Source organism: Occallatibacter savannae (genome assembly GCF_003131205.1).
GTDB lineage: Bacteria > Acidobacteriota > Terriglobia > Terriglobales > Acidobacteriaceae > Telmatobacter > Telmatobacter savannae.
Window position 1 is genome coordinate 1 of the sequence record NZ_QFFY01000001.1, and the last position, 57671, is coordinate 57671.

Annotated in this window: 47 protein-coding genes, 1 tRNA gene and 1 other RNA gene (1 of these 49 running past the window's edge); 22 read left to right on the forward strand and 27 right to left on the reverse strand. The window is 60.3% G+C overall.

Annotated elements, in window-relative coordinates:
* Positions 1-27 precede the first annotated feature (27 nt).
* From DHV10_RS00005 to DHV10_RS00040, 7 genes are all read right to left on the reverse strand, one after another.
* A complete protein-coding gene (locus tag DHV10_RS00005) occupies positions 28-702 on the reverse strand; it encodes an HAD-IA family hydrolase (RefSeq protein WP_109484287.1) in 675 nt (224 codons plus the stop codon).
* Positions 703-1805: 1103 nt separating this feature from the next.
* Positions 1806-2477, reverse strand: a complete 672-nt coding sequence (locus tag DHV10_RS00015; protein WP_109484289.1) for an alpha/beta hydrolase — start codon at positions 2475-2477, stop codon at positions 1806-1808.
* Between the two features lie 100 nt (positions 2478-2577).
* Positions 2578-4005, reverse strand: coding sequence for a DUF5666 domain-containing protein (locus DHV10_RS00020; protein WP_162601077.1), 1428 nt, complete (start codon positions 4003-4005; stop codon positions 2578-2580).
* 362 nt (positions 4006-4367) lie between these two features.
* Positions 4368-5612: a competence/damage-inducible protein A gene (locus DHV10_RS00025; protein WP_109484291.1), complete on the reverse strand. Its 1245-nt coding sequence runs from the start codon at positions 5610-5612 to the stop codon at positions 4368-4370.
* Positions 5613-5734: 122 nt separating this feature from the next.
* Positions 5735-6781, reverse strand: coding sequence for an NHL repeat-containing protein (locus tag DHV10_RS00030; RefSeq protein ID WP_109484292.1), 1047 nt, complete (start codon positions 6779-6781; stop codon positions 5735-5737).
* An 11-nt stretch (positions 6782-6792) separates the two neighbouring features.
* Entirely contained in the window at positions 6793-7305 is a 513-nt protein-coding gene (locus DHV10_RS00035) for a phosphatidylglycerophosphatase A family protein (protein ID WP_109484293.1), read from the reverse strand.
* Positions 7295-7522 carry a DNA gyrase inhibitor YacG gene (locus DHV10_RS00040; protein ID WP_109484294.1) on the reverse strand — a complete coding sequence of 76 codons (228 nt, stop codon included), beginning with the start codon at positions 7520-7522 and terminating at the stop codon, positions 7295-7297. The genes DHV10_RS00035 and DHV10_RS00040 overlap by 11 nt, the downstream gene beginning before the upstream one ends.
* Before the next feature lie 229 nt (positions 7523-7751).
* Between DHV10_RS00040 and DHV10_RS00045 the strand changes: the two genes are divergently transcribed.
* Positions 7752-8228, forward strand: a complete 477-nt coding sequence (locus DHV10_RS00045) for a YybH family protein (protein WP_162601078.1) — start codon at positions 7752-7754, stop codon at positions 8226-8228.
* Between the two features lie 15 nt (positions 8229-8243).
* Here the strand turns inward: DHV10_RS00045 and DHV10_RS00050 are convergent, their stop codons facing one another.
* Positions 8244-9992 (reverse strand): MiaB/RimO family radical SAM methylthiotransferase, encoded by a 1749-nt coding sequence (locus DHV10_RS00050; RefSeq protein WP_239461223.1) that lies wholly within the window; start codon positions 9990-9992, stop codon positions 8244-8246.
* Positions 9993-10159: 167 nt separating this feature from the next.
* On the opposite strand from DHV10_RS00050, the gene parS reads away from it, so the two are divergent.
* The 5 genes from parS (at position 10160) to DHV10_RS00080 (ending at position 13979) form a co-directional block, all read left to right on the forward strand.
* Positions 10160-10579: a type II RES/Xre toxin-antitoxin system antitoxin gene (gene parS / locus DHV10_RS00055; RefSeq protein WP_109484297.1), complete on the forward strand. Its 420-nt coding sequence runs from the start codon at positions 10160-10162 to the stop codon at positions 10577-10579.
* Positions 10580-11020 carry an RES family NAD+ phosphorylase gene (locus DHV10_RS00060; protein WP_109484298.1) on the forward strand — a complete coding sequence of 147 codons (441 nt, stop codon included), beginning with the start codon at positions 10580-10582 and terminating at the stop codon, positions 11018-11020.
* A 1238-nt stretch (positions 11021-12258) separates the two neighbouring features.
* On the forward strand, positions 12259-12702 hold the full coding sequence (locus DHV10_RS00070) for a hypothetical protein (protein ID WP_162601079.1): 444 nt from the start codon (positions 12259-12261) through the stop codon (positions 12700-12702).
* Between the two features lie 83 nt (positions 12703-12785).
* An RNA gene (gene ffs / locus DHV10_RS00075) (signal recognition particle sRNA small type) lies at positions 12786-12883 on the forward strand.
* 79 nt (positions 12884-12962) lie between these two features.
* Positions 12963-13979 carry a beta-ketoacyl-ACP synthase III gene (locus DHV10_RS00080; RefSeq protein ID WP_109484301.1) on the forward strand — a complete coding sequence of 339 codons (1017 nt, stop codon included), beginning with the start codon at positions 12963-12965 and terminating at the stop codon, positions 13977-13979.
* 92 nt (positions 13980-14071) lie between these two features.
* Here the strand turns inward: DHV10_RS00080 and DHV10_RS00085 are convergent, their stop codons facing one another.
* Entirely contained in the window at positions 14072-14941 is an 870-nt protein-coding gene (locus tag DHV10_RS00085; RefSeq protein ID WP_239461224.1) for a menaquinone biosynthetic enzyme MqnA/MqnD family protein, read from the reverse strand.
* Between the two features lie 305 nt (positions 14942-15246).
* Here DHV10_RS00085 and dprA point away from each other — a divergent pair, with 305 nt between their 5' ends.
* From dprA to DHV10_RS00115, 6 genes are all read left to right on the forward strand, one after another.
* On the forward strand, positions 15247-16431 hold the full coding sequence (dprA, locus tag DHV10_RS00090) for a DNA-processing protein DprA (protein ID WP_109484302.1): 1185 nt from the start codon (positions 15247-15249) through the stop codon (positions 16429-16431).
* Positions 16432-16796: 365 nt separating this feature from the next.
* A complete protein-coding gene (gene topA / locus DHV10_RS00095) occupies positions 16797-19460 on the forward strand; it encodes a type I DNA topoisomerase (RefSeq protein WP_109485622.1) in 2664 nt (887 codons plus the stop codon).
* A gap of 121 nt (positions 19461-19581) precedes the next feature.
* Positions 19582-20043, forward strand: coding sequence for a DUF4760 domain-containing protein (locus DHV10_RS00100; protein WP_109484303.1), 462 nt, complete (start codon positions 19582-19584; stop codon positions 20041-20043).
* 104 nt (positions 20044-20147) lie between these two features.
* Positions 20148-20471: a hypothetical protein gene (locus DHV10_RS00105; protein ID WP_162601080.1), complete on the forward strand. Its 324-nt coding sequence runs from the start codon at positions 20148-20150 to the stop codon at positions 20469-20471.
* A gap of 235 nt (positions 20472-20706) precedes the next feature.
* Entirely contained in the window at positions 20707-20991 is a 285-nt protein-coding gene (locus DHV10_RS00110; protein WP_109485623.1) for a DUF427 domain-containing protein, read from the forward strand.
* A gap of 28 nt (positions 20992-21019) precedes the next feature.
* The gene (locus DHV10_RS00115; RefSeq protein ID WP_109484305.1) at positions 21020-21484 is read left to right on the forward strand and encodes a DUF3574 domain-containing protein; all 465 of its coding nucleotides are present in this window, start codon (positions 21020-21022) and stop codon (positions 21482-21484) included.
* Between the two features lie 44 nt (positions 21485-21528).
* Here DHV10_RS00115 and DHV10_RS00120 read toward each other — a convergent pair whose 3' ends face one another.
* From DHV10_RS00120 to DHV10_RS00145, 5 genes are all read right to left on the reverse strand, one after another.
* Entirely contained in the window at positions 21529-23199 is a 1671-nt protein-coding gene (locus DHV10_RS00120; protein ID WP_109484306.1) for a M3 family metallopeptidase, read from the reverse strand.
* Positions 23200-23644: 445 nt separating this feature from the next.
* Positions 23645-25177, reverse strand: coding sequence for a tetratricopeptide repeat protein (locus DHV10_RS00130; protein ID WP_204101288.1), 1533 nt, complete (start codon positions 25175-25177; stop codon positions 23645-23647).
* A gap of 128 nt (positions 25178-25305) precedes the next feature.
* Positions 25306-26166, reverse strand: a complete 861-nt coding sequence (locus DHV10_RS00135) for a class I SAM-dependent methyltransferase (RefSeq protein ID WP_109484308.1) — start codon at positions 26164-26166, stop codon at positions 25306-25308.
* Between the two features lie 10 nt (positions 26167-26176).
* On the reverse strand, positions 26177-26578 hold the full coding sequence (locus DHV10_RS00140) for a VOC family protein (RefSeq protein WP_109484309.1): 402 nt from the start codon (positions 26576-26578) through the stop codon (positions 26177-26179).
* A 179-nt stretch (positions 26579-26757) separates the two neighbouring features.
* The gene (locus DHV10_RS00145; protein WP_109484310.1) at positions 26758-28203 is read right to left on the reverse strand and encodes a sensor histidine kinase; all 1446 of its coding nucleotides are present in this window, start codon (positions 28201-28203) and stop codon (positions 26758-26760) included.
* A gap of 183 nt (positions 28204-28386) precedes the next feature.
* Here DHV10_RS00145 and DHV10_RS00150 point away from each other — a divergent pair, with 183 nt between their 5' ends.
* Entirely contained in the window at positions 28387-30612 is a 2226-nt protein-coding gene (locus tag DHV10_RS00150) for an alpha-galactosidase (protein ID WP_109485624.1), read from the forward strand.
* A gap of 221 nt (positions 30613-30833) precedes the next feature.
* Here the strand turns inward: DHV10_RS00150 and DHV10_RS00155 are convergent, their stop codons facing one another.
* The 5 genes from DHV10_RS00155 to DHV10_RS00175 all read right to left on the reverse strand — a co-directional run bounded on the left by DHV10_RS00155 (position 30834) and on the right by DHV10_RS00175 (position 35385).
* Positions 30834-31976 (reverse strand): alpha/beta hydrolase, encoded by a 1143-nt coding sequence (locus DHV10_RS00155; RefSeq protein ID WP_109484311.1) that lies wholly within the window; start codon positions 31974-31976, stop codon positions 30834-30836.
* 25 nt (positions 31977-32001) lie between these two features.
* On the reverse strand, positions 32002-32529 hold the full coding sequence (locus DHV10_RS00160; protein ID WP_109484312.1) for a DinB family protein: 528 nt from the start codon (positions 32527-32529) through the stop codon (positions 32002-32004).
* Positions 32530-32623: 94 nt separating this feature from the next.
* Positions 32624-33700: an FUSC family protein gene (locus DHV10_RS00165; RefSeq protein WP_109484313.1), complete on the reverse strand. Its 1077-nt coding sequence runs from the start codon at positions 33698-33700 to the stop codon at positions 32624-32626.
* 31 nt (positions 33701-33731) lie between these two features.
* Entirely contained in the window at positions 33732-34754 is a 1023-nt protein-coding gene (locus DHV10_RS00170; protein WP_109484314.1) for an inorganic phosphate transporter, read from the reverse strand.
* Between the two features lie 4 nt (positions 34755-34758).
* The gene (locus DHV10_RS00175) at positions 34759-35385 is read right to left on the reverse strand and encodes a DUF47 domain-containing protein (RefSeq protein WP_109484315.1); all 627 of its coding nucleotides are present in this window, start codon (positions 35383-35385) and stop codon (positions 34759-34761) included.
* Between the two features lie 187 nt (positions 35386-35572).
* On the opposite strand from DHV10_RS00175, the gene DHV10_RS00180 reads away from it, so the two are divergent.
* Entirely contained in the window at positions 35573-36340 is a 768-nt protein-coding gene (locus DHV10_RS00180) for a hypothetical protein (RefSeq protein WP_109484316.1), read from the forward strand.
* A 203-nt stretch (positions 36341-36543) separates the two neighbouring features.
* On the opposite strand, the gene DHV10_RS00185 is transcribed toward DHV10_RS00180, so the two are convergent.
* Positions 36544-37896 (reverse strand): tryptophanase, encoded by a 1353-nt coding sequence (locus DHV10_RS00185; RefSeq protein WP_109484317.1) that lies wholly within the window; start codon positions 37894-37896, stop codon positions 36544-36546.
* 87 nt (positions 37897-37983) lie between these two features.
* Positions 37984-38574 (reverse strand): YdeI/OmpD-associated family protein, encoded by a 591-nt coding sequence (locus tag DHV10_RS00190; RefSeq protein ID WP_109485625.1) that lies wholly within the window; start codon positions 38572-38574, stop codon positions 37984-37986.
* A gap of 358 nt (positions 38575-38932) precedes the next feature.
* On the opposite strand from DHV10_RS00190, the gene DHV10_RS00195 reads away from it, so the two are divergent.
* The 3 genes from DHV10_RS00195 to DHV10_RS00205 all read left to right on the forward strand — a co-directional run bounded on the left by DHV10_RS00195 (position 38933) and on the right by DHV10_RS00205 (position 42619).
* Complete coding sequence (locus DHV10_RS00195; protein WP_109484318.1) at positions 38933-40657, forward strand: GMC family oxidoreductase; 1725 nt, start codon at positions 38933-38935, stop codon at positions 40655-40657.
* A gap of 2 nt (positions 40658-40659) precedes the next feature.
* Entirely contained in the window at positions 40660-41253 is a 594-nt protein-coding gene (locus DHV10_RS00200) for a gluconate 2-dehydrogenase subunit 3 family protein (protein WP_109484319.1), read from the forward strand.
* Between the two features lie 139 nt (positions 41254-41392).
* Positions 41393-42619 (forward strand): MFS transporter, encoded by a 1227-nt coding sequence (locus tag DHV10_RS00205; protein ID WP_109484320.1) that lies wholly within the window; start codon positions 41393-41395, stop codon positions 42617-42619.
* On the opposite strand, the gene DHV10_RS00210 is transcribed toward DHV10_RS00205, so the two are convergent.
* Positions 42611-44563: a winged helix-turn-helix domain-containing protein gene (locus DHV10_RS00210; protein ID WP_109484321.1), complete on the reverse strand. Its 1953-nt coding sequence runs from the start codon at positions 44561-44563 to the stop codon at positions 42611-42613. The genes DHV10_RS00205 and DHV10_RS00210 overlap by 9 nt on opposite strands.
* Before the next feature lie 191 nt (positions 44564-44754).
* Here DHV10_RS00210 and DHV10_RS00215 point away from each other — a divergent pair, with 191 nt between their 5' ends.
* The 4 genes from DHV10_RS00215 to DHV10_RS00230 are packed head-to-tail and all read left to right on the forward strand — an operon-like array spanning position 44755 to position 50924.
* The gene (locus tag DHV10_RS00215; protein ID WP_162601081.1) at positions 44755-46848 is read left to right on the forward strand and encodes a PD40 domain-containing protein; all 2094 of its coding nucleotides are present in this window, start codon (positions 44755-44757) and stop codon (positions 46846-46848) included.
* A 35-nt stretch (positions 46849-46883) separates the two neighbouring features.
* A complete protein-coding gene (locus tag DHV10_RS00220; protein WP_109484323.1) occupies positions 46884-47198 on the forward strand; it encodes a hypothetical protein in 315 nt (104 codons plus the stop codon).
* Positions 47199-47231: 33 nt separating this feature from the next.
* Positions 47232-48833: a hypothetical protein gene (locus DHV10_RS00225; protein WP_162601082.1), complete on the forward strand. Its 1602-nt coding sequence runs from the start codon at positions 47232-47234 to the stop codon at positions 48831-48833.
* Positions 48834-48869: 36 nt separating this feature from the next.
* On the forward strand, positions 48870-50924 hold the full coding sequence (locus DHV10_RS00230; RefSeq protein ID WP_109484325.1) for a hypothetical protein: 2055 nt from the start codon (positions 48870-48872) through the stop codon (positions 50922-50924).
* A gap of 22 nt (positions 50925-50946) precedes the next feature.
* Here DHV10_RS00230 and nrfD read toward each other — a convergent pair whose 3' ends face one another.
* The 5 genes from nrfD to DHV10_RS00255 form a co-directional block, all read right to left on the reverse strand.
* On the reverse strand, positions 50947-52023 hold the full coding sequence (nrfD, locus tag DHV10_RS00235; RefSeq protein ID WP_109484326.1) for an NrfD/PsrC family molybdoenzyme membrane anchor subunit: 1077 nt from the start codon (positions 52021-52023) through the stop codon (positions 50947-50949).
* 4 nt (positions 52024-52027) lie between these two features.
* Positions 52028-52849 (reverse strand): 4Fe-4S dicluster domain-containing protein, encoded by an 822-nt coding sequence (locus tag DHV10_RS00240; protein ID WP_109484327.1) that lies wholly within the window; start codon positions 52847-52849, stop codon positions 52028-52030.
* Positions 52846-55461 carry a molybdopterin-dependent oxidoreductase gene (locus tag DHV10_RS00245; protein WP_109484328.1) on the reverse strand — a complete coding sequence of 872 codons (2616 nt, stop codon included), beginning with the start codon at positions 55459-55461 and terminating at the stop codon, positions 52846-52848. The genes DHV10_RS00240 and DHV10_RS00245 overlap by 4 nt, the downstream gene beginning before the upstream one ends.
* 12 nt (positions 55462-55473) lie before the next feature.
* Positions 55474-56034, reverse strand: coding sequence for a molybdopterin-binding domain-containing protein (locus tag DHV10_RS28465; protein ID WP_109484329.1), 561 nt, complete (start codon positions 56032-56034; stop codon positions 55474-55476).
* Between the two features lie 165 nt (positions 56035-56199).
* Positions 56200-56289 (reverse strand) — tRNA-Ser (locus DHV10_RS00255).
* A 255-nt stretch (positions 56290-56544) separates the two neighbouring features.
* Between DHV10_RS00255 and galA the strand changes: the two genes are divergently transcribed.
* Positions 56545-57671 carry the beginning of a beta-galactosidase GalA gene (gene galA / locus DHV10_RS00260; RefSeq protein WP_109485626.1) on the forward strand. It continues 1381 nt past the right edge of the window, so only the first 1127 of its 2508 coding nucleotides appear in the window; its start codon is at positions 56545-56547; the stop codon falls past the right edge of the window.

Here is a 57671-nt window from a genome sequence, read left to right on the forward strand (position 1 = left end):
GTCTGTATCAGATTCGGAAAGCTCTGTTCAAGAGTCGATGTTGTCTGGGCCGCGTGCGAGTTGGATGTTGAGGAAGTCTCCTTCAGGTTGAATGCGGACGTCGCGGAAGTCGCGGATCATCGGACTGTGGTTCAATTGCGCCGGTGGGCAGGTGGTGAGGAGCGCGATGACCTGCATGCCGGCGCGGAGGCCGGCATCGATGCCGGGCCGGGTGTCTTCAAAGACGACGCAGTCCTGTGGAGCTACGCCGAGTTGAGAGGCGGCGTGGAGGAAGCCTTCGGGGTCTGGCTTGCCGTTCTGAATTTCATCGATTGGTACGATGACGGTGGGCAGAGGCAGACCGGCGGCGAGGACGCGGGTCTCGGCAAGTTTGCGCCAGGCTGAGGTGACGAGAGCCCAGGGATGATTCTGCTTTTGCATGACGTCGAGAATTTCGGCGGCGCCGGGGACGGCGAGGATACCGCCGGTTTCGGTTTCTTCGAAGCGTGCGAGTTCTTCGAGGTCGGAGGTGTGGTCGTGGCCGGGGCGGAACTGCTCAAGCGTAGAGAGGGTGGGGCGGCCGTGCGAGAAGGCGAGAATGTCGGGGAGCGAGAGATTGTGACGCGCTGCCCAACTGGCCCAGGCGCGCTCGACGATCGCTGTGGAGTCGACGAGGGTTCCATCCATGTCGAAGAGGATGGCTCTGCAACGGATTTCGAGCATGACTCTATGGTCGCATCATGGGGTGGTAAGGCGACCGAAGGCGGTCAGGTGGACGACAGAGGCTGCGGAACCCATCCCCTATTTTGGTTTTTATTTCTGCGTACTCTTTCTGTCATATTCCTCTGCGGGAGAGGGTTAGGTGGGGATCGAAAGGGTTTTTGATCCGGATGTTTGCTTTTATTCCCGCCTACGCCAAGGCTTCGGCGCGACAGGCCGCCTGTGCCAAGGCTTCCGCCTTCGTTAAGGCTTCGGCGTGACAAGCCGACTTCGCTAAACTTTCCGCCTGCGCTAAAGCTTCGGCGTGACAAGCGGCGTGACAAGGGGCGGGACAAGGCGGTTCGTGAAGGTCGAAGTTGGACCATGAGATTAGTGTGCGCTTTTGTCTGCAATTAGACTGCAGAACGGACAGTAGGAATTTGCGGAGTGGAATGAGAGGGTTAGAGGTTTCGCGAGGAGAGTAGGGTTGACTCTTTGTAGAGCGGGAGATGCGTTGAGGTTCACGTTGCGAGCGCACTCGCCAGCCAGCTTCATTCGCAGGTCTCAGAATCGAGAGACTCTTGGATTAAGATCCTTCTGTGAAGACGTCTGCGAGCACTAGCAAGTTCAAAGTCGGAGCGTGGACAGCAGCAGCATGGATAGCCGTCGTTCTGTCCTTATACTCAGTTTTCGTGATTCTCAACACTTGGTTCCTCGTCCCATACGATTCCGCCGTCCTCACACCTTCGCAGCTCGTAAAGTTCAAAGCAGAGATAATTGCAGTCGCAGTCTCCGCGCTAGTTGCGCTCGTTCTTTTCGCAAGTGGGCCTTTCGGAGGCCCAACGATGATCGAGATTCCCAGTGACTACCTATCGTTTCTTGGCCCGTGTCCGTCTGGCCCGATGACCGCCGTCTCGAGCATGACTCGAAGATGCCTCAGGGGCTAAAGCCCACGTCTTTTTTGGCGTTTTTCGGCACGACTGAAGTCGTGCCCTGACGCTTCTTGCTTCGGCGATGATTTGTTCGGCAATGATCTGTTCGGCGATGATCTGTTGCGATTGAAGTTTTGCCCTTTCAGACGACGCGATCTCGGATTTGTTTGCAAGCTATAAGTTAAGCGCGGAGATTCAAGGCGCTGACAGGAATCGCAGGATCTCTTGCATCACGCGGGCGCTCTGGTCTGTTTGGAAGAGGAACTGAGCATGGGCAGAACCCGCGAGCACGATCAACTTCTTTGGCTGAGGGGCCTTTCGGTATTGAGCCTCGATGCCCGGCAGCCTTGGGCCACTCGCGTTGCTGTCGTCGCGCGCGACGATGAACAGTGCGCGTGATTTGAGTCCATCGGCGGGGAGATTTGGCGCTGCGCCGAGAAAGACGACCCGATCGATTTCGCCTGGATTCGATTTGATGGAGGCGTCGCCTGCCGCACCGCCGCCGAAACTTCCTCCGATTACGGACGCTGTTTTTGCGCCGGCGGTTTTGAGGTAGCGGACGGCCGCGAGTACGTCTTTGTCGAAGGGAGCGTTGTCAAAGTCCTCCTGGCCCGGACCTTTGGAACACCCGATGCCTCTGAAGTCGATGGCGAGGACTTCGAACCCGGCTGACTCGAGTTGCACTGCCTGGTCTCGCCAGCTTTCTTTCGTGAACCTGCCGCCGTGGGCAAGCACGACAGCTTTAACGGAGTGGCCATACAGGTCGGCACAGACGCGGCCTCCATCGTCCGTTGCAAACGAGACTGCCTGCTGTGCCGGAGCGACGGTGCAGAGTGCAAGGACGATCAAGATGGGCAGTACTCGCATGCGCGGATTATACGGCTGGATGGTCGAAGCACTCTTGCGGAGGTTTGGGCAATGCCGGAGCGCGGTTGGGAGCCGCGCTCCGGCACTGGTTGGGAGGGAATTATTTGTCGATGCGGCGCGCAATCATCGATGCTGCGGGGCCGTTGAAGAAGACGAGGCCGCGGACCCTGATGGTGTCTCCGTTGCTGACCGAAGTGAGACCGTGCAGGTCAGTCGACGGCTGCCAGACGATCTGCAGCGAGGTGCTTCCCGAGAGCTGGGAGAAGGCCGCGTCTGAAGGAAGCGAGAGGGTGAAGGTAGCCGGTCCGGATGAGGTGGCTCCGGTGAGTCCTGAGACGATGCCAACAAGGGCCTGCTGTTGGAGACGCACTCGTTCTGCGCTGAGGGTGGTGCCGGTCATTGCGTCATGGCTGTCGATTTCGACGCGCTGGCCCGCATGCACCGAGGCTGAGTCGAACGGGAATTCTGACGAGGGCAGGGTGCCGAGGCCTTTGGTGTCGATGTCACCGGTCTTGACCTCAAACCGCGCGCCGGATACGTTGACTGTCGCCGATGCTCCGATCTTCGAATCGTCAACCCCGGAACCGGTTCCGTGATCTGCGACGAGTGTCAGGCTGGTTGCAGGTGAGCCCGCAACGACGGTTATCGTGCCCTCGAGTTCTGCTCCGGTTTCGTTTTCCAGGCCTTCCACTTTTCGCGCATACAGAGAGCCGTCGGCGCGCGTGGCGCCCTCGACGGTCACGATCGAGTTCACTACCAGGCTTGCAAGGCTTGCGCCATCTTCGAACTCTGTCTTGCTGTCTGTGGCGAAGGTCAGCTGAGCCCCGGTATCTGCAACCGTAAGGTTGAAGGAGCTTCCGCTGACGGCTGTTACTACGCCGGTTGTGTCTTCTAACTCGCCGTCGTCATGCCCTTGTTTGTCTTCCGCTGCTACTGCGGCTGTGCTGACGGTGAATGATGATGCGGAGATGTTAACTCCTGTGACGTTCCCCGATGCATCGAAGGTGAGAGACTTCGAGACGTCGAAGTCGATGTTGATTACCGCAGATGCGCCGCTGATTGAGAGAGATGGGCTGAAGGGGATGTTGACATTCTGATTGAATGAGGGCTCGATGTGCTGCGGCTGGCCCGCGGAGTTTATGAATGTCACTTCAGGATTGGAGATTGTGAGGGAAGCTGCTTTGTATGTTCCCTGGGTGATCTTCAGCAAGCTAAGCGGTAGATTGGTGCCGGAGAGGTGGCTGAGTTCAATGCGCTGCGCCTTCGCGAGAACCGTGGAGGTGTTCCCGGCGTCGTCGGTGAGGGAGACGGGTCCCACAGCCACTTCGAAGGAGATGACGCGCGCTGCGGGAGCGTCGCCGATCTTGACCTGTGTGGTGACCTTTGAAGTTGCTGCAGTGCTCGGGGCGGTTGATGTTCCCGAAGTGTAGCTGCCGCAACCTGAAGTGACGATTGCGAGACCGAGCATGCATGGCAACAGCAAGAATTCGCCTGCTCTTTTTGTGCTGCGAGAACGAACCTCTGACATCATCTTTCTCCTTTAGCTTCGGTGCGGGATCTTTGCGGAGGTCGTTGCACGCACCGGAAGACAATTGGGGAATCTTGATGGGGATGCTAGAGGCGGGTGTTGCGCGAGATGTCACCAGAGTGTCAGCACCGCGTCATTCTTTGCTCGCGTGGTGCGCGTGCGGTACGAAAGGGAAGTGGGAGCGCGAACTGGGGTAATTGGGGAGCGACAGAGTTGATGGCGGTTGCTTCACTGTAGGAGGGTGAATTGCAAAAGCGGGTCCTTCGCTTACCACCCCCGAACTGAAAGACGTTCGGGGCCCCTTGCGCTCAGGATGACAGCTTCCTGGTGGAGAACTTTTTTCTTGAAGGTGTTCGAGGCTGCTACATCAATTTGCGGCGAACGAGGTCGAGGGCTTGCTGGCTGGCCCACTCGCGGACGCGGTTTCGGTCGCCGCGGAAGTTGCGCTCGAAGGACTCGTTGGTGGTGGCGTCGCTGACGGCGATGTAGACGCGACCGACGGGTTTGGATTCTGTGCCGCCGCCTGGTCCGGCTACGCCGGTGATGCCGAGGCCGAGAGTGGCGCCGGTTTTCTTGCGAATGCCTTCGGCGAGGGCCTGGGCGACTTCAGATGAGACGGCGCCGTGCTTTTCGATGAGATCGGCGGGTACGTCGGCGAACTGCGTTTTCAGTTCGTTGGAGTAGACGATGACGCTGCCGAGGAACGAGCGTGAGCTGCCGGGGACGGAGGTGATGCGCTGCGCGATCATGCCGCCGGTGCAGCTTTCAGCTACGGCGAGCGTGGCCTGGCGGAGTCCCAGGTAGTAGAGGACGATCTGCTCGAGGGATTCGCCTTCAGCGGAGTACATCCAGTCGTCGAGCGCTTCTTCAAGTTTCGTGGCGAGTTCTTCGACGCGCTTCTCGGCGAGTTCTTTGTTGCGGTGGGTGCAGATGAGGGTGAGCTGGATGTCGCCGGCGTGGGCGAGGATGGTGGTTTCGACGTCGGTGTAGGTGGTGTAGATGGGCGAGAGGAGCTTGTCGGCCTGCGACTCGGGGATCATCGCGGCTTTGAGTGTGCGCTTAGCCATGTAGCGCGCGGGGAGGATCTCGCGCAGGCGCGGGAGGCATTCGGTTTCGAAGAGGGGCTTGCACTCATGCGGCGGCCCGGGAACGAGAACGAGAATTTTGCGGAAGCCGGAGTAGGTGGTTTCGAGCCACTGGCCGGGGGCGCTGCCGTTGGGGTTGTTGAGGAACTGCGCGCCTTCAATGAGGTCGGCCTGCTTGAGATTGTTTTCGGGCATGGAGATGCGCCATGCGGCGGCACGGGTGTGGAGAGCGGCGACCTGTTGCGCGTCGCGCTTGAGGCGAAGGGAGAGAGCTTCGGCGACGCACTCGCGGGTGAGGTCGTCTTCCGTGGGGCCGAGACCGCCCATGAGAATGAGGATGTCGGTGCGGCTTAGGGCGGTTTTGATCACGCCGACGAGGTCTTTGCGGCGGTCGCCGACGATGGTTTTGAAGGCGACTGTTACGCCGAGCTCATTGAGCTTTTCGGTGATGTATAGGGAATTAGTGTCCTGGCGGAACGGGGTCAGCATCTCGGAGCCGACAGCAATGATTTCAGATTTCATGAAAAACAGCCTTTAGCTTTTAGCCTTTAGCTTTTAGCTTGATGATGACACGATGACGTGGTTTTGAAGCGAGACGCTTGCGCATCGATGCGATGGCAGAATGCGGGCACATCGGCCCAGAACTAGAAGGCGACCATGCCTTCTACTCCCAAATCCACATCATAAACTGCGTCGCCGTCGGCGAGGATTGTGGAACCGAGGGGCGAGAACGCAATGCCGACGAGGTTGGGAGCGGCGACGACGAGGGTGGCTTCGCCGGAGGGCGCGATGCGAACGAGGCCGCGACGGCCGTGGAGGCTGGCGGTGACGTAGATGTCTCCGTTGGAGGCGAGGGCGAGTCCCTGAGGGCGGCCGAGTCCGCGATACCAGGCGCGTGCTTCACCGTGGGTGTTGATGGCCCAGATGGCGTCGTTGGAGGAGAGCGTGGGGCCGGTGACGTAGAGGGTGCCCTCTGTGTCGACAGCGAGGTGATAGGCGGAGACGCTGGGCTCGAGGGTGGCGTAGACGAAGATCTTGCGGTCCTTGTCGATTTTGAAGATGGTGCCGCTGCGGTCGCCGACGAAGAGATTGCCTTGCGCGTCGAAGGCGCAGCCGGTGGCGACGCCCATGCCTTCGGAGTAAAGGGTGGATTCTCCGGCGCCGTCGATGCGGTAGACATTCCCCTCGGCGCGCGAGGTGACGAAGAGGTCGCCATCGGGGCTGAAGGCGAGGCCGGTGGCGTTGAGGATTCCCGTGACGAAGGGAGTGCCGCGACCGTCGGGGCTGACGCGGACGACGGAGACGGGAGTCTGCTTGCCGCGCTGGCCGGAGATGGTGGCGTAGATCATGCCGGAGCGGCTGACGGCGGGGCTGGTGACGGGGTGGAGTCCGCTGGAAAGTTCGCGCGCGATTTTGAGCTGGGCTCCGTTGCTGACGCCGGAGGGCGTGCGAACTTCGACGAGGGCGGTGGTGGCGGAGTCGGGAACGCGGAAGGCGACGCGACCGGGTCGGCTCATGAGGACCATGGCGTGATGCGTGCCGAGTACGACGATGGGTGGGCCGTTCGGGGTGGGGCCGAGGTTCTCGCCGTGGAGTTCGACTTCACCTTTGGGCAGAGCTGCGGAGGGTACGACTTCGTCGATGCGCGGTGTCATTGCTTCCCGGTCGGATTGGATGCTGGCGGTCGGCATCTGTTTTCCTCTCAGATCCAGAGGCGCAGCAGCGATGCTACACCCAAAGCATACAGCCCGGCTGCGACGTCGTCGAAGACGATGCCCCAGCCTTCGGGGAGGCGTTCGAGACGGCGGACGGGGAAGGGCTTGGTGATGTCGAAGACACGAAAGAGGACCAGGGCGATGAGGCCGTGACGCCAGTCGGCGGGGCTGAAGAGGAGCGTGATCCACTGGCCGGCTACTTCGTCGATCACGACGAAGCCGGGGTCGTGGCGGCCGCTCTCTCGGGCGGCGATGGTAGCGGCGGGGACACCTAAAGCGATGGATAGGAAGGTTCCAGTAAAAAGCAGAATCAAAAGGAGTTGTGGGCCGGCGTGAAAGCCGATTCCGGCAAGAGCCCAGAGGAGCATTGCGGCGACGGAGCCGTAGGTTCCAGGACCGGGCTTGCCGAGACCTGCGCCGAAAAAGGTGGCGATGGCCCAGGCCCAGACGGTGCGCGTTTTGGGCTGCGGCGCCGGGATGGTTGCGGGGCTATTCGTCATCGCGATTTGTGGGGCGGCGGACGGATTCGCCCAAGTCTTCGAGGACCTCGGGGTCGAGTACGGGTGAGCTGATTTTGTAGACACCCATCGCCCATTTGCCGAGGTCGATTTTGCGGCAGCGATCGGAGCAGAAGGGAAAGTCTTCGTCTTTAGCGGTGACGATCATGCCGCAGGTTGGGCACTTGAGGACTTTGGCGGATTTTTTCTTTGGGGCCATGGACAGATGTGTGGGCGCACAGGCGAAGCCGCCTAGGTTAATCGTACTCGTTTTGGGGGATGGTTGCGTTCCGTCGCCCCTACGGGGCTCGGATCGTTTTTTCTGGTCTTACCCAGGACTGCGCCGCTACGCGGCTTGTCCTGGGCTAACGTCCGTTGCCCCTGCGGGGCTCGGTTGATGTCGTTATACTGCCGGAGATTCTACGGTGGTTAGATTCGAGGAGGTTGAGTTGCGATTCTTGCGGTTCATCAGTGCTGGTCTTCTGTTCACGATGTATCTGACGGTGGCGTCGAGTGCTCAGCAGAAGCCGCTCTCGCCCGAGCAAGCGAAGGTTGTGGAGACGGTGAAGGGGATCTTTGTCGCGGCCAAGGCGGATGACGCAGCGAAGTTCGACCAGCTGGTTCTGCCGGGGTTTTACATGTACGACGTGGGCAAGCGGTTCGATGGCGATGCGATCATCGGGCTGATTCGCGAGTATCACGCGAAGGGAATGAAGTTCGAGTGGAACGTGACGGAGCCGGATGTCCACATCACGGGGAACACTGCGTGGATCGCGTATGTGAACCGGGGAAGGATCACTGATCCGCAGGGCAAAGCGACGGAGCAGAGCTGGCTCGAGTCGGCATTTCTGGAGAAGCGTGGGGGAGCTTGGAAGATCGCATTCTTCCACAGCACGCGGGTTCCTGCTGAGCAGGAAGCGCATTAGCAAAGATCCGAGCAGCTAGCGCTGGCCGACGGCGAGGGGGCCGGAGGTGATGCGGGCGACGAGGTCGTAGTCGTGTGCCTCGGTGATCTGGGCGCGGTAGAATTTGCCGGCTTCGAGAGTGGCGAGGTCGCCGAAGTCATTGATGTAGACCTTGCCGTCGATTTCGGGGGCGTGGAACTCGGTGCGGCCTTCCCAGAGGAGTTCGGTTTCGGAGCTTTCGCCTTCGGCGAGGATGACGAGTTCGCGGCCGATCCACTGCTGCTTGGCCTGCTTTGAAATCTTCTGCTGAAGCTTCATGAGGCGGCGCTTGCGGGCTTCAATGGTGCGCTTGTTGAGTTTGGCATCGAGGTCGTGGGCTTTGGAGCCTTCTTCATCGGAGTAATTGAAGACGCCGAGCCAGTCGAATTTCGCCTGGCCAATGAACTCCTCCAAGAGTTCAAAGTCGCGGGGCGACTCGCCGGGGAAGCCGACGATGAAGGAGGTGCGGAGGGCGATGCCTGGGACGGCGGCGCGGACTTTTTCGACGGTCTTGAGGAAGATGTCGGCGCCGGCGCCGCGCTTCATGCGCTTGAGGACTTCGGGCGAGGCGTGCTGGAGAGGGACGTCGAGGTACTTGCAGATGTTGTCGTGACGCGCGATGGTTTCGAGGAGCTTGCCGGTAATGCGGTTCGGATACGCGTAGAGGAAGCGCAGCCAGCGCAGGCCTTCGATGCGTGCGAGGGCGTCGAGGAGCGTCGCGAGGCCGTCTTTGATGCCGAGATCTTCGCCGTAGCAGGTGGTGTCCTGGCCGATGAGGGTGATCTCCTGCACGCCGGAGGCGACGAGGCGCTGGGCTTCGGCGACGACGGACTCGAAGCGGCGGGAGCGGAATTTTCCGCGGAGATTCGGGATGACGCAGAAGGTGCAGGGATGATCGCAGCCTTCGGCGATTTTGATGTAGGCGGAGGTGCGGCCAGTGGAGATGAGGCGCGGTGTGTCCTCGGTGTAGAGGTAGGTGGGGAGGTGGTGGGTTGCGCCGTACCAGTCTTCGCGGCTGAAGCGGCCCTGGCGTTCGCGGTGATCGCCTTCGGGCCGTCCACCCCAACGACCAAGACCCGTCGTTGGGGACCCCGGTTGGAAGGTTGGGGCAGGAGCTAAAGCCCCACTCTCAATGGCGGCGGTTTCGGCACGACTAAAGTCGTGCCCTGACGCTTCTTGCTCTGAGCTGGCGAGGTCGTGCCCTGACGCTTCTTGCTTTGCGCTGAGTTCAGAGTGAATTGGGGAAGAGGTATTTGAGCCGGCTTGGCCGTGACCTGATGCTTTGTGGGTGCCGGAGAGGGATTCCTGGCCGGAGCGGATTTCGGTGGTGGCGGCGAGGATGGTGAAGGGCGAGGGGGCGGTTGCGGCGGGGCGGGCGATGCCGGCGGCGTCGAGGATGGACTCGAGTTCGCCGGTGCCGACGACGGCGTCGACTTCAGGGATGCTCTTGCGGATCTCGTCGCGGTAGCGCTCGACGAGGCAGCCGGCAACGATGAGCTTTTTGGCGTGGCCCTCGGTTTTGAAGCGGGCCATCTCAAGGATGGTGTCGACGGACTCCTGCTTGGCGGTGTCGATGAAGGAGCAGGTGTTGACGACGAGGATTTCGGCGTCCTCGGGGCGGGAGGTCAGGCGCGCGCCACCGCGGTCGAGGAGGCCCATCATGACCTCGGAGTCGACCAGGTTTTTGGGGCAGCCTAACGAAACAAAGCCCACGGTGGGAGCCGTGGGTTGGGAAGATTTGCTCACATGTCTATTGTACCGGGAATGTGATTTCGGAGCGAGATGGAGACGGTATGGCTGACGCGGCGGCAGTGCGACGGACAGGGGGCGCTTAGTGGCTGAATCGGGGCAGTTTAGGTATACTACACTTTGCCAATGTAAATGTGGCATAATGTAGGAAGAGGGTTTGGCTCATGAGCGCGGCGCATGCACAGATCGGAAACTGGCTGGGATTTCAAGTTCCGGCGGGCGACAGGGACTTGCTTTCCGTTGTGGAGAACCGGTTTTCGCCCGAGGTGATCAATCGGCTGCTGAAGCTGGGGCTGGTGCGCGCGGAGGTGGACAAGGTGGTGATCGCGACGAGGACCTTGCAGCACCGGCGGTCAAGAAAAGAAAAACTCAGCGTGGAGGAGTCGGATCGCGTGCTGCGCATTGCGCGGGTGCTGGCGGCGGCGGAGGCGACGTACGGCAGCAGGGAGCGCGCGCTGGAGTGGCTGCGCACGCCGATTGCGCGGCTGGGAGAGCGCAGCCCGCTGTCGCTGCTGACGACGGAGACGGGCGCGCGGATTGTGGAAGAGACGCTGACGCAGATCGACGAAGGAATGTTTGTCTAGATGATTCTGTGGCGGGTGAGCCGCTTTCGCGATCTGAAGGGGACCGGCGGGCTGCGGGCGAGCGGGCGTTGGCATACGGCCGGACGCCCGATCGTCTATCTGGCCGAAAGCGCGGCGGGCGCCATTCTGGAAGTGTGCGCGCATACGGCGTCGAACAACGTTCCGCCGGCGATCGTGATGCTGGAGATTGAGGGACCGGAGATGACTGTTCCGGCGGTGGAGCAGAAAGAGTTGAAGGGGGATTGGGTCGGGGAGATCGAGACCACGCGCGCTATCGGGGACAGGTGGCTTGCGGCGGGGAAGTCGGCGCTGCTAAGGGTTCCCAGCGTGATTGCGCCAAGCACGTTCAATGTTCTGTTTAATCCGGTGCATCCTAAAGCGCGGGAGTTTGAGATACGACAAGTGTATGTGTATCCGTTTGATCCGAGGTTGAAGAAGTGAAGGGGCGGTGAATATGCGAATGGGTGGGAATCCATAAATGATCTGTTCGAAGTTGCTCGCAGAAGCGATAGAGGGTCTTTACACTGCCTTCTCGAGTTATCCACTGCCTACTGACACGCGGCCCTGTCCATGTTGCCATTCAACTGATGTGAACGCTCTACTTCATGCTGCGCCTCTGCGGGAGCTTCAGTGGCAGCATCTCGGCGGGTATTCGACTGAGGCCGTAATGGTTTGGGGAGACACGGATTGTTATAAGCATTTTCTGCCGAGAATTTTCGAACTACTAATCATCGATGGGGAGCGATTCAGATCGCCGGATCCTGAACTAGCTTTTGGCATTCTGCGTCACGGCGAGTGGCGGACATGGCCACAAGCGGAACAGCGTGCAGTGAAGTCTTTCCTGCGGGAAGTCTGGGACGGTGCTTTGAAGCACTCTCCGCTCGATGAGAGATACCGCAGACATCGAGAGCTGGATATGTGCAATCGGCCAAGCCGAGGATGATCTCGCGCCATACCTCAAGCAATGGGAGAGGGACAGATCGCAACCCGCGTGTCTGGCCCTAGCTGGATTTCTTCTCGGTAGCGCAATTACGCGCTCAAAGAAACAAGGTCGCAATGAATTCTGGGCCGATCGGGATACTCAATATGCTCAATTACAAAATTGGGTGAAATCCGCGGTAGTGCTGGAGAAACTCACGCAGGCCTCGGAGAAGTGGCCGGAGACAGAGGAGTTCAAGGCGGCGATTTCGATCGTTCAATAGGCTTCCGCCGGAGTTTCTCTTGCCTGAGGACGTTTCTTGTCGAGAACAACCGCGGATCCTTCGACTCACCACCCCCGAGCTGAAGAAAACGCTCGGGGCCCCGTTCGCTCAGGATGACAGCCGTCTTGAGGAAGTTGGGCTGAGTGACAGCCGATCGGGACGTTGATCGCCTCATTGCTTGCGCAATGAGGCGTCACACGCGATGGTGTTTTGGGTCACTGCATTTTGTGGCGGGAGCGATTTCAATGTGCGGCGCAGTGAGAGTGCGCTGATGCGGCGCATTCAGCTTCCCTGAGCAGGTCACTGCGATGTATGCGTGAATCGCAGATTCCCTGGTGGCGATTCCCAACAATTTCGGCCACACAACTCGAGATGCCGAAGCGGCGGCGCGGACCCTCGTGTGAATGAGGAGCCCGGGATGCTGTGTTCGGCGAGCGGTTCGTGCTGAGAGATGCGCGAACCGGGAAGGAGAAATCTATGCCTCCGATTACCAAGGAAGAGTTCAGAGCACCGGCACACATCATGGAGAAGGAAATTGAGCGGCTGGCGATCCCGAAACCGAAGCTTCCCATTTTGCTGCAGCCCGATCTGCTGGTGGGGACGTGGGTGAATGTCGATCCGCAGACGCGGGATCTGGTTCGCCTGGAAATCAAGCAGAAGGGGAACGAGATCACGGTGCATGGGTTTGGCGCTTGCCATCCGAATCCCTGCGACTGGGGCGTTGTCGAGGGCCGGATCTATTCGGATACGGTGGCGACGATGCATGCGGTGGGGTTCAAGACCGAGTACAAGTTTGAATTTGCGCAGGTGCTCGTGACAGGAGCGCTGTACAAGGGCGCGTTGTTCGTGGAGACGCTGACACACTTCACGGACCAGAGCGGACGCGCGGATGTGTTTGCGCTGGACATCATGAACAAGTAGTCGGGTTGAGGAGTTGCGGAGCATCCCGCAACGTGACGAGATGCCCGCGAGCTTAAGCGATTCAGAGTGTTAGAATCGATCAGTGCCGGGTCCTACGCGACGTAATCCCGCCAACCCCGCCAGGTCCGGAAGGAAGCAACGGTAACGGGCTAGTACGGGCGCAGTAGGTCACCCGGTACTTTTTTGAGAGCCCCAAGGGTCAGAGATCAGGGATCAGAGATCAGTGGCCGAACGGCTCGTGATGCGCAAGGAGAAAAGCATTGAGCCTCGCCGTGCGTCCCGTGGTGGGCAGGCGCGCCAAGATCAGCGCCCTTGGAACTTACGTCCCTCCGAAAGTCTTAACCAATCAAGATCTCGAAAAGATGGTGGAAACGACCGACCAGTGGATTCTGGATCGGACGGGGATCCGCGAGCGCCACGTGCTGGAGCAGGGCAAGGGCGTGAGCGATATCTGCGTGGAGGCGGCGAAGAAGTGCCTGGCCGCTCGCGGGATTGCTCCGACTGAGGTTGAGGCGATCGTGATCGGCACGGTAACGCCGGACATGATGTTTCCTTCGACCGCTTGCCTGGTGCAGGACAAGCTGGGTGCGAAGGGCGCGTGGGGCTTCGATGTTTCGGGCGGTTGCTGCGGGTTTGTGTATGCGCTCCAAGCCGGCGTGAAGCTGGTGGAAAGCGGCGCGCACAAGAAGGTGCTGGTGTGCGGAGCGGACGCAAATACGCGTATGACGGACTACTCGGACCGCACGACGTGCGTGCTGTTTGGTGATGGCGGCGGAGCTGTTCTGATTGAGCCGGCGGAAGAAGGCGAGATCGGGATGATTGATTTCGTGCACGAGGTGGATGGGTCGGGCGGTGTTTCGCTGAACATGCCGGCGGGTGGAAGTCTGAATCCGTCTACGCATGAGACGGTGGATAAGAAGATGCACTACATTCACCAGGATGGGCAGGCGGTTTACAAGTTCGCGGTGCGCAAGATGGCGGAGTCGACGACGAGGATTCTGGAGCGCAATGGGATCAAGGGCTCGGATCTGGGATGCTTCATTCCTCACCAGGCGAACAAGCGGATCATTACGGCGACGGCGGATCGGCTCGGTATGCCGGAAGATCGGGTGATCATCAACATCGAGAAGTATGGGAATACTTCGGCGGGGACGATTCCGCTCGCGATGGAGACGGCGGTAGAAGACGGGAAGCTGAAGAAAGGCGACCTGGTGTTGCTGGCGGCCGTGGGTGCAGGGTTTACGGTGGGAGCGGCGCTGTTGAGGTGGGAAATCTAGATACAGCTTTTAGCCGTTAGCTATTAGCTGTTAGCTTGTTTGTCGGAACCGTGAAGTGGACTAGAACGCCTGGCGATATCTGCCGGGCGTTTTTATTTGGTGAGAGCGGAAGTGGTGGGGAGTTGGTAGGAGGGGAGGATGCCGGTTTCGGCGGCGAGGCGGAAGAAGCAGCCCATGCCTTCGATGCATTCTTCGTCGAGGATGTAGTGAATGTTGTGGGTGAGGTAGGAGCGGATGGTCTGCTCGGAGATGGGGAGCTGGCGGGACCAGTGCTGAACGAGGGCGTCAATGTTGCGGAGGCCGTGATCGCGGGAGTGGAGGAAGTCGTCGATGATTCGTTCGGTGATGGGAACGTCGGGTGAGACGCCCCAGATCGCAGAGACGAAGGGGAGGCCGGTGAGGTCGTGCCACTCTTCGGCGAGGTCGTGGTAGAGGAGTTGTTCGCCGGTGCGCTCGAAGCGGTTGGCGCGTTCTTCGAGTGCCATGAGAGCGGGATCGCCGATGAGGATGGCGGCGTCGGCACGGTCGAGCATGGTGTCGAGGTCGGCGGCCATGGGGATGAAGGGAACGTCCGGGTTTTTCCAGTTGTGGAAGAGAATGCGCGCGTGAGCGATGGTTGTGCGGCTGGCGGTGTCGGCTGCGACGCTACGCAGTTGGGTGAGAGGCTGTGCGGCGCGGCGGACGAGGAGGAGCGAGCGGACGCGGTGTTTGGAGGCGATGGTGCATCCAGGGAGGATGCGGAGCCCGGGAGTGGTGGCGAGGGCGGCAACGGGGACGAGGCCGATGTCGGCTGCGCCCGAGGCGAGCGCGTCTGCGCATTGCGACGGGAGCATCAGGTTGATTTGATAGCGCTCGGCGAGTTCGGCGGCGAGGGGAGGATGTTCGAAGTCCCACATGAGCGGCGCGGGATTGAGGAAGCGGATGGCGGCGATGCGGAGCTTCTGTTGCGAAGTTGAACTCACTCTAGTCTTTAGACTATCAATCGCGGGTTAAGGATTGTTTGTTGAGCAGTGCCGGGCGTCACAGTGGTTTTCTTGACTTCAAATCGGATGGGGCTTAATGTGGCGTCAATACTAGAACTGGTTGGATAAATGGTTTGGCGCCTGAACCAAGACGCCCTGAGGGGCTGAAGCCCGCGTCTCTCCTGGCCTTTTTCAGCACGACTAAAGTCGTGCCCTTCAAAGCCGGGTTTATGCAACAAGTTCTAATTATTTCTCTAGATTGAAGGACGGCGCGAGCGTGTGCGTACATGCGAGCGCATTGAAAGATGGCGATAGAAGATAGAGGGCCTGTTCTAAAAAGCACAACCAGTGACATTGATGAGGACAGGCTGGCGTTGCTGGCGCTGGCGCTGACGCCGAATCTCGGGCCGAAGCGGATTGCGGATGCCATGCGGGAGCTGCACTGTCCTGCGCAGTTATTTGCCCTGACGCTTACGGAGCTCGAGGGATTGCGTTTTCCCGCAGACGCGGCGCAGTTCATCTTCGATGGCAAGGCGCGGCGGGCAGCAGAAGAAGAGGCGGCGCAGTTTGCGAAAAAGGACATCAAGCTGATTACGCTGGCTTCGCCGGAATATCCGGAGCGGCTGAAGGAGATCTACGATCCGCCGCCGGTGCTGTGGGTGCGCGGGGATGCGATTCTGCTGGCGCGGCCGTCGATTGCGATTGTGGGAACGCGGCATCCGTCGCCGTATGGAATGCAGGTGGCGGAGATGCTTGCGCGGGATCTGTCGGCGCGGCGTCTCGTGATTGTGAGCGGAATGGCGCGGGGGATCGACACATGCGCGCACAAGGGAGCGCTGGCAGCGCGGATGCCGAACATCGCTGTGTGGGGCACGGGGATCGATGTTGTGTATCCCAAGGAGAATCGGAAGATTGCAGAGGAGATCCTGGCGGTGGGCGGAGCGATTGTGAGCGAGGTTCCGATGGGGACGTTTCCTGCTCCGCAGAACTTTCCGCGGCGCAACCGGATCATCAGCGGGTTAAGTATCGGCGTGCTGGTGGTGGAGGCGAGCGAGAACTCGGGAACGCGTGTGACGGCGCGATGCGCGGCAGAGCAGGATCGGGATCTGTACGCGGTGCCGGGGAACGTGACGGCGAAGAACTCCTGGACGCCGAATACGCTGATCAAGCAGGGCGCGAAGCTGGTGGGGAGCTGGGAAGATGTGTGGGAGGATCTTCCATCGCAAGTACGACTTGAGCTGGAGGAGGCGGCTGGGGCTGAATCCAAAGTGGAATCCACTGCATCTCTTCTGCCGGACCCGGTGCTGCGAACCGAAGAGGCCATTGTGATGAAGGCGTTGAGGGCGGATGAGTCGCTGCAGATCGACGAGCTGCTGGAGAAGCTTGAGACGCAACTGACGTCTTCTGAGGTTTTTACGGCGCTGTTTGAGCTGGAGATGAGCGGCCGCGTGCGATGCCTGCCGGGAAAGAACTATGTGCGTACATTGTGAGCGCGGTGTCCGGCTGCAGAGATATTTCGCCGCGATGCGCAGTTGGCATGAAGTGCACATTCAATGAGGTTTGCATGGAAGCGGGGTTGAGATTCGGCGGGCCTATCCGTCGAAGAGAGTGGAAACGGAGGCGGGTTCCATGTTAGCTTGCAAATCTTACAGCCATGTATAAGGAGGCAGGACCGCCGGGACGCGCAGAAATGTTCCGAGATGGCGACCATGCCGCCGAACTGCATTTGAAAGAACAACGGAAAGAAGAAGGCAACAGAAGGTGCTCCGCCTGAGTCAAATGGCCAACCTCGCGTATCGAATGGGACGAGCGGCCAGGCAGGATAGGGTACAGTAATACGGAATCAAGGATGGCAATGAGCAGATCATTAGTGATCGTGGAATCGCCCGCGAAGGCGAAGACGATCGAGAAATATTTGGGCAAGGGCTTCGAGGTCCGCGCGTCGATTGGGCACATTATGGATTTGCCCAAGAACGATATTGGCGTGGAGCTGAAGAAGCGCACGTTTGTACCCGAGCTGATTGTGTCGCCGGGGAAAGAAAAAGTTGTCGATCAGTTGAAGAAGGCTGCAGAGAAGGCGGATGAGATCTACCTCGCGCCTGACCCGGATCGTGAAGGCGAGGCGATTGCTGCGCATCTGGCGATTCAGCTGGGGACGAATGCTGCACAGCGGAAGAAAATCCGCCGCGTTACGTTCAACGAGATCACGAAGAAGGCAGTGCAGGATGCGTTCCAGCATGCACGGGATGTAGATCAAAATCTCGTGGACGCGCAGCAGACTCGGCGTGTTCTGGACCGGCTGGTGGGATATCAGATTTCTCCGCTGCTTTGGGACAAGGTGCGGCGCGGGCTCTCGGCGGGCCGCGTGCAGACGGTTGCGGTGCGGTTGATTGTGGAACGCGAGCGGGAGATTGCTGCGTTCAAGCCGGTGGAGTACTGGACCCTCGAGGCACAGCTCCATCCGGAGAAGCGGAACAGCGACAGCTTCAAGGCGAAGTTCGTTGGGATCGAAGGCGAAGCTGCAAAGGTGCCAAACGGACAGGATAAGGACGGCAAGGACCAGTTCATCTCGAATGCGCTGCCGGACAAGGCGCAGATGGATGCGGTGCTGAAGGCGCTGGAGAAGGCGTCGTGGACAGTCGCCGAAGTGAAGTACCGCGAGCAGCAGCGGCGGCCGCTTGCTCCTTTTATTACGAGCCAGCTGCAGCGCGATGCGGCGAGCAAGCTGGGGTTCAACGTGCGGCGCACGATGGGCGTGGCGCAGAGACTGTATGAGGGCATCGACCTCGGATCAGAGGGGACGACGGGCCTGATTACGTATATGCGAACCGATTCGCCGCGTGTTTCTCCGGATGCGGTGGAGGGCGCGCGTGCATGGATTGGTAAGGAACTTGGCAAGCAGTATCTGCCGGCTTCTCCGAATACGTTCAAGGGCAAGAAGGATGCGCAGGATGCGCACGAAGCGATCAGGCCGACTGATGCTGCGAGGACGCCGGAGTCGGTTGCGAAGTTCCTCAGCGACGAACAGCTGAAGCTGTACACGCTGATCTGGAAGCGGTTTATTGCGTCTCAGATGGTGCCGGCGGTTTACGACATCACGACGGCGAAGGTGGAAGCGAAGTCGGCGATCGATAAAAAGACGTACGACTTCCGCGTGACAGGATCGGTGCTGCGCTTCGACGGCTTCCTGAAGATCTACGAGATGTCGGAAGAGAAAAAGGCGGACGACGACGAGAATTCGCTCGCGAACCGGCTGCCGAAGCTCGACGACGGGCAGGCTCTGGAACTGGAGCAGCTGCTGCCAGAAGATCACTTCACGGAGCCGCCGCCGCGGTACAACGAAGCTTCGCTGGTGAAGGAGCTGGAAGAGCGGGGAATCGGGCGGCCTTCAACGTATGCGTCGATCATCAACACGATTCAGGATCGCGAGTACGTGGTGAAACATGGCGGATCGCGCGGCCGGTTCTATCCCACGGAGATCGGGATGGTGGTTTGCGATCTGCTGGTGGAGAGCTTTCCGTACATCTTCGATACTAAGTACACGGCGCGCCTGGAAGAAGAGCTGGACGATATCGAAGAGGGCAAGGAGAAGTGGACCGACCTGCTGAACGGGTTCTACGACCACTTTGAAGACGAGCTGAAGGATGCGGACAAGACCATGCGCAACATCAAGCGCATGGAGCATGTGACAGACGAGAAGTGCGAAGTGTGCGGATCGCCTCTGATTTTGAAGTGGGGCAAGTTCGGCAGCTTCTTCGCGTGTTCGGCGTACAACAAGAAGGATCCGACGAGCTGCACGTTTACGAAGGAGAACATCGCGGCGAAGCCGGATATGAATACTCCGGAGGCGCAGGAAGCTGGCGATACCGAGGAGTACTGCGAGAACTGCGGGCGCGTGATGGTGCTGCGGCGCGGACCGTTCGGGCCATTCATGAGCTGCCCTGGGTACAGCGAGGATCCGCCGTGCAAGACGATTCGCAAGCTGAGCCAGAAGCAGCAGCAGAAGCCGCCTGAGCCGACGGGCGAGGCGTGTCCCGAATGCGGCAAGCCGCTGGTGCTGCGCCAGGGCGCGTATGGCGAGTTTGTCTCGTGCTCGGGATATCCGAAGTGCAAATACGTGAAGCAGAACCTGATCGAAGGCATGAAGTGCCCGAAGTGCGGCGTGGGCGACATTGCGGAACGCAAGGCGCGGCGCGGCAACATCTTCTGGGGATGCACAAATTATCCGAAGTGCGATTTCACGTCGAACAACAAGCCGGTTCCGCAGAAGTGTCCTGAGTGCGGCAGCCCGTACCTGGTGGAGAAGACGCTGAAGAGCGGGATCTATCTGGAGTGCCCGAACAAGAAGAAGGGCGCCGAAGAAGAGAAGCCGAAAAAGAAGGGCAAGAAGGCTGCCCAGCCCGAGCCGGGTGCTGAGATTGTGTGCACGTACTCGAAGCGGATCGGGGATGCTCCGCCACCTCCGACGGCGGAGACGCATGGGCCGGTGGTGGAGAAGAAGGAACTGCAGCCGGCGTAAGGGCGAGAGCTCTGCGGGTTTGAAAAGCGGGACCCAGATGGTTCCGCTTTTCTATTTGGAACGACGCTGCACAGCAAGCTACAGGCGAATCCGTTAGTATGGGCATTCGGAGAAATGCTCAATGGAACGGATGCTTGCGACGCCGGCGGATGCTGAAATCATTCTGAAGCTATACGAGTTGCGCACAGAGGCCGTGCTGCGGCAGGCGCGTGCGTGGATGACGGGGGAGTTCTGGCCAAATACCGCCGAGGAGTTTTTTGCCGTGGCGCAGAACCCAAGAGATCCGCATAACGCGTACTTCCGGCAGGTGACGACCTACTGGGAGATGGCCGCTGCGATGGTGCTGCATGGTGCGGTGTCGGTGGAGCTGTTTGTGGACTGCAATGGCGAGGGGTTCTTTCTGCTGGCCAAGTTCGCGCACATCCTCGAAGCGATTCGCGAGAAGATGCCGACGTTTTTGAACAAGACATCGGAGCTGGTGAACCGGTTTCCGGCGGCGGCCGCGCGGTACGAGGTGACTTTGAAGAACGTTGCTGCGCGCCGGCAGGCGACGCAGCAGTCGCAACAGTGGAGCGTGAAGTAGTTGATGGGCTGAAATTCGTGGTTCCGGAAGGCTTGCCGGGTGGCGGGCTCAGGGAGCATGATGGAGGACGTTCGACAACTCTGACTTCCCCGGAGGACTACACAGTGAAGCGTATTGCAGCAGCAGCTCTTGCGGTTTTGACTTTTTCGGCAGTGGCGGCGAGCGCGGCCGACTCGAAGGCGATGAACGGATGGATCTCTGATTCGATGTGCGGCGCCAAGCATGCCGGCAGCGGTTCGGAGTGCGTAAAGAAGTGCGTTCAGGGCGGCATGACGCCGGTCTTCGTGGATGAGGGCAAAAAGCAGGTTTGGACGATCGACAACCCCGATTCGGTGAAGAAGTACTATGGCGACCACGTAGCCGTGAAGGCTACGGCCGACGCCAGTAAGAAGTCAGTGCACATTGATTCCATCGAGGCGGCAAAGTAGCAGATCTGCGGTGGCAAGGAAAGCCCGGCCCAAGCGGCTGGGCTTTTCTGTTGAAAAGCGGCCTATCTGGCTGATGCGCAATCAATTAAGATTTGATTGAAGCTCGTTCGAGGGTGCAATACGGCTGCGGCGCGGAATCCATTGCTCTCGCAAGCGCGTCCAATGTCTGTTACTGTTCTGAAGATTCCGGTTGCCGCGTCCCACAACTGCGGCGAGCGGCGGTGCGAAAGAGAAGATGGCAAAAGCGATTTGGAACGGCAAGGTTATCGCCGAGAGCGATACGACTGAGATTGTTGAGGGGAACGTGTATTTCCCGGAGAGCAGTTTGAAGCGGGAGTACTTCCGGTCGAGCAGCACGACGTCGACTTGCCCGTGGAAAGGGCAGGCGAAGTACATGAGCCTGTACATCGACGGGCAGGACAATCCGGATGCGGCCTGGTACTACCCCGACCCAAAGCCTGCAGCCCGTAAGATCAAGGGATACGTGGCTTTCTGGCGCGGAGTTGAAGTAGAAAAGTAGGAATTGAGCCTTCAGCTCAGGAGCCTGGATGCACGTTCGATCTGCGCTGGCGGCGCTCGTCCTGACGCTCGCGGCCCTCGGTTGTGAACACAAGCCGGTCCAAGCGGGGACTGCACGAACAGCCCCGGTTCTGCGGGGCGATGCGGCGCATCCCGACTCGAGAAAAGGGTGGGTGGATACCCGGCTCTACTTCGGGCTTGGTCCTGCGGATCAGCCAGGCAAGGGCGTGAGCGAGATGGAGTGGCGGGCATTCCTGGACCGGGAGGTGACACCGCGCTTTCCGGACGGACTGAGCGTGCTGGATGTCTACGGGCAGTGGCAGGGCAAGAACGAGAAAGCGCCTGAGCGACTCAGGACCAAGTGCCTGGTTATCGAGTATCCCAATACGGCTGAGAACCGGGCGAAGGTGGATGCGATTCGCGTGGCGTGGAAAGCGAAGACGGGCGACCAGTCGGTGATGCGGGTGACGGAACCGGCGGACGTATCGTTCTGACAGCCATCTGCAAATCCGGCTTATCCTAGTGCCCGCTGAATCGATCAGGGTGCGGGCGGCGTCACAAATTCATCCTTAAGCCACTGCTGAAAGGCGTCAGTGTTCTGCGGCCGGCCGAGGAAGTTTCTCACAAGAGTATTCGCAGACACGGACCCTCCCGGCTCCAACACCTGGCGGCGATAGCGCATGGGGGTATCTCCCAACATGGGATTTCTCTGGTTGAACTGTTGGAAGAAATCTTCAGCGATTACTTTGTCCCACATGTACGTGTAATACGAAGAGGCGTAGCCAGCCAGGTGGTTGAAGCCCGCGTAGAAGTAGGCTTGTTGCGGGATGGTTGCGAAGGGGGTGTACCGATGCACATCCCCGAGGACCAAACTTTCGAGATCGATATTCTCCGGTTTGCTTCTATAGATGTCGTACGAGATTGCGGACAGGGCATTTTGGAAGCTCACGCTCACACCCCGCCCAAATGCCGAGGCACGATTCATACGTGTGACCAGGTCCGCAGGGACGGGATCGCCAGTTTTATAGTGATGAGCAAATGAGGACAATACTTCCGGGCTGTGCATCCATTCTTCGAGCATCTGTGACGGGGTCTCGATGAAGTCAGCTTCCATGGTGATTCCGCTGATTCCAGCCCATTGCTGGTTACCGCCGAGAATGTGGTGCATGAGGTGCCCGAACTCGTGGAAGAACGTTACTACATCATCGTAGTCCATGAGCCCGGGATCACTGGCAGTGGGTTGAGGGAAGTTACAGACCAACGCCGCCTCGGGCAGCTGCTTTCCCACTATTCCGTCGAGCAGAGGCGACATCTGGTCATGGCTGTATTTTCCGGGTCTAGGGTGCATATCAAGATAGAATCTGCCGATAGGTTTGCCATTCTCGACCACGTCCCAGGTCTCAACGGAGGGGGCCCAGGCGGGGGATCCGAGTTCCTGTTGGAAGCTCACGTGGAAGAGCCTCGCGGCGGTGTCCAGGATTCCTTGCTTAACCTGATTGAAGGGAAGATACGGCCGGATTTCCGACGAGTCGAATTTGTACTGCGACCGACTGATCTGCTCACCGAGGTACCACCAGTTGTAGAAAGGTACTTCATTCGATGAAGGATCCACCTTGCGCTCTTCAGCCAGGAGCGCGGAGTATTCACGTTGAGCGACCGGGCGGGCAGCAGCATCGAAATCCTGAATGAACTTCCCTACGTTGCCACCGGTCATGATCATCTTGTCTGCCGCGGCATAATCCGCCCAAGAGCCGAAACCCGTCAGGTTTGCTATCTGGAAGCGGAGGCGCATCATGTCCAATAGGACATCTCGATTCTTTGGATATGCTCTTGATACGAATGCCTCGAACATCCGGCGACGCAATTTATCGCTTTTCGAGAACTGAAGGACCGGGAACACATCTGGATAGTCGGTGGTGATATGGATGGTTCCATCAGCGCCGGGCGCATGCCGATCGATGTAGTCCTTTGGAAGCCCGTCGAGCTCGGAGGCATTCTGAACGTCAATTGTGATGCGGCCATCGGAGATGTTGCGATCGAATACGGACTGATCTTCGGTGAGCTTCGTCTGTAGCGTGCGGATGCGCTTGCGAGTATTTTCATCTTTATCAACACCCGCAAGTCGAAACTCGAGGAGCTGGCGCTGGATATAGTAACGGGTGCCTGGTTCAGCTTCAGGCAAGGGAAGGGTCGAGAGCGCTTGATACACACCTTCGGATTGAGCGCGATAGATGTTTGTACATCAGCGATTCGCGTGGTCATAGCTGTAGCGCGATCGCGAAACGCCGCATCGGGGTGCGTTTGCTGAACGAGGGTCGAGAAGTTCACTGCGATATCTAAATGCCGGGTTGCTTCGTCAAACGGAGCCAAGGTGTTCTGGATCGTACGTGGTCCTACCACGGATACCATCTCGCTGATGGCTTGTTGAGCAGCAGCGATGTGTTCGGCTTCGATCTTTTCAAAAGCAGGGATATCAGGATGGGAGCTCCAAATCGGCGGCTGGAGTTTGAGATCTTGTCCATGCGAAGCGAAAGCTAGGAGGAACGTGAGGACAAAGCATAGGGGAAGGCGAGAACCCGGCATCAGAGCCTCCAGGGAATGTCAAAGATACGGTTGGGAATGTGATGAAATGCTAATGCCAACTTCGACTATTCTCAATCTGCAATTTGGGCCGGAGATGCAGATGGGCGAACTCTCGGGTCTTCTTGAGTCCGATTCTTCTCGGCGACGCGGAGGCCATCCAAGGCGTTTTTGCGGTTGGGGGAGTTCAGGAGAGATTGCTTGAATTCTGCGGCGGCTTCGGCGGGGCGGTGCTGCTGAAGGAGGAGTTCGCCGAGCTGCTCGCGGGCGGGGACGATGGGACCGGGAGTGACGGGCAGCTTCTCGAGTGCGTCTTCCTGGTCGGCGGCGGCACGCAACTGGGATTCGGCTTGCCTGGAATCGCCGGCATCCTGTTCGGACCAGGCGAGGACTTCTTTGTGCAGAACGCTGGTCTGGGCAGCCCAGTAGTCGTTGCCGGCCTGATGGAGCTGATTTTCGTAGTTGGTGAGTGCGGAGAGTTCGGCGGCGGTGTCTGATGGCCGGCCGCCGCGTACGAGGCCGAGGGCTCGAGCCCATACGGCGATGGCGGCGATCTGTGGCGGCGATTTCGGGTCGCGGTTGATGGCAGCGGCTTCGGCCCATTGATGGCGCTCGACGGCGTAACGGACCGGCATGGCTGTGGCAGCGTAGCCGATTTTGAAATCGGCCATGCCCAGGCTTTCCATTTTCTTGAGTCGATCGATGACGTGCTGCGCGTTTTCGTCCTGTCCGAGCTGGAGGTAGGCGTAGACGAGGTAGTCCATGGCATGGAGCTCTTCGCCAATGTCGTGCTGTTCGCGTGCGGCTTGAGCGGCGGCGAGGTTGGAATTGATGGAGTCATGCCACAGGCCGAGGCGGGTGAAGATGTGCGAGGGCATGTGCAAAGCGTGAGGCGCTGAGGGAGCGACCCCGGCGTATTTGCGTGCTGCAGCGAGACCGCGCGGTGCGAGTTCTGAACTGTCGGAGGCATGGATGATGTAGTGCGTGATGCCAGGGTGGTCAGGGTAGGTGAGGTCGAGCGGCTCGAGGATGGAGAGGGCCTGCTTCTGACGTGCGTGTGTTTTGTCTGTGGGCGGAGCGTTCGAGAGCAGCGCGAGAGCGAAGAAGACCTGGGCTTCGACGTCGGTTGGGTTCTGTTGGGCCAGGTTGCGCATGGCTTGTTCGTAATTCTGATTGCGGGAGGAGAACGGGCTGGAGCCGGCGTTCTGAACCACGAGCGAGTAGGCGTGAATGTAGGCCTTCTCACGCGGGTCGGAGGTTCCGATGCTCTGGGCGGTTTCAATCTCGTGCGTTGCGGCGGGCACGGAGCTTGCGGGGAGCATATCCCAGAGCGGGTGGAACCACGTCATCGCAATGCCCCAGTGTGCCATGGCGCAGTGCGGGTCTTGCGCGGCGACTTTCTGGAAAGCGGTGTTTGCGGGAGCGTAGGCGAAGGAGTGGAGGAGCGCGATGGCGCGATTGAATTCGGGCTGTGTTGCGGGAGCGCAGGAGATGGGGAAGGAGACTTTGCCGAGCTTCTCGGGGATGCCGTGGTCGTGGGTCTCCTGCGCTGCGATTGGGAGGGCGGGGAGAGCGAGAAGCAACGCAAGATTGCAGAGACGGGACACGGGGAACCTCCGGGAGACGATAGAGAAGTTTTAGCAGAGTCCTGTGAGGCTGGACTTGGTTTGTCATCGACCGGTGTTCTCGCTTCCCATGTCTCCACAAGCGGGAGACATGGGGCACCCGGCCGGTGTCAGGAAAGAGGAGTGAAGACGGTGATCTGATCGGTCGTCGGGGGCGAGGAAGGGCGAAGCCAGGGTTGCTCGGTCAGGGTGGAAGTGCAGGGGCCGAAGGTGCAGATGCGGATGGGACGGAGCCCGGCCTGCGTGCGCAAAGAGTTGAGGACGGATGCGAGCGTGGCGCCGGTGAACGGCGTGTAGAGGTAGAAGACGGTGCCGGCGGAGAGATCGGCTTCGCGTGCGTCCTGGGCTCGGAAGGTGATGTTGCGCAGGCTCAGTGCGGCTGCGCACTGCTCTGCGCTGGCGATCAAGGCGGGATCGAGTTCGATGCCGATGGAGGTTGCGCCGGTGCAGATGGAGACGAGGAGCGGGACGTGACCCAAACCGGAGCCGAGATCGATGAGGGTGTCGGCCTCGGTGATGGCAGCCGCGGAGATCAGGCGGAAGATGTGGCGGGCGGGAGTGGGTTGGTAGAAGACGGAGTCAGGGCTGAGTGTGCGAGGCTCTTCGGGTGGTGGTTCGAAACGCAGAACACCGGAGACGAGATCGTCGAGGTGATCGAAGTCGAGGCCAGTCGCTGATGAGGACTGATTGTGAATGCAGGCGCGGAACTCGGCGGGGCAGATGCCGGATCGGATCTGGCTTCGAAGGTCTGCGAAGAGCTGGGAGTCGATCTTCTCGAGTGCGAGTTGCAGCGCTCGCGCGCGCCGGCTGAGAGCGCGGGTGTATTCAGACTCACTGACTTTGTCACCGAAGAGGCGTTCGAGTTCCTCTTCAACTGCGAAGCGTCGAGCGAACTGGCTTGGATCGAGCAACGCGTGGTCCGACTCAAAGTTCGAGAGTGTGGCTTCGAGTTGCTCGGAGCGCGCGGGCATCGCGAGAAGTTTACAGCGGCTTGCCGATCTCCCAGTGGTGGCCGAAGGGATCGACAACGCGGCCTATGCGCCAGCCGTACTCTTCGTCGCGGATGGGACAGATGGAGGAGGCTCCGGCAGCGATGGCGCGATCGAAGGCGGCGTGCGGGTCATCGGTGATCATGACCATGCGTGTGGTGGAGCCGCCGAGGGTTTCAGGGCTGAAATTCTGGTGGGGAGCGGATTCGTCTGCGAGCCAGAAGCTGCCATTACCGATGGAGAGATGGGCGACGACGCTGCCGTCGGGTGCGTCCATGCGGGAGAGGATGGCGGCTCCGAAGGCGCGGGTGTAGAAGTCGATGGCTTCGGCGCCGCGGCGGACGTTGATGAGGGTGGTCAGCGTGGTTGAGGGACTTGTTTCGGGTGACGTCATAGGGAACACTCCGTGTAGGGTCTAGCCTTGTCGTTTCCCACCCAAGCGGAGCTTGGATGGGGCACCCAGTTTCCTGACGATTCGGCCTTTCTTTCTTCGGCGGTTGGGGGTCTGTCGTTCCCAGGTCCCCAAATGCGAGGGACCTGGGGCACCCAGTTGTTTGTGATGGGGTGTTGGGGTCAGTAGGCCTGGAGCTGGTCGAGGGGCAGGCGGACGCGGAAGCAGGTGGAGCCTGGGTCGGAGCGAACGCTCAGGTGGCCACGGTGCTTGCGCACGATGCGCATAGCGTTGTCGAGTCCAAGGCCGAGACCCTGGCCGGGAGCCTTGGTGGTGAAGAAGGGCTCGAAGATGCGGTCCTGCAACTCGGGCGGGATGCCGGGGCCGGTGTCCCATATTTCGACGAGCATCATTTCGCCTTCGAGACGGCATGTGAGGCGAAGCTTGCCGCCGTGGCTACTTTCACCGAGAGCGTCGAGTGCGTTCTCGATGAGCGCCGTCCAGACCTGATTGAGTTCGCTGCCGTAGGCGGAGATGCGCGGCAGGTTGGGGTCGTAGTGACGCTCAACCTCAACGTTGTTCATGCGCGACTGCAGCATCTGAACGGTGGCGTCGAGGCCTGCGGGCACGTCGACTTCGAGGATCGGCGCGCGATCCATATAGGAGTAGGCCTTGACGGCGCTGATGAGGTCGAAGATGCGCGCGGTGGAGTTGAGCAGCGTGTCAACAGAGCGCGAGGACCGGACGTAGCGCGCGAAATATTGAAGCGAGATGCAGGCTTCGGAAGGTCCGAGGAGATTGCGCAGTTCTTCAAGGTCTGCAACGGTGGTGCGCTGTTCAGCAAGCTGAGCGGCGACCTCCCATGCGGTATCGCAGTGGAGATTAGTGAGGAAGGTGCGGAGATCCTCTTCAAGCTGGATCTGCTCGACGGGATTGCGGGTGTCGTGGCGCGTTGCGCGAGCCAGGATCTTCTGCTCCCACGCTTCGACGCCGCGAATCTGTTCTTCCGAGAGGCAGAGGTTCACAAGCTTGAAGCGGTTTTCGCGGTTGGCGCGGAGCTCCATGACGAGACTGGCGGCGGCGCGCTGTGCGGCAGAGGCTGGATTGTTGAGCTCGTGGGCGAGGTTGCCGGCGAGCTTGCCGAGTGCGCCGAGCTTTTCAGCCTGCTGCTCGATGCGTGTGACCTCGCGAACGCGATCGAGGAGCGTGGAGACGACTCGCTGCGCCATCGACGGGATGGCGGCGAGCATGGCGGGGAACTGATCTTTGTGGACAAGGAGGGCCCATACCGGGCTGATGGCGAATCCCTGGCCGCCGGAGGCTTTCATACGCGAGAAGGGGAGCAGTCCGGTCATCTGGCCTGTACGGCCGATGAAGAGCTCCATGGGGCCGCCGCGGGAGCGACGGACGTGGATCTCTCCTTTGAGGATGAGGATCATGCGATCGGCGGGCTGACCTTCTTCAAAGAGGATGTCGCCGGGTTGCGCGACGACTTCTTCGCCGTGCTGCGCGAGCCAGAGGCGGTCTTCGAATGGGAGTCCCTGAAGCGGAGTGATGCGCTCCAGCGCAGCCGCGATGTTCTCTGCGGGTGTTGGACAGGCAGGCGCGGACAGCGTGGGGGAAAACATCCAGGGCCTCCTTCTTGAAGTCAGCTTCAGGATAGCCGATGGGCCGGTCAAATCCTGTTAAGAAAGGTGACGAACCGGTCCAGGTGGCGGCTGAACGGAGAGCATGGCTATCTGAGCTGTGACAGGGCTGGGAGAGCCGATGCTATGATGGGCGCTTTGAATGACAACTGGGGGAAACGACTGATGCAACGTGCGATGTTGGTGGTGTTGAGTGCGCTTCTGGCGGGCCTTGGCGCCGCGGCGCAGGGTTCGGCTGCCGCTTATGACGGAACGGCGAAGGTGTTTCGGCTGGACGGCGGAAACGTCACGTATGCATTTGGGGTGAACCCGCGGGGAGAGCTGCAGCAGCTTTACTGGGGAGGGCGGCTGGGCGCGACGGATCGGATCCCGGCGGCGGTTCCGAAGCGCGAGGCCGCGTCGTTTGATTCGTCGTACACGACGACGCCGCAGGAGTATGCGGGATGGGGCGCAGGGCTATTTGTTGAGCCGGCAATCAAGGTTACGTTTACGGATGGGAATCGCGACTTGGTGCTGCACTACGACCGTCATGAAAGTGCAACAGATGGTTTCAATGTCGTGCTGAAAGACATCAAGAGAAATGTGTTTGTGACGCTTCACTACTCGATTGATCCGGTGTCTGGGATCCTGTCGCGGTCGGCGACGATCGAGAACAAGGAGGAGCAGCCGATCACGATTGAGCAGGCCGCTGCGGCGGCGTGGTCGGTGCCCGCTGGGCACTACACGCTGGATTATCTGACGGGCAGATGGGGCGGCGAGTGGACGCTGACACAGGAAAAGCTGAGCCCCGGTGAGCGCGTGATTGAGAGCCGGCGCGGATCGACGGGGCACCAGGCGAATCCATGGTTTGCGATCGAGGCTGGTGACGCGCCGGATGAGAATGCCGGCGAGGTGTGGTTTGGCGCGCTGGCGTGGAGCGGGTCGTGGCGGATTACGGTGGAGCAGGACCAGCTGGACGCGATTCGCGTGACGGGCGGATTCAATCCGTTTGATTTTGGATATGTGCTGAAGCCGGGAGAGAAGCTGGAGACGCCGGTGTTCTACGGCGGATATAGCGCGCACGGGCTGGGCGGAGCGTCGCGGCTGCTGCATCACTATGAAGTTGCGCATGTGCTGCCGCGGCGAGTTGGGGATGGCGAGGATGCGGCACCGAAGCCGCGCCCCGTGATCTACAACTCGTGGGAAGCGACCGAAATGAACGTGAGCGAGGAGGGGCAGATCGCGCTCGCGGAGAAGGCGGCTGCGCTGGGTGTGGATCGTTTTGTGATGGACGACGGGTGGTTTGGACAGCGCAAGACGGATCACGCGGGACTAGGCGACTGGTATGTGAATTCGCAGAAGTTTCCGCACGGGTTGAAGCCGCTGATCGATAAAGTGCACGCGCTGCATATGGATTTTGGTTTGTGGGTTGAGCCGGAGATGGTGAATCCGGATTCGGATTTGTATCGAAAGCATCCGGACTGGGTGTTGAATTTTCCGGGAAGGCCGCGGTCGGAGTCGCGCAATCAGCTGGTGTTGAACCTGGCGCGACAGGATGTGCGGGATTATGTGCTGGGGTTTTTGGACAAGCTGCTCAACGAGAATGACATCGCGTTTCTGAAGTGGGATTACAACCGCAACTGGAGCGAGCCGGGATGGGATCAGTTGCCGCCAAATGAGCAGAAGGAAGTGTATGTTGCGTTCACGCGGAATCTGTACTGGGTGCTGAGCGAGCTGAAGAAGCGGCATCCCAAGGTGGAGCTCGAGTCGTGCTCGGGGGGCGGCGGACGCGTGGATCTCGGGATTCTGCAATATGCAGATGAGGTGTGGCCGTCGGATAACACGGATCCGTTCGATCGGCTGACGCAGCAGGATGGATTCACGTATGCATACACGCCACAGGTGATGATGGCGTGGGTGACGGATTCGCCGCACTGGGGGAACAAGCGGTCGACATCATTGCAGTACAGGATGCTGAGCTCGATGCAGGGCTCGCTGGGAATTGGGGCAAACATCACGAAGTTCACCGACCAGGAGATGGCGACGGCGAAGCGGCTGATCGCTGCGTATCACCAGGTGCAGAAGACGATTGTGCAGGGGGATCTGTACCGGTTGATTTCGCCGCGGAATGGAAGCGAGTTCTCGGCGACACAGACGGTGAACAAGGACAAGAGCCAGTCGGTGGTGTTCGCGTTTATTCATTCAACGCAGGAGGGGAGAGGATTCCCAATTCTCAAGCTGAAGGGGCTCGATCCTAAGGCGGAATACACGCTGACACCGATTGAAGGCGCGGTGCTGAAGGGAAGTCCGACGACGGCAAGCGGCGCGTGGTGGATGAACCATGGGCTAGTGACGGGAGACGATTTCCGAGGGGATTTTCAGGCGGCGGCGTTCCGGCTGGATCGGAAGTAAGCGCGCGGAATTGACTGTGATTTGAGTTCCTTCCCCGGTCCCCAAGTGCGAGGGACCGGGGGCACCCGGCAGCGTAAGGGTCTTCCTCGTTCTGATTCGCTCAGCAGGACTGGCATCCCTGTTCCCAGGTCTCAAAATCGAGACCTGGGGCACCCGGGCGGATTTGCTGGTGAGACGCGCGGCTTGCCCGCATCGGAATTACACGCTTCGTTTGCTGAGCCTTATCTATGGAGCGGTTTGTAGCCTTGCCAGATGTACTCGAGGGCTTCGGGCAGGGTTTGCATTTTGACGGCGCGGTCGACGTGGAAGGCGTTTTCTGCGAAGACGAACTGGTAGTGGTACTTCTTTGCGGCGAGAGCCTTCGCAAGGCGCTCGTTGGCTTCGACCCAGTCGTGCATGTTGTCGCGCATGATGTTGGGGTTGAAGAGATCCTTGTCGCCGACTTCCATCCAGATGCGGATAGGCTTGCGTGGGCTCTGCGGGATAAGGTGTTCGTGGAACTCCCATGCGCCGTGCGGGGTCTTCGGATCGTAGGGCCATTGCTGGTTGACCCAGGTGCCGGAGTAGGCGAGGACGCGGTGGTAGAGCTCCGGGTGATACCAGGCCATGATGAGCGCGCACGCAGCGCCGGAGCTACCGCCGGTGGCGGCACGGCCTTCGGGATCGTGTGTGAGCTTGACGTGCGCTTTGGATTCGACGAGAGGAAGGACTTCGTCTTCGACCCACTCGGCGTATTTGCCGGACATAGTGTCGTACTCGAGGCCGCGCTCGCTGCCCTGCGCGTCGCCGGTGCCGTTTGCGATGGATATGGCGATCATGACGGGGAGCTTGCGCTCGGGGATCATGCTGTCGAGCGCGGTGAAGAGCATGCGGTCAGGGCCGTCTGCTCCGACGATGAAGGGTGCTTCGGTGCCGGGGACATACTGCTTAGGAATGTAGACGGCGATTTTGCGTGTGTAGGGCGCGGGGTGGCTGGTGGTGATGACGAGCTTGGCGGGATCGCTGGAGTCGGGTGTGCCGAAGGTGCCTTTGTCGCGGGCGATGCCGGGGTAGTATTTGCTGTCGGCGGAGTTCATGGTGAACTCGATGACGTCGCCGTGGGTGAGATCGGGCGCGGTCATTTCCGGCGCGATGGGGTGCGTGGGGCCGACGATGAAGTTGCCGTCGGCGGTTGAAGAGGGAACGGCGCCATCGGGGAGTTCTTTGGCTTGCACGTAGCCGGGCGTGTGCGGATCGCGGGTGGGCGGCTGGGGTCGCGGCTGTTGAGCCGGTGCCGGTGCAGGCGGAGTCTGCGAGGTTGCGAGATTCGCAGCGGCGAGCGCAAGCATGAGCGAACCGAGTCTCATGAATGAATGCGGGGTCATCTGGCTGTCACCTGATATGAGGATCTCACTTGGACCAAGGCGGGGCGATGCCGTTCATGCGTGCGTAGGCGATGAGCTGGCCCATGTGCTCGTTGTCGTGAACGATGATGCGGAGGTACATGCCGTCGACGGTCGCGTCGCGTCCATTGATCTTGACCTTTCGCGACATGTCTTTGGGATCGGCGGCGAGGTGCGCCTGCTTGACGGCTTCAAGCGAGCGCTTGAGCCAGGCGATGACTTCCGCTTTCGAGGTAACTGTTTTGTCCGCATCGTCCTTGAGGTTCGGCGGCATCTTGGGGCCGGTGACGCTGAGCAGGTAGAAGTTCGCGGTGACGATGTGCATGAAGACTTCGCTGGTGGAGCGGACACCGGGTGCGGGACGCCATGCGTACTTGTCGGCGGGGATGGCTTCGGCGAGTGCGACGAGCTGGTTGGAGACGTGACGCCATTCGCCGTCGTAGCCCTGCCATAGGCCGTCGAGCGGGTCCTGGGCTGAGGCTTTCTGGATTGATAGAAGACACAAGAATGCTGTGAAGATCAGAAGCTTTTTCATCACGTGACCTCGGAGACAAACTTGAACGGAACAAGCTTATGCGGGGAGGCCGATTGCGAAAAGGGAATTGTGATGTGGCGGCTGGTCGCGCGATCTACGGGGTAAGAGGTTCTGCTGTGGAGTGCCGGCGTGAGAGGCGGGTTCGCTCCCAGCCGAAGAAGATGAGATGGAGCATGAGCGAGATGAGTCCGCCGAGCAGGGTGTTGAGCAGACGGTGATGGATGACGAAGGGCTCGGGAAGTCCGGCTAGAGCCAGGAGAGAGACGACGTAGGCGGTGAGAGGGACGACGAAGATGGCGTAGTTAACCCAGAGCAGAGCGTAGGCGAACCAGACGAAGATGAGAATGAGTATGGAGAGCGCAAGAGGGCCGGGGCGGAGGAGGCTGGCGGCGATGGTGGCAAGCACCGTCCCGAGGATGGTGCCGGTCATGCGCGCGAATCCGCGGGTGATGGACTGTCGCATGTCGGCGCGGAGGACAATGGCGGCGGTCATGGGGATCCAGTAGCCGTTTGGGATTTTCAGCGCGCGGTAAAGTCCAGCGGCGAGACCGAGAGTGAGCGCGGCTCGCAAGGCGTAGAGGAAGAGGCACGATTTGGGCTTGAGAACGTCGGAGACGTGGTTGTCTGCGCAGGCACCGGTGGGCGTGGCGCGGCCCATCACGGGAGTGTGGCGCCGTTCGGCCCACCAGAAGAAGCGCACGCAGATGAGTTGCAGCAGCCCACCTGCAAGAACGAATGCGCCTCGGGTGAGCGCGTGAAGTCCGGGCGCGGGGTAGGCGGTGGAGATGATCATCCAGATGACGGATTGGAGCGCGATCCACTGGTGGCCGGGGCCGAGCGCGGAGATGGTGACGTAGAGGAATCCCCAGAGCGCGGTTGCGGCGATGGTTGCGGTGATTGACTGACCGGCGAGCGTGCCGATCCAACTGGAGATGCACATGCCCAGCGTGGCATAGAGCATCGGGGCGGTGCGGGAGCCGCCGAGTTCTTGGTAGGAGCCGAAGCCGACGCTGACGGCTCCGCTGGCGGCCATGATGCCCCATTCGGCGTGTCCGGTGATGGAGCCGACGAGGATGGCGAGAGCAATGGCGGGCATGCAGCGTAGAGCGGAGCGCGGGTGGAACTTGGTCCAGTGGGGGCGGAGGATCTCGCGCAGGGTCTCGGTCAGCATGTATAGCGGATCGGGTGGTTGGGGTGTCGAGTCATGAGCGGGCCAGCAGGTGCACGATTTCGTATCCGGCGGCGCCGATGAGGGCTGCGCCGGGGAAGGTTAGTATCCAGCCGAGGACGACGCGACGGGCCCAAATCCAGCGGACCGCGTGCACGCCGCGCGTGGCGCCGACACCGGAGACCGCGCCGCCAATTGCGTGGGTTGTGGAGATGGGAATCTTCGCAACGGTGGCCAGGCCGATGGTTACAGCGGCTGCGAATTCCGCGGAGAATCCGCCGGCGTAGTGCAGGTGCGGAGTAATGCGCGAGCCCATTGTGCGGACGACGCGCCATCCTCCGGAGAGGGTGCCGAGGCCCATGGCGGCTTGGCAACTGAGAATGATCCAGAGGGCGATTTCGTGATGGCCGAGGAAGGTGGTCTGGCCGCGCGTCCAGTTTGCGTGGCCGCTGGCGACGAGGAGCGCGACGATGATTCCCATCGTTTTCTGCGCGTCGTTGCTGCCGTGACCAAGCGAATATGCAGCGGCGGAGGCGAGCTGGAGATGGCGGAAGGTGTGCTCGACTTTGTGGCGCGGCGTGCGCCAGGTGATCCAGGCAACGATGTGCATGAAGATGTAGCCGAGGATCATGCCGAGGAGCGGCGAGAGGACGAGGAAGAGCAGTACGGGTTCCCAGCCCTTGAGCAGGAGAACGTGCCAGCCGGCCTTGGTTATTGCGGAGCCGGCAAGCGCGCTGATGATGGCGTGGGAAGAGCTGGTAGGCAGGGCGAGGTACCAGGTGAGGAGGTTCCAGACGATGCCGCCGATGAGTCCGCCGAAGACGACCCAAGTGTCCATTGCGCCGGGATCGATTAGCTTGTCGCTGATGGTCTTGGCGACACCGGTGCCAAAGAGGAAAACGGCGACGAAGTTGAAGACGGCGGCCCAGATGACGGCCTGACCGGGAGTGAGCGCGCGCGTAGTGACGACGGTGGCGATGGAGTTGGCGGCGTCGTGAAAGCCGTTGAGGAAGTCGAACGCAAGCGCCAGGACAATGATGAGGATGATCAGCGTCATGCGTTCAGCCGTTCTTGAGGAGGACGGATTCGATGGTGCGGCCGAGGTGATCGCAGGCTCCGATGGCGTCCATGAGGAGGTCGTGAACTTCGCGCTTCTTCATCACGTCGAGCGGGTTGGGCGAACTGGCGTAAAGGCCGGAGAGGAAGCGGGCGCGCTCGCGGCGGGATTCCTCTTCGAGGCGGCCGAGCTCGTCTAGCGCGAGGCGTTCGGCTGTCTTGCCGTTGCCGTGGCGGAGCTGGCCAATAGCGGTTTGCAGTTCTTTGACCATGGAGGTGAGGGTGCGGCACTGGCCCTGAAGGCTGGGATGGATCTCGGTCATGTTGTAGAGGACGATGCGCTCGGCGGTGTTGGCGACGCGGTCGATGACGCGATAGAGCTCGTTGGCAAGCTGGTAGATGTCTTCGCGATCGAACGGGGTGATGAAGGCCTGATCGAGGGCGCGCAGGATCTGGCGAGTGAGTACGTGGCCGCGATGGCGCTGTTCTTCGATTTGAGCGGCAGCCTGGCGGTCGGCGTTGATGCCGCTGAGCAGATGGCCAAGGCGCTGGACCTCGGGGGCGATGAGTTGGGTGAGGGATTCCAGCTGGTCGTAGTAGCTGATGTCTTTCGGCATGAGGTTGAAGACCACGGTGGCGCACCTCCGGCGACCCGCGAGGCAAAGGATCAGAGCGGGCGAAAGAGGTTAGATGTAAGCAGGACGGGTGGGGTTGAACCGCTGTTGAGAGGAGGCTGATCTGGGGGCTTTTGTGCGTCCTGAAGATTGCAAGGATGGAGGAGCTCAGGGGTAGAAGCGGGTACACTTTCGCTGATCACCTATGATTACGGAACTCCTGGGGAAATTCGAGCCGGATGGGGATGTGCTGCTGCGGTCGATCTCGGCGCATGTGACGGATGAGATGCTGGAGTGCATCGCGCAAGCAGACTACGGCTGCGACTTTGATGCGCATCTTGCCGCCCTTCGGCAGCTTCGGGACACGGGCGATCTGCCTGCGACAGAAAGCTGGGTGCCGCTGGAAGTACTACAACTGACGCGGTGGTCGGATCCCGAGAATCCGGAGTGGAAACCGGGGAGCACGGGCGAGTTCGGGCATTGGATCCGGGCATTTTCTTGTGCAGCAATTTTGCGGGCCGAGCATGAGCCGTGGAACTACAAGTACAACGACGAAAGCACTTCGTCGACGACGATCCAGCTTCTGTTGAGTCTGGATTCGCTGCCGGTTGATCTGAATCGCGAGGCGGCGCGCAATTTTGCTTGGTTGATTCTGAAGTCGGATCCGGAAGGGGAGAACGATTCGATTCGCGAGTATGGGGTGACGCTGTTGTGGTTTGCGCTGCACTTGAAACCGGCCGTGCCGGACGCGGATCTGATCTCGCTGGCGGAGTGGGTGGTGCGGCGGGCGGATGAGCTGAAATGGGATCCTCGCGTTGCGGAGTTTTCAGGACTTAAGGGGATGGTGATCGGGTGCCAAAAGCGGTCGGCGTGGGAGATGTTCGGATTGAAACTGTCGGAGTTGGATTTGAGCGGGAGGTCGACGGAGTTGAAGACGTGGGTACGGCTGATTGCGGAGCAGCTGGTGGAGTAAACAAAGAAAGCCCCGCGTAATTGTTCCGCGGGGCATTATGTCAGAAATTCTTTCCTCAGGGGCTGAAAGCCCGCGGCTTCTGCATGCAGGCCAAGGCACGGCCACGGTCGTGCCCTGACAAGGCTCAGAACATTTCTCACGAAAAGTAGCTCATCTGTGCGATCAAGACAGGCGCCGGCCTGTTGATTGAATCGGCAGACTTTTCACACGGGTTCAAGGTGCGCGGTGAAGTGGCGGAGGAAGGGGGCTTCGTAGGAGAGGCGCATACCTTTAATCGACTCGCGCTTGCGGTAGACCTCAAGAATTACTTCGACTAGATAATCGACGTGGCTCTGGGTGTAGACGCGGCGCGGCATAGCGAGGCGGACGAGGTCCATCTGTGCGGCGGCGGCAAACATTAGGGTTCCAATTTCGACGGAGCGGATGCCGCCTTCGAGATACAGCTCGGCAGCCAGGGCGACTCCGGGGAACTGGTCGGAAGGGATGTGGGGCAGGAAGGCGCGTGCATCTATATAGATGGCGTGCCCGCCGGGCGGCTGGACGATGGGCACTCCGCCAGCTGAGATGTGGTTGCCCAGATAGGCGGTGGAGGCGATGCGGTAGCGGAGGTAGTCTTCCTGGAGCGCCTCCTGAATGCCGACGGCGATGGCTTCGAGATCTCGACCGGCGAGGCCGCCGTAGGTGGGGTAGCCCTCGGTGAGGATGAGGAGATCTTTCTCCTGCTGCGCGAGTATGTCGTTGTTGGTGCATAGAAAGCCGCCGATGTTGGCCATGCCGTCTTTTTTGGCGGACATGGTGCAGCCATCGCCGTAGCGGAACATCTCCTGCGCGATTTCTTTCGGAGTTTTGTTTTCATAGCCGGGTTCGCGGAGCTTGATGAACCAGGCGTTCTCGGCGAAGCGGCAGGCGTCAAAGTAGAGCGGGATGTTGTGACGCTTGCAGACCGCGCTGACGGCACGCACGTTTTCCATGGAGACGGGCTGGCCACCGCCGGAGTTGTTGGTGACGGTGAGCATGACGAGGGGGACATGCTCGCGGCCGACGCGGGCTATGAGAGCTTCGAGCCCGGCGACGTCCATGTTGCCTTTGAAGGGATAGCTAAGTGAGGGCTGGCGGCCTTCGGGGATGAGGAGATCGACGGCTTCGGCACCGACGAACTCGACGTTGGCGCGCGTGGTATCGAAGTGCGTGTTGTTCGGGACGACGTCGCCTTTCTTGCAGGCGACCCCGAAGAGAATGCGTTCGGCGGCGCGGCCCTGGTGCGTGGGGATTACGTGGGTGTAGCCGACGATGTCGTGGACGGAGGAGCGGAAGCGATCGAAGCTGCGGCTGCCGGCGTAGCTCTCATCGCCTTCCATGACTGCGGCCCACTGATGGGTGGACATCGCGCCGGTGCCGGAGTCGGTAAGGAGGTCGATGAGGACGTCGTCGGCTTGGAGCAGGAAGAGATTGTAGTGCGCGGCTTTGAGCAGCTGTTCGCGCTGAGCGCGGGTGGTCCAGCGGATGGGCTCAACGCTCTTGATGCGGAACGGCTCGATGATAGTTTTGACGGGCATGGCTTTGTCTGAAGGGATAAGGGTACGACAGGGGAGCTTGAGGCTGCCAGCTTCTAGCCTCTAGCTCGGCAGTGACTGACAGCGAAATCACTGGCGGTATTGATTGGCGCGAATGTTTTTTGCAGCGGCCTTTGCGGTTTCCTCGATGCGACGATTGCGGGTTTCGGGCTTTTTGGCGTTCTGGATCCACTCGAGAATTGCCCGTTTTGTTGAACGAGGGAAGGCGTCGAAGTTGCTTGTGGCGTTGCTGTGGGAGGCAAGCGCTTGGACAAGATCGGGTGGAAGCTTGAGAGACTCGACGTTGTCGAGGCGAGACCATGAGCCGTCGCGTTTGGCTTCGTTGATGATGGCGAGCCCACGGGGAGTCATGACGCCTTGCGCGATGAGGCGCTCTGCGCGGTGTTTGTTTACCTTCGACCAGCTGCTGCCTTTCTTACGCGGGGAGAGAAGGCGCATAGAACGCTGCTCGTCGAGCGACCGAGGCAGGCTGTCGACCCAACCGAAGCAGATCGCCTGATCCACAATTTCGTCGTAGCTGAGGTAGAGGTCGGGACGTGCGGATTTCTTGAACGTAACCAGCCAGATGCCGGTGCTGGATTCGGCGTGAGTGTTGAGCCATTTTCGCCAGGAGCCGACGGAGCGGATTTCGACACGGGGAAGTTGTTCAAGAGTTCGCATGGGATGATTGCCGGTCACGATGAAAGAATATGCCAGTTGGTCTTCGGTTCGGCCGGTTCCTCGACTGCCGATTAGGTCGAGATGAATGAGCACAGCTTCTTCGGATTCTCGAAACCGGCTGTGTAGATCGTGCGGGCTCAAGAGCAAAAGCAGATCCTTCGCTTACCACCCCGCTGAAGATTACGCGTGGGGTCCCCTGCGCTCAGGATGACAGCATCATTGATTTAGGCGGCTTTCTCACATATCCCAAGGCCGCTGCGCTGTCCCACATTTCAGAAGTGAAATGCGGGGTACAGGATGTGAGGCGGTATAGTTGTGTCGTTCTTTGCACTGATATTTCCCTGGAGATCAAAACGAGATGCTGCAAGTAGGGCCGGTGAAGAAGGTCTACGACGTTTGCATTGTGGGTTCAGGTGCGGGCGGTGGGACTGCTGCGAAGGTGTTGACCGAGGGCGGGCTGAATGTGGTGATGCTGGAGGCGGGGCCGCGGCTCGATCCGGACAAGGACTTCAAGGAGCACATGTGGCCGTATCAACTGCCGCATCGCGGTGTGGGCGTGGGCGGAAAGCAGCGCGGGATCGGCGACGAGTTTATGGCGCCGAATGGGTTCTGGGAGATTCCGGGAGAGCCGTACACGGTTGCGAACGGATCGTCGTTCAGCTGGTTCCGCTCGCGCATCGAGGGCGGTCGGACGAATCACTGGGGGCGGATCGCGCTGCGATTCGGACCGGCGGACTTCAGGGCGTACTCGACGGATGGTGTAGGTGACGACTGGCCGATCAGCTACGAGGAACTGACGCCTTACTACGACAAAGTTGAGGCATACATCGGGGTGTTCGGGTCGAAGGAGAATGTGCCGAACTCGCCGGACGGAGTTTTCATGCCGCCGCCGAAGCCGCGGTGCACTGAGACGCTGGTGAAAAAGGCTTGCGATCAGCTGCACATCACGTGCATTCCTTCGCGACTGGCGATTTTGACGAAGGCGCTGAACGGGCGTGATCCGTGCCACTATTGCGCGCAGTGTGGACGCGGGTGCAGGACGGCTTCGAACTTCAGCTCGAGCCAGGTGATGATTCCGCCGGCAGCTGCGACGGGCCGGCTGACGATGATCGCGAATGCCATGGCGCGGGAGATTGTTGTCGGCAAAGACGGAAAGGCTGAGGCTGTGTCGTATGTCGACAAGACCACGAAGACGGAGCAGCGCGTGTATGCGAAGGCCGTGGTGGTGGCTGCGAGCGCGTGCGAGAGTGCGCGGCTGCTGCTGAATTCGAAGTCGGCGCAGTTTCCGAATGGGATCGCGAATGGGTCGGGTGCGGTGGGGAGGTACCTGACGGACTCGGTAGGGAGCGATCTGGTCGGGCATTTTCCGCAACTGGAGAAGGTGCCGGCACACAATCATGACGGCGTGGGCGGGATGCACATGTACATGCCGTGGTGGCGGTTCGGACAGAAGAACGAGTTCCTGCGCGGGTATCACATCGAGTTTGGCGGCGGAAGGAATATGCCGGGCGTGGGCGAGTTCGACTATGTGTGCGAGCAGGAAGAAGGATACGGCGCGACGCTGAAGCAGAAATGCCGGAGCGCGTATGGAACGTTTATCGGGTTCAGCGGACGCGGCGAGATGATTCCGAACGAGAATACCTTCTGCGAACTGGACCCAGAGGTGAAGGATAAGTGGGGCATACCGGTGCTGCGGTTCCACTGGAAGTGGGGCGAGAACGAGTTGAAGATGGCGCGGGATATGCAGCAGACGTTCCGGCAGATCATCGAGGCGGCGGGCGGGACGGTGCTGGTGGGCGCGCGAAGGCACTCGAAGCCGAGCGGCGATGTGCAGCAGCAAACGAATGCGATCTCTACGGGAGGCGCGATCATTCACGAACTCGGGACGGTGCGGATGGGGAGTGACAAGAAGACGTCGGTGCTGAACGGGAACTGCCAGGCGCATGAGGTGAAGAATTTGTTTGTGGCGGACGCGGCGCCGTTTGTGACGAATCCGGATAAGAATCCGACGCTGACGATCATGGCCCTGGCGTGGAGAACGTCTGAGTATCTGCTGGATCAGGCGAAGAAGATGGAGATATAGAGATGACGAATGAAGTGTTGACGCGCAGGGCAGTGTTGAAGTCGTTAACGCTGGGAGCCGCTGTCGGATCGGTGATGAAGGTGATTCCGCTGGAGGCGGCGGAGGCCGCGCATCACCTGGTGCAGGCTGAGAAGCAGAGTACGGGCGCATATGCGCCGAAGTACTTCAAAGGGGATGAATACAAGACGCTGCAGTCGTTGTGCGATACGATCATTCCGGCAGATGCGGATGCAGGCGGTGCGGTGGAGGCGGGTGCGCCGGAATTCATCGATCTGCTGACGAGCGAGAACAAGGAGTATCAGAAGACGCTGGGCGGCGGGTTGAAATGGCTGGATGCGACGTGCTCGGCGAAGTACGGGAAGACTTATCTTGCGTGTGCGGAGGGGCAGCGGAAAGAGGTGCTGGACCGGATTGCGTACCGGAAGAATGCCGATGCGCATGAGTCGCTGACGGAGCCTGTGGAGTTTTTCACGCTGTTGCGCAACATGACGGCGGACGGGTTCTTTACGAGCAAGATCGGAATCAAGTATCTAGGGTATAAGGGAAATACTTTTTTGACGCACTTCGATGGGTGTCCGCCGGTGGAGGGAGTTTAGGGTACGGCGGAGCGCGCGTTGTTCGAGTTTATAGAAGGCGCGCCATGCAATGGCTTCCGTCTGACGTTTCTCACCCAGGCTTTCTGTGGGATGCAGACAAGCGCATGCTGTACGCGGCGCATCCAATCAGCCGAGTTGTATGGGTGACCACGTCTCTGCTGTCAATAACGGTTTGGGCTATCGGCCCGAACTCTCGCGATCGCTGCTCTGGACGATGTCGCTGGCCTCTGCCGTAGCGGTTGCGAATCTTTATTACAACCAGCCGATGCTTGCGGACATGATGCGCACATTTCACGCGTCGGCGCACGGCATTGGGCTGGTCGCAACCTTTACGCAAGTCGGATACGCACTGGGGATGCCGGTGTTCATTCCGCTTGGAGATTTCATTGAGCGTCGGCGCCTGATCACGGCGCTGTTGCTTGTGGTGACGGGATCTCTTGTGTATGCAGCGAGCTCTCGCAACCTGATCTCGATCATTGTGGCCAGTTTTCTGATTGGCTTCACGACGGTGGCTGCACAGATCATGATTCCTCTTGCGGCCGAGATGGTACCGGCAGAGGATCAAGGCCGCACGATCGGCGCGATTCTCAGCGCAATTCTGCTCGGCATCCTGCTGGCGCGCACGCTGAGCGGCATGGTTGCACATTACCTGGGCTGGAGGGCGATGTACTGGATAGCTGCCGCGCTCGCACTGCTGTTCGCGATTCTGCTGCACGTCCAACTGCCGGCCGTTCCCGCTCAGGCTACAATGCGCTACCGCGACCTTATGCACTCGATCTGGAGGCTAGTAGTAGAGGTGCCGAAACTTCGGCAGGTGTCGCTGGTTGCGGCGATGTTCTTTGCGGCATTCAGCGTCTTCTGGACGACGCTGGTTTTCTTTCTGGAGACGCCGCCTCATCACTATGGCAGCCAGGCGGCAGGACTCTTCGGACTTGTGGGTGCGACGGGCGCAGCGGTGGCGCCCATTGCGGGGCGCCATTCGGACCGCAGGAGTCCGAGGTCCGTGGTGCTGATTGCGCTCTTTGTTGCGCTCGCAGCTTACGGGATGTTCTGGGGATTTGGTCTGCGGCTGTGGGGCCTGCTCGCGGGTGTGATTCTGCTGGACGCCGGCGTTCAGGCAGCGCAAGTTGCAAACCAAAGCCGAGTGCTTTCGCTTCGGCCCGATGCTCGAAACCGTGTCAACGCGGTGTACATGATCGCCTATTTCAGCGGCGGATCTCTCGGGTCGCTTGTTGGCGCATGGGCCTGGGGTCAATGGCGGTGGCACGGCGTGTGTGCCACTGGGATCGGGTTCCTGCTGGTCGCGCTGATCGCGTTCTTTGCGCGCGGGCCGGAAGCGCAGATGCAGGCCGCCGGATCAATCTGAGCCGTTTAAGCGTGTTTCCTTTGAAGTATGCGAATCGGAAGCCATGAACTCCTGCCCGCGGGGATTCACGAAGTCGGCATGGCACGCCATTGCGGCGGATCGCAGCTTCTGGAATTGCGGGTTGTTGCGGAGGCGGTCGAAGAAGGGGTCTTTATCGACCGTGGGGAACGAGCAGTAGTGGCGGTCGATGGCGATCTTCAACATGCGCAGCGCGGCTTCTGTCTGGCCGCAGTAGGCAAGATGGCCGGCGAAGAGGTAGTTGATTTCGGGGTCGTCGTCGACCTCCACCTTGGCGGAGAGAGCCTTGATCTCTTCAGGCGGAGCGCCGCGTGCGCAGGCGAGCAGCATCTTGTAGCTGTCCCAGTGGGGAATCTGAGGCGCGGGAATGCGGAGAGCTTCAGGCTTGTTGCCCTGGCGCAACAGGAGTTCGATGGCTGCTGACTTTGACCATTCGGAGCTGAGGTCTTTGCGCACGAAGAAGCGGGCGCGGTCGTAGTTGCCCAGTTCTCTGAATGTGGTGGAACAGGAGCCCCAGACGACTTTGGTCGCAAGCAGAACCGTGATCTCGCATTCGCGTCCAGCTTCATCGAGCGATCCTCCGTAGCGGAGGACGTAGCTGAGGACGTGGTGGAGATTGGGGTCGTCGGGTTTGCGACGAACCAGCTCAAGCGCAATCTGGTGGGCTTTGACGATGTCTCCGCGCTCGGTGCGGTGGATGGTCATCTCGGCGATGGGGTCGAGTGAGTCGGGATTGAGGGCGAGCTCCTTGTCGAGCGCAGCGTCAGACAGCGCCATCATCTCCGGGCCGCCGCCTCCGAACCGCGATGCGCCGTAATAGCGCAGAGCAAGCATCTCCCAGGCGGGCGCGTAGTTGGGGTCGAGCAGCACGGCCTGACGCAGGAACTCGATGGCCTGGCGATCAGTTTGGTTGTCCCACTTCACGGCGAGGCTCTTGAGGTAGAGCTCGTATGCGGCTTCGTTCGAGGTGCGCGGCGATGCGTCGCTGGAGAAGCCGGGAACACCAAGGATCTCGGCGAGCTTTCCATGAGAGATGGTAGCGATCTGCTCTTGCATGGCGAGCAGGTTATTGCTGGGTACCTCGAAATTGTCCTGCCAAACGATGCGGTTCTGGTCGGTATCGACGGCTTCCATGGTCACATGCAGGCGATCTCCCATGATGAGGTAATGCCCGGTGATGGCGCGATTCACGTCGAGATCGCGACCAAGCCGCTTGAAGTCGACTGCCGGTCCGGTGAAACGCGCAGATGCGGCCAGCGGACGCATGTTGAGCGACTTGGCGGAGGCAAAGGTCTGCGCAATTTCGTCGGGCAGCGCGGATCGCAAGTAGTCGAGGGACTGATTTCCGGAGACGTTTTGAAATGGAAGGATAGCGACCGATGCCGGCTGGGGAGAGGTGGCAGGTTTTCGGCTTCGGCTTCCGATGAGACCGATGGAGATGAGGAGTATGGCTGCGATGGCGCCGCCGGCCCAGAGGAGACGCCTGCCGAAGAGGGCGGGAGGACGCTGGGGCGGGGCGGCCGGGGTGTCTGGGGCGAGCGCGACGGGGACATCGGCGACGAATTCGGTGGACGAATTGGGCGGGAAGAGGCGGAGGACGGGCACGGCGATGCGGTAACCGACGCGCGGAACGGTCTGAACAATTTCTTGATCGCCGAGGACTTTCCTTAATTTGGAGACGGCGGTGGCGAGCGAGGCGTCGACCACGATGACGCCGGGCCAAACGGCATCGAGGAGCTCTTCTTTGCGAACGACTTCGCCGGAGTGCGCGAGGAGATAGCGAAGAAGTTCCAGCGGTTTGCGCTCAAGTTCTACCGGCTGGCCGTGCACGGTGAGCTGAAAACGGAGCTCGTCGAACTCACACTCCGCGAATCGCCAGAGGATTTTCTGCGGGTTTGGAGTGCCAAAGTCCGGGGAAGAGGCCATCGAAACGACTTCCTTTAGAAATCTTCAGAGTTTCGTCAGGACATCCGGGGGCGGTGAACTACAGGATAAGCCGAAGTTGCAACCCGGCAATCCCCAATCTTTTAACAACAGCTCTTTGGGGCACTCATTCTTGGTGTCCTGATCCCTGGTTTTGATTTCGCGTACAGTCCTGTGCGGTCAGGAGACCGGATATGTGTGCTCGTTTGAAGTTTGCCTTGGCCCTCCCCCTTTGCTTGCTGATCTCCGGATTCGCCGGGACCGTCCATGCCCAGAGCGTGTGGCAGAAGATGAAACAACAGGTGCTGCAGCAGCAGTGCCAGCAGGGTCTGCAAAAGGCCTGCCAGGCGCTTGCGAAGATCACGCAAAATCCGGGGCAGCAGCCTGCGCCGCAGCAGACGCAGGGCCAGCAGCCCGGGCAGCCTGCGCCGCCGATGCCCGGGCGGCAACCGCGCCAGGATGTGGCGCAGGCTGCGGATCAGTCCGGGCGTGAGTCTGGGCCGATCCGTCCGCCTAACGGAACCAAGGTGGAGGAGACTGTGCTGGCTCCGTTGGCCCCAGGTGCGCGTTTCTACGTCAGCCCGCACGGGGTTCACGTTGCTACTTGGGAAAACAGCGGAAGCCGTGCGGTGGTTTATTACGATGGCGTCCCAGGTCCGAAGTTCGACGAAATCATTGAAGGCATCGCATTCAGTCCCGACGGCAAGCGCGTCGCCTATTGCGGGCGATCGGGCACCGAAATGGTGGTGATGGTGGATGGCAAGGAGCTTCTGCGTACTGCCGAATCCCAGGAAGGGGTATTTGACAGTTCCAGCTGCCATTTAGGGTTTACATCAAACAGCCGGCACGTGTACCTCATCCAGAATGTCCGCACGTCGACCATGAAGGGGGGCAGTTTCACACGATTCATCTTCGACGGTAAAGCGGCCGCTTTGCCGAGTGCCAGTGGAACGCAGTCGACAGGAGAGGTAGGCGGCATTCATCCGTCATTCAGCCCGGATGGTGAACACTATGCATACGTTGCGATCGACCCCTCTGACGAGCAGAAGTGGGCACTTGTGGTCGATGGCAAGGTCGCACCGTACCGGGGTGGCGGTCCGCGTTGGAGCCCGGACAGCCAGCACCTTTATACGACCATCTCTCACCCGGGCGCTGCTGGTTACATGGAAGGGATGCTGGATGGCAAGCCGTTCATCCGCGCTGACCGTTTTGATCTTCACGTTGCGCCAAAGGGCGGCAACTTGTGGGTGGCGGTGGTGGACGCGGGCATTCGCAACCCTAGTCCAACACAATTCCTGGTGGTGAATGGAAAGAAGGTGCCGGGGAGCGAGATCGTTCGCGAGCGTGGCGCGTTTATCGATGAGGTTGCGTTCAGTCCTGACGGCAAGCACTACGCGGCGCGGTACACGACGACGCAGAACCACCAGTACCTGATTGTGGACGGGAAGCGCGCGGAGGAGTACCAGAAGATCGACAATATCGTTTTCACCGCGGACTCTAGCAAAGTGACCTACACATCGTTTTCGAACGGAAAGCCCTTCGCCATCATCGGCGACGAGGAGTCGGAGCCGTGTCTGCCTGAGCTAGCGACCGCGGTCGGCGGCAGCCACGGCGGACTCGTGATCGCCCCTGTTGGCGCACGGGCTGGTGGAATCTGCGGGCTCAACGGTGGCGAGGCCCCAACGTTGTACCTGGACGGCAAGACCCTGCGCATGCCGGATGGAGTTCGGGGTGCGGGTGACCTTCGCTTTTCGGCTGATGGCCAGCACTACGCATATCGTGCGGGCTTCCAGGGAGGCGGGATGCGGCTCGTCATCGACAACGTGGTGCAGTTTAATAGCAACCTGGGTACGCCGAGTACGGCGAGATATCAACACGTATTCAGTCCCGACAGCAAGCACATCGCATCGGACTCGGCGCCGCCGACAGACACGGGCGTGTTCGCATCGGGACTGTTTCTGGATGGCAAGTACATTCCGGTGGTTGCGAATCCTGGGATGAAGCGCCTGGAATTCACCGCCGACAGCAAGCACATCGTGTGGGCGCAGGGAGCACCTTCACGCGATGCCCTGCGCATTTTCGTTGATGGCAAGGTGGTTGCGGATACTGAGGCTGCCGTTGCAGCGAATTCGCCCGAGGCATGGTGGGACATGCTTCCCGACGGCAGTCTCGCCGTTCTCGGTCAGGACCAGAACAATCTCAAACGGATCACGATTACGCCTTCTTCCGAAACGAGTGTTGCGGCACTGAGCGGAGGAGGGGCCCTGGTTGCAAAGCGGGATCAGTAAAGCGGGAGCAGTCCACATACAGGGGAGGAGGACTTATGCGAGTTTCTAGATTCGTGGTTGTCGTTGCGGCGAGTGCGGTTGTGCTGATCGGCGGATGCAACTCCGGGCCGAAGGGGACCTATACGGATGCGAATGGGGCGGTGATTCTGGAGCTGCGGTCTGGCGGGAAGGCGAATTTCACCTTCATGGGAGACGTGGAAGAGTGCACGTACGAGAGCAGCGGGAAGCAGTTGACGCTGACGTGCAAGGGAAGTCCCGCTCCAGTGACGGTCTTCAATATTCACGATGATGGATCGCTGACGGGGCCTCCGGGCACATTTATGCCGCCGCTGCGGAAAGAGAAGAGCTGATCGAAGTGGGTCTGGATCGGTGCTGGAGGCCAGGTGAGAACGAAACACATGATTGTCCACGCTCTGCTGATTAGTCTCGTTGCCGCGACTTATCCAGCGATCGGACAGGCACAGAGCGGAGGAGCGGACTACACGGCAGCGTTGCCCTCCGTCGAGAAGATCAGAACGCAGTTGCAAGGAACAGACCCCATCGATACTACGGCGCGGCAGGTTGCCGTGCTGACGTACTTGCCGACGTACATCGAGCGAATTGTGAACGCCCGGAACTACGGTGGTCCGTATACACCCGCTGAGACGAAGCTGTATCGCGAGTACAGCCTGGCTGCGCTGCAGATGACGCAGGACTTCACCAAATCCCATTCACCCGCCGAGGTGAAGACTTTCCAGCAACTCGAAGGCAAGTACGAAATCATGAATGCCCTGAGCTGGATCAAGCAATTGCAGGGGCAGCAGGCCGCAGACACGTATCGGGGCGCAGAGCATTCTCTTGCACAGAGCTACCAGCAGCACGAGGAGAAACTTCAGCAGCAGATGAAACAGGATGCCGGCGGAGGCAGGTCGTCGATCGCAGGCGATCCCGTACTCGATCCTACGGGGATGTTTGCGCGTGCCGAGGCCAATCGCGTGAATGATCCCGTACTGCGACGCTGTCTGGAACTGGGCGACAGCCTTGAAGCATGTGAGGGAGTGGGCGTCGTGGGAACCATGACCAGCATTCTGGTTCCCTGGGCAGAAAAGCCCGATCCCAATGCAGCGCCACCTGTGGCCGGGGTCGTCCTGGTGGGCGGATACCAGGGCAGATCGGGCGCCGTCAGCATCGACTTCGGCACGAACCTGAGCCGCGCTCCGGTAGCAGTACTTGAGAACTGCGGAACGCTTGTTTCGAACATCTTCGATGGACGCGATTATGTCGTGCGGAAATCCGCTAGTGCGGTCCAACTCGTGATTGCGAATGAGCCGCAGCCGATTGTCGTGGCCCTGCAACCCGATGGAAGTCTCTCCGGTCCCGGTTCTGTGCTTGTCAAGGGAAGGATCGTTACCGGATCGACGACCACGACGAAGACAGTGATGGTGGATGGCGCGCCGGCGGGTCCGCAGGGGTATGACTGCAACGGCCCGTGCAGCACCAGTACATCCACTCCGACCTACGGACCGAAGGTTGAGCGCTGCACAATTGGTCCGATGAACTTCGTTCGACCGAAGCCCGTCGAAACGCCGAAGACCGGCATCGGATTTCTGGATGCAGTCACAAGGGGAGAGCCCGCGGCCACCGGCTTCCGCATGACGGGCCGCTACATGAGCGACTCCGGCCTGACCCTCGAATTTGAAAACACTGCAGTCATCATGGATTGCGGCAAGGCACACGCGAAGGCTCCGTACCAGGTAGACAACACGCCGGAGGGCTTCGTGGTTCGCGTGCAAAATGCGGGAGGGGCGTTTGCGTTGGGCGTGGGAAGTGATAACGGGCTGCGCGGCTCCGGTTCCACGATGGTTTCGGGCAAGCTGGTGACGGCCATTCGTGGGGATAACGTCAGCTTTACGCAGCATACGGAGAGTTGCCGGGTGGGAGCGTTCGCGGCCAAAAGCGAGCGGAATACCATGCGCGCGTCGAACGGCGGAGGGCGCGCTGAGTAAACATCACAGGTTTCAACTCTGGTCCGAGGAATAGAGATGGATACGAAACGGATTTTGGCGGTTCTCCTGTTTTGCGTGAGCGGCTTGGTGCATGCGCAGCAGGCGCCGGATGGACTTCAGTTCAACGTTCCCTACCTGTGCAACGACGGCAAGGTGTACGTGGTGCACCGGTGCGAGAAGGGGCCGAAGTTCGAGGCGTGCTTCTATCAGCATGAGCCGGACTCTGAGCGCTACAACACGCGCGAAGCCGTGGTTTACCAGATGACGAAGATGTGCAAGGTGCAGGGACCGCCCGCGCCGGCAGCACCTGCAGTAGCTTCGGCAGCACCTTCGACGGGAATAGCAGGGGCGCCGCAACTGGGTGTGTATCACTGCACCAACGGGTTTGTGCTGACGATCTCGAAGTGCGACAAGTGGAACGGCGCGGATGCTTGCTGGTTCAAGATCGAAAACAAAGGACAGGTGCTCGCGGACTCTCCCGGTTCGGTAGCGGGAGCGGTGAAGATGGTGAAGGCGTGCAATGGGGATATGTCCGTGGTGCCGAAGACGCCGCCCACCTTTGGCATGACTCCCTCAGGCACGCCAAGGACAATGGATCCCGCCTACCTTTCCGACATGCCGCAGGTTGAGCGAGTGTTGAGCGAGATCAAAGGGTCCGATCCTACAGATACGATGGCGAGGCAGGTTGCGGTGTTTACCCAACTGGGCCAGTACATCCAGCGCATGAAATCTTCCCGCTCAATTCGCGCCCCTTACACGCTGGACGAACAGACTGTGATGACTGCATACCGCCTGGCCTCGTACCAAATCACGCAGGGTTACGAGCAGTCGCACACGCCGGAAGAAGCCAAGGCTTTCACGGGCATGCATTGGAAATACGAGATGGGCGACGCCGATCAATGGGCGCGACAACTGATGGGTCAGCAGGCGAACTCGGCATACAAGGGAGCGCTGAGCGACCTCTCTGCTGGCGGGAAGAAGCACTACGACGAAGAAATGCGCACCTACAACGACGCAGTCGCGAAGCAGAAGGAGGCAGCGAGCAATCCGGGCGGAGCCAACGATCACTATGCGAAGGATGCGGGATCAGTTGCGGTGCGGCACTGTATCGAGTCTGGCCGCAGTGAGATGGAGTGCCTGGGCGAGGGCATGAAGATCGGCTTCAACGATCTGATGGGTGGCGACATCAAAGAGGCAATTGTGGGGAAGACGCCTACAGGCTTGCGTTTCACGGGTGTGTACTCGGGGGGTGGATTTTCTCTGAATTTCCGGCAGGACACCGTGTATGTGTTCTGTGGCGGCCTGCTGCCGGAGCCGCGCACGTACACGGTGGAACATTCTGGAATGCAGGTGTCGGTGAAGATCCCTGTGACGAATCCGCCGCTGGTTCTTTCATACAGAGGCGATGGAAGTCTCTCGGGAGAGGGACGGACGATCTCAGTTGCGGGCGAGGTGCCGGCGGGTGGTGGCGGCGGGGCTATGGGGTCGGGAATGCAGACTCAGACGACCACGACGCAGCGGCAGCTTGAGGTGGGCGAAGAGCGGGAATACAGCGCCGATCAGCTGCATCAGAACGGAGGGCAGTTCTCGGTCGATCAGCAGACGACGACTACGAGCTGGGGTCCTTCTACGTATCAAAGACCTAGGACAATTCCGAAAACGGAGCGCTGCACGGTGGGTACGCTGCCGGCGACGACGGCGAGCGTGAAAGATGCTGCTCTGCTGACGGCAGTGCTGGGCAGCAAGCCGAGCAAGTCTGCAAACAGCAAGCCGGGATTGCGCCTCAATGGCACCTATGCGGTTGCGGGCGGGCTGAAGGTGGAATTTCGCGATGACTCAGCGACTCTGGAATGCGGCGAGTCGATGAATTCAGAGGCGTACGAGGTGGAGAGGGGGAGTGGGCAGATGGTTGTGAAGTTCCAGAACAACACCGGCCCTCTCTCTCTCATTCTGCAGCCGAATAATACTCTGACGGGTTCGGGCGAGGTCGAGGTGACGGGGCGAAAGGTGTTTCAGGCCGCCGGCGGCGGGGTGGACTTCACACCGCGGAACGCGCGCTGCTCGCTGGGGACTTTCGAAGCTTCGCGGTGAGCGAGTGCGGATAGTGTTCGACTCAAGGCGTTCGCCTGGTGAGTGAGTCTGCAGCACGGCGATCGAATGATGTTGAGGCGTCGGGCTCGGGGATGTTCAATGGAATGCGCCAATCGCGCGCGGAGACGGTTCCGGCCGCGACCCAGCCATAGCGCAGGCAGAGAGAGCCGATGATTCCGGAGAGGGCGGCGGCCTGGCGGAGGCGACGTCTTCTTCTCGACGTGAAGAGGGAAGCGAGACGCAGAGCGATGGGCAGCGGGCCGGAGAGGACTCCGGCGGTCTGGATGAGCGCGCCGGTCAAGCCTTGTTTTGTCGGCGCGAGTTCGCGATCTCTGGTGCGAAGAAGTTCGATGCCTTCCCAGGTCTCGAAGGCGGCGGCGACGAGGCCGATGGCGTTGAGGGCGTTGCTGTCCGTTTCACCCGAGAGTTCGAGGAGGCTGACGGCGGACTGGAGGCCCGACATGCCGAATTCGCGCGGAAGAGAGCGGACGCGGTTGTTCCAGACGGGAATCGCAGTGGCTCCGATGAGGACGCCGGTGTAGTTGTGGAACGGCATGCCGAGAACGGTGCAGCCGGTGCGTCCGATGGTGCGAAGGAACGTTGCAATCGGGCTGCCGTCAATTTGCGTATCGAGAATGTCGGCGAGTGTAGAGGCAGCGGCGAAGGCGGAGAAGCCGCTGAGAACCCAGGAGCCGACGGACATGACGCTCTGCGGTTTGAAGATGCGAAGCATGTTGAGGAAGCGCGAGGGGCGGCCGAGATCGGCGATGAGAAGGACCGAGGAGATGGTCGATCCCGCAGTGGCCATGTGACGGGCTTTGCGCGCAAGGTCGTCGTTTTCGCCGATGAGATCGGCGAGAGAGCCGATGACGCCGAGCGAGCCGGAGGCGCCGCCGACGAAGAAGTAGAGAGGCACGAGCGGCGTCCACTGCGGCTCTTTAAGAAGGTGCTGCTGGTAGTAGCCGGTTTGCGGAGATGCTTTAGGCAGAGGCGATCCGGCTGCGCGGATCCCGGCCTGCTGGACGGTGCCGAATTGCGATGCTTCGCGGCGAATCTCGTCGAGACGACTTTCGCGGAAGGATGATTGAGCCTCACTCATCGAGCTATCCTTTCCTGCCTAAAAAGAAGAATGAAGCAACGACTGCGCCGACCATCGCTACGGCTTCAAAGGCGGCAGACTTCCAGGCGTCTTTGAGGTAGATAGTGGGGACTTCGGGCCTGGGCGGGAGGTTGTAGGTCTCGGGCTCGCCGCGAATGATGAACATGGAGTGGATGCCCTTGACGCTGGTGTGGGTGGGGTCGTAGATCTGCGCGTCGGTCATGCCGCGGGACTGCAGAGTGGCGAGGCGGACCTGCGCTTCGACTTTGAGTTCGTCGAGGCGACCGAACTTGATGGATTCAGTTGGGCATGCCTTGGCGCATGCAGGCATCATGCCGGCTTTCTGGCGATCGGTGCAGAAGGTGCACTTGAATGCGCGGCCGTCGTCTTCGTTTTTCTGCACGACGCCGAAGGGGCATGAGATGACGCAGTAGGAGCAGCCGTTGCAGATGTCCGGCTGAAGAAAGACGGAGCCGAACTCGGTGCGCACGAGCGAACCGGTGGGACAGGCTTCGAGGCAGCCGGCAACTTCGCAGTGCTTGCAGACATCTGACGAGAACTCCCACGAGAGCTGCTGCGCGGAGTTGCCGCCGATGCCGGGCGTGATTTCACCTTCGACGAATTTGACGTGACGCCACGTCGAGTGGCCGAGCGCGGCGGTGTTGTCGTAGGACCAGCCGGTAAAGTCGTAGCCGTCGGCGGAGATGCCGTTCCACTCCTTGCATGCGACTTCGCACGCCTTGCAGCCGATGCAGAGAGTGGAGTCGGTGAGGAATGAGGTTACTTCGCCGGGCTGAATGCCGGTGTGATCAGTTGCGCCGCTCATGGCCTTTCCTCCAGAAGTTCGTGCAGCTCATCGAGCGCCTTGTGACCGGCGGGATGGCGGCCCGGGATCAGATTGCAGACGAGGCCTTTGGTCTCCATGATGCGCACGTTGGGATCCTGCGAGATGGCGAGAAGATCGTTGGCGACATCGCCGGTAACGATGCCTTTCCAGCCCCAGTGATAAGGCAGGCCCACCTGGTGGATCTGGTGGCCTTGAATGATCAGCGGAGTCATGCGCGGCGTGACGAGAGCGCGCGCGGAGATGAGGGCGCGCGGGGTGACGATGGTGACGTAGTCGTTGGGAGAGACGCCGGTGAGTTCGGCGAGTTCGAGAGAGATCTCCGCGAAGAGCTCCGGCTGCAGTTCGGACAGATGGCTGAGGGAGCGCGACATTCCGCCGGCGGTGTGATGCTCGGTGAGGCGATAGGTGGTGAGCACGAAGGGGAAGCGCGAGTCGTGAGGAGTGCTCGCATACGGGTTGTCGGGGCGTTGCTTCTTGTCTGAGGGCGGATTGGACTGGTGCTGTGGATAGAGCGGGTTTTCTACGGGAGACTCAAGCGGTTCGAAGTGCGTGGGGAGCGGGCCGTCTTTGAGGCCGCTGTTCACGTAGAGCCAGCCGCGTCCATCTGGGTGCATGCCGAAAGGCTTGTCTCCGTCGAGCGCTTCGAGTCCGCCTTTGGACAGATCCCGTTTGTGGTCGGGCGGCATGTCCTTCTTGAAATCCGTGATGTCTTTTCCGGTCCACTCGCGTTTCTCTTCATCCCACCAGACGAACTTTTTCTCTTCGCTCCAGGGTGTGCCGTCGGGGGCGGCAGAGGCACGGTTGTAGATGATGCGCGTGTCTTTGGGCCATGCGAAACCCCAACCGTGGCCAAGTGCATCGTGGGCGCTGCGTTCGTTGGCGACGTTGCGGTTTTCGGCAGGCTTGACGCCGGTGTAGATCCAGCAGCCGGACATTGTGGTCCCGTCACGCTTGAGGTCCTCGAAGGTGGAGAGGAGCTTGCCGGTTGTGAGATCGCGGCCGTTGATCTCGGCGAGGACGGCCTCGGCGCTGGGCTCGGCTACCGCGCCTTCGGTGGGGAGTTCCCACGTGAGTGCGTTGAGGGCATCGTTCTTCGGCGTGCGTTCGCGAGCGGCTCGCCCCTTGAACATGCGGCCGAGGTGATAGACGAACCATAACTCGCTGCGTGCGTCTCCGGGCGGCTCGACTGCTTTGTTGTGCCACTGGAGAAGGCGCTGGGTGTTGGTGAAGGAGCCGGATTTTTCAGCAGGGCCGGCGGCGGGCATGAGGAAGACTTCGGTGGCGATGTCTTCGGTGCGGAGCTCTCCGCGTTCGATCTCGGGCGAGTCTTTCCAGAAGGTGGAGGTTTCGATCTCGACGAGATCGCGGACCACGAGCCACTTGAGATTTGCCATGGCTTTGCGCTGGAGACGGCCGTTGGGTGCGCCAACGGCGGGGTTCTGGCCCATGACGAAGAGGCCTTCGAGCTTGCCGTCTTTCATGTCGAGCCAGTAGCCGAGTTCGGAGTGATCGCCAGTGACGCGGGGAAGGAAGTTGAAGCCCCACTGATTCTCTTTGGTGGCAGCGTCTCCATACCAGGCTTTGAGGAAGCTGACCATGAAGTCTTCGAATTTTGTCCACAGGCCGGCTTCTGTGGAGTGCTGCTTGATGTATTGCTCGAAGGTCTTCGAATCGGCGTCGAAGAAGGGCATCGGCATGTAGCCGGGGAGAATGTCGTAAAGCGTGGGGATGTCGGTTGAGCCCTGGATGGAGGCGTGTCCGCGCAGTGCGAGGATGCCGCCACCGGGGCGTCCGAAATTGCCGAGAAGAAGCTGAAGGATCGCAGCGGCGCGAATGATCTGGACGCCGGTGGAGTGCTGCGTCCAGCCGACGGCGTAGCAGATGCAGCCTGTTTTGCTGCGACCGGAGGCTGCGGCGTAGGTCTCGGCGACCCGAAGGAAAACATCCTGGGGGACACCGCAAGAACGCTCCACCATCTCAGGCGTATAGCGCGCGAAGTGCCGCTTGAGAACCTGGAAGATGCAGCGAGGGTGCTGGAGGGTGTCGTCGGTTTCGAACTCGGTGGTGTTGCCGGCTTCGCCGCCGCGGTCTTTGGCGTGGCCGCCGCCGGCATCGTGGTGACCGGGAAGCGACTGGCCGTTTTCCTTCTTTGGTTCCGAGCCTTTGTATAGCCAGGTTTCAGGATCGTACTTTTTCTTCTCGGCGTCCCAGCCGGAGAAGAGGCCGCCTGCATCTTCAGCATCGACATAGTCATCGCGAAGAATGGTGGACGCGTTGGTGTAGTGGAGGACGTACTCCTTAAACCACTTCTCGTTTTCGAGGACGTAGTGTATGAGGCCGCCGAGGAAGACGATGTCAGAGCCGGCGCGCAGGGGCACCCAGATGTCCGCGGTTGCGGAGGTGCGCGTGAAGCGCGGGTCTACGTGGATCACTTTGCATCCGCGCTCGCGAGCTTCAACGACCCACTGATAGCCGACCGGGTGCTGCTCGGCCATCGAGGAGCCCATGATCAGAATTGCGTCGGAGTCGGCCAGCGATTGTTGAGCTGTGGTAGCGCCGCCGCGTCCAACCGAGGTGCCCAGACCGGGCACCGTGGAGCTGTGTCAAATACGGGCCTGGTTGCTGATGCAAACCATGCCCAAACCTCCTGAGAAGAGTTTCTTGATCAAGTAATTCTCTTCGTTGTCGAGAGTGGCTCCGCCAAGATGCGCGATGGCAGTGGTCTGCATGAGCGACTCGCCGTTGCGTGTCTCTTCGAAGGTGCGTTCGCGCGCGTCCCAGACGCGATCGGCGATCATGTTCATCGCCGTGTCGAGATCGATGTCTTCCCAGTCTTTTGCGTGAGGGCGGCGATACTTCACTTTCGTGAGGCGGCCGGGGTGCGTGTGGAGCTGATGCGTGTTGGAGCCCTTGGGGCAGAGGTGGCCGCGCGAGATGGGCGACGCCGGATCGCCTTCGATGGAGATGAGCTTGCCGTCTTTGTGATAGACGAGCTGTCCGCAGCCAACGGCGCAATAGGGGCAAACACCCCGCGTGACTTCGCAGCCTGCTGTCTTGGGCTTCAGGTTGCGGGTTCGTTCACTCCACGACTCGGCGCCAGTGCCGTCCGATCCGGTTCTAATCTGCTGAAGCACGGGCCAACGCGAGAGAAGATCTCTGAGCATGTTAGGACTCCATCATCGATGACCGTTGCGATGCAGCGAAAGAAGATGCAGTTGTTTGTCTGTGCAAGGGCGCAGGCTGGTGCCTTTGGCGCAGAGCGCGCGAAGGATCGACAAGTTGGATGGGGTGAAAAACGCCGGCGAGGAAGGAAAGCGGGGATCAGTAAATGGCGGAGAGGGTGGGATTCGAACCCACGTTAGAGTTTCCCCTAAACACGCTTTCCAAGCGTGCGCCTTCAACCACTCGGCCACCTCTCCTTAGTGATGCTGCCTGCGGGGCAGGCTGCTGCGGCAGGAACTGCTGCGCGAGTCGGCGGCAGTCTGAGTAGTCGTACTTCTTGAATTTACCACATTCGCCGATGGGGATTGCGCACGCGGAACGATGAGCGCACCGATGCGGAAGTGCGCGTGGACTGCGGATGAAATCGTTTACTTTTTGCGGGTAGGGGATGTATATTTCCGCTTTGCTCGCGACAACTGAAACGAAGCGGGCCTAAGAAGAGAGGGATGTCCATGTCTGATTTTTCGCGGCGCGATCTGCTGGTTAGCGGTTTGGGATTTTCTGCGGCTTCACTGATGGCGCGGTCAGCGTGGGGACGTACGGCGGCGATGATGGCCGGGTCGGCGGAGGCACTTGCGCCGGTGGCACCACGCGAGCATCTCCTGTTTGATTTCGGATGGAAGTTCACGTTTGGGAATGGGGAGGATCCGGCCAAGGACCTTGGGTTCGGCATGAACCAGGGAGACTTCGCAAAAACGGGCGACTTCAATTTTGCCAAGGAGAAGTTTGACGACTCGAAGTGGCGGACGCTGAATCTGCCGCATGACTGGGCGGTGGAGCTGCCGTTTTTGCGCGACAAGGAACTGGAGTCGCATGGGTTCAAGCCGCTGGGCAGGCGGTATCCGGAGACGAGCGTGGGCTGGTACCGGCGCGAGTTCGATATTCCGCAGAGCGACCTGGGGCGGCGGATTTGGTTGGAGTTCGATGGCGCGTTTCGCGACGTCATCGTATTTGTGAACGGGTGCTTTATCGGGCGGAACAACAACGGGTATGCGCCCTTCCGGTTCGATCTGACGGATTTTCTGCGGTACGGGAAGAAGAACCATATTGTTGCGCGCGTGGATGCGAGCTTCGGCGATGGGTGGTTCTACGAGGGCGCAGGGATTTATCGGCATGTGTGGCTGAGCAAGATGGATGCGCTGCACCTGGGGAAATGGGAGAGCTATGTGCGGTCGGAGCTGGCGGGCAGCAGCGCGACGCTGACGCTGTCGACTGTAGTGCAGAACGAGGGCGACAAGGCCGAATCTGCCAAGGTGAAGTGGCAGATTGTGGATGCGGCGGGGAAGACGGTGGCGACGGCGGAGAGTCCGGCTCAGCAGGTTACGGCGGATGGCAGCACGACGTTTACGGCGACGGCGAAGCTGGCGAATGCGGCGCTGTGGTCAGTGGAGACGCCGAATCTGTATCAGGCGATTGTGACGGTGGAGGCCGGGGGTAAGGCTCGCGATGCGGAGCGCGTGAGCTTTGGCGTGAGGACGGCAAAGTTTACGGCGGATAAGGGATTCCTGCTGAACGGCAAGCAGGTAAAGATCATGGGCACGTGCAATCACCAGGATCATGCGGGGATTGGCGCGGCGCT

Excerpts from the sequence above, each read along its gene's own strand:
- DHV10_RS00205 (WP_109484320.1), top strand. The coding sequence starts at position 41,393 with ATGGGTGACCACGTCTCTGCTGTCAATAACGGTTTGGGCTATCGGCCC.
- parS (WP_109484297.1), top strand. The coding sequence starts at position 10,160 with ATGAGCGCGGCGCATGCACAGATCGGAAACTGGCTGGGATTTCAAGTT.
- DHV10_RS00240 (WP_109484327.1), bottom strand. The coding sequence starts at position 52,849 with ATGAGCGGCGCAACTGATCACACCGGCATTCAGCCCGGCGAAGTAACC.
- DHV10_RS00145 (WP_109484310.1), bottom strand. The coding sequence starts at position 28,203 with ATGTTTTCCCCCACGCTGTCCGCGCCTGCCTGTCCAACACCCGCAGAG.
- DHV10_RS00230 (WP_109484325.1), top strand. The coding sequence starts at position 48,870 with ATGGATACGAAACGGATTTTGGCGGTTCTCCTGTTTTGCGTGAGCGGC.
- DHV10_RS00020 (WP_162601077.1), bottom strand. The coding sequence starts at position 4,005 with ATGTCAGAGGTTCGTTCTCGCAGCACAAAAAGAGCAGGCGAATTCTTG.
- DHV10_RS00165 (WP_109484313.1), bottom strand. The coding sequence starts at position 33,700 with ATGCTGACCGAGACCCTGCGCGAGATCCTCCGCCCCCACTGGACCAAG.
- DHV10_RS00195 (WP_109484318.1), top strand. The coding sequence starts at position 38,933 with ATGCTGCAAGTAGGGCCGGTGAAGAAGGTCTACGACGTTTGCATTGTG.
- DHV10_RS00150 (WP_109485624.1), top strand. The coding sequence starts at position 28,387 with ATGCAACGTGCGATGTTGGTGGTGTTGAGTGCGCTTCTGGCGGGCCTT.
- DHV10_RS00185 (WP_109484317.1), bottom strand. The coding sequence starts at position 37,896 with ATGCCCGTCAAAACTATCATCGAGCCGTTCCGCATCAAGAGCGTTGAG.
- DHV10_RS00070 (WP_162601079.1), top strand. The coding sequence starts at position 12,259 with ATGCCTCCGATTACCAAGGAAGAGTTCAGAGCACCGGCACACATCATG.
- DHV10_RS00200 (WP_109484319.1), top strand. The coding sequence starts at position 40,660 with ATGACGAATGAAGTGTTGACGCGCAGGGCAGTGTTGAAGTCGTTAACG.
- DHV10_RS00005 (WP_109484287.1), bottom strand. The coding sequence starts at position 702 with ATGCTCGAAATCCGTTGCAGAGCCATCCTCTTCGACATGGATGGAACC.
- nrfD (WP_109484326.1), bottom strand. The coding sequence starts at position 52,023 with ATGAGTGAGGCTCAATCATCCTTCCGCGAAAGTCGTCTCGACGAGATT.
- topA (WP_109485622.1), top strand. The coding sequence starts at position 16,797 with ATGAGCAGATCATTAGTGATCGTGGAATCGCCCGCGAAGGCGAAGACG.
- DHV10_RS00115 (WP_109484305.1), top strand. The coding sequence starts at position 21,020 with ATGCACGTTCGATCTGCGCTGGCGGCGCTCGTCCTGACGCTCGCGGCC.
- DHV10_RS00180 (WP_109484316.1), top strand. The coding sequence starts at position 35,573 with ATGATTACGGAACTCCTGGGGAAATTCGAGCCGGATGGGGATGTGCTG.
- DHV10_RS00025 (WP_109484291.1), bottom strand. The coding sequence starts at position 5,612 with ATGAAATCTGAAATCATTGCTGTCGGCTCCGAGATGCTGACCCCGTTC.
- DHV10_RS00100 (WP_109484303.1), top strand. The coding sequence starts at position 19,582 with ATGGAACGGATGCTTGCGACGCCGGCGGATGCTGAAATCATTCTGAAG.
- DHV10_RS00110 (WP_109485623.1), top strand. The coding sequence starts at position 20,707 with ATGGCAAAAGCGATTTGGAACGGCAAGGTTATCGCCGAGAGCGATACG.
- DHV10_RS00220 (WP_109484323.1), top strand. The coding sequence starts at position 46,884 with ATGCGAGTTTCTAGATTCGTGGTTGTCGTTGCGGCGAGTGCGGTTGTG.
- DHV10_RS00135 (WP_109484308.1), bottom strand. The coding sequence starts at position 26,166 with ATGCCCGCGCGCTCCGAGCAACTCGAAGCCACACTCTCGAACTTTGAG.
- DHV10_RS28465 (WP_109484329.1), bottom strand. The coding sequence starts at position 56,034 with ATGCTCAGAGATCTTCTCTCGCGTTGGCCCGTGCTTCAGCAGATTAGA.
- DHV10_RS00170 (WP_109484314.1), bottom strand. The coding sequence starts at position 34,754 with ATGACGCTGATCATCCTCATCATTGTCCTGGCGCTTGCGTTCGACTTC.
- DHV10_RS00160 (WP_109484312.1), bottom strand. The coding sequence starts at position 32,529 with ATGAAAAAGCTTCTGATCTTCACAGCATTCTTGTGTCTTCTATCAATC.
- DHV10_RS00215 (WP_162601081.1), top strand. The coding sequence starts at position 44,755 with ATGTGTGCTCGTTTGAAGTTTGCCTTGGCCCTCCCCCTTTGCTTGCTG.
- DHV10_RS00040 (WP_109484294.1), bottom strand. The coding sequence starts at position 7,522 with ATGGCCCCAAAGAAAAAATCCGCCAAAGTCCTCAAGTGCCCAACCTGC.
- DHV10_RS00210 (WP_109484321.1), bottom strand. The coding sequence starts at position 44,563 with ATGGCCTCTTCCCCGGACTTTGGCACTCCAAACCCGCAGAAAATCCTC.
- DHV10_RS00140 (WP_109484309.1), bottom strand. The coding sequence starts at position 26,578 with ATGACGTCACCCGAAACAAGTCCCTCAACCACGCTGACCACCCTCATC.
- DHV10_RS00015 (WP_109484289.1), bottom strand. The coding sequence starts at position 2,477 with ATGCGAGTACTGCCCATCTTGATCGTCCTTGCACTCTGCACCGTCGCT.
- DHV10_RS00035 (WP_109484293.1), bottom strand. The coding sequence starts at position 7,305 with ATGACGAATAGCCCCGCAACCATCCCGGCGCCGCAGCCCAAAACGCGC.
- DHV10_RS00030 (WP_109484292.1), bottom strand. The coding sequence starts at position 6,781 with ATGCCGACCGCCAGCATCCAATCCGACCGGGAAGCAATGACACCGCGC.
- dprA (WP_109484302.1), top strand. The coding sequence starts at position 15,247 with ATGGCGATAGAAGATAGAGGGCCTGTTCTAAAAAGCACAACCAGTGAC.
- DHV10_RS00060 (WP_109484298.1), top strand. The coding sequence starts at position 10,580 with ATGATTCTGTGGCGGGTGAGCCGCTTTCGCGATCTGAAGGGGACCGGC.
- DHV10_RS00155 (WP_109484311.1), bottom strand. The coding sequence starts at position 31,976 with ATGACCCCGCATTCATTCATGAGACTCGGTTCGCTCATGCTTGCGCTC.
- DHV10_RS00190 (WP_109485625.1), bottom strand. The coding sequence starts at position 38,574 with ATGCGAACTCTTGAACAACTTCCCCGTGTCGAAATCCGCTCCGTCGGC.